This is a genomic window from Agrobacterium sp. CFBP 3001 (genome assembly GCF_027871605.1).
GTDB lineage: Bacteria > Pseudomonadota > Alphaproteobacteria > Rhizobiales > Rhizobiaceae > Agrobacterium > Agrobacterium leguminum.
The window spans coordinates 57672-112791 of the sequence record NZ_JAQAHD010000008.1; the positions used below are offsets into that span (position 1 = coordinate 57672).

The window sequence follows — 55120 nt, forward strand, 5'->3', positions numbered from 1 at the left end:
TTTCATCCGCCCGCGCCAAGCGCCGGATGGCGGCGGCGTGGCGGTCAAGCCGCGCTTCGGTGGAGGTATTGGCGCCGACAACCACCAGCGAAGCGGTGGCGCCCGGCGGCACATTCATCTCGGCGCGCGCGGAGCGAATGCCGGAGACGAGATCGATCAGCCAGTTGATTTCGGCCGCCGCGGCATCGTCGCGGAATTCCGGCACCGGCCAGTCGGTCAGGCAAAGCAGATTATCCCGCTCCTCGCCCTCGCCCGCCGTATGCGCCCACAGCTCTTCCGTCATGAAGGGCATGAAGGGATGCAGGAGCTTGTAGATCTCGTCCAGAACATAGGCCGCGCAGGCCTGCGATTCCCTCTTGGCCTTTTCGTCTTCGCCGCTGAAGACAGGCTTCAGCAGTTCCAGATACCAGTCGCAGAACTGGTTCCAGACGAAACGGTAGAGAATGCCGGAGGCGTCGTTGAAACGGAAGTTCTCAAGCGCCGCCGTCACGTCGCGCGCCGTATTGGCAAGCTCGGTCAGAATCCAGCGGTTGATGGTCAGCGACGCGGTTTCGGCAAGGAAATGCGGGTCGCGCTTCACGCCGTTCATCTCGGCAAAACGCGTCGCATTCCAGAGCTTGGTCCCGAAGTTGCGATAACCGGCGATACGCGCCGGATCGAGCTTCACGTCGCGCCCCTGCGCCGCCATGATGGCAAGCGTGAAACGCAGCGCATCCGCACCATATTCGTCGATCAGTTCCAGCGGATCGATGACGTTGCCCTTGGACTTCGACATCTTCTGGCCGTTCTTGTCGCGAACCAGCGCGTGGATATAGACCGTGCTGAAAGGCTCGACCGGGTTGCCGGCATCGTCCTTCATGAAATGCAGGCCCATCTGCATCATCCGCACCACCCAGAACGGGATGATGTCGAAACCGGTCACCAGCACGTTGGTCGGATAATAGCGCGCCAGTTCCGGTGTCTGTTCGGGCCAGCCGAGAGTCGAGAACGGCCAGAGCGCCGACGAGAACCAGGTGTCGAGCACGTCTTCGTCGCGGGTCAGGATTTCACCCGGCTTGAAGTTCTCAAGCTTCTCCTCGACCCAGGCCTTCCACGGACCTTCATGGGCGATGTAGTGCTGGATGGCCGCCTGAAGCGCCTCTTCTTCGGTCTTCTCAACGAAGACCTGTCCGTCCGGGCCATACCATGCGGGAATCTGGTGTCCCCACCACAATTGCCGCGAGATACACCAGGGCTGGATGTTCTCCATCCACTGGAAGTAGGTGTTTTCCCAGTTCTTCGGCACGAAATTGGTGCGGCCTTCGCGAACGGAGGCAATCGCCGGCTGGGCCAGCGTCTTGTTGTCCACCCACCACTGGTCGGTCAGGCGCGGCTCAATCGGCACACCGCCACGGTCGCCATGCGGCACGACATGCTTGTGCGGCTCGATCTTGTCGAGCAGGCCGGCTTCCTCGAAGATTTCGACGATGATCTTGCGGGCGGTAAAGCGGTCCTGCCCTTCCAGACGATCCCATGCGCCATGCAGCGCCGCGGGATGGCTGAGACCTTCGAGGAAATCCTCGTTCTCCTTGATGGAGATCGTGCCGTCGATATTCATGATGTTGATGGCGCGCAGACCGCAGCGCTTGCCGACTTCGAAATCGTTGAAGTCATGCGCAGGCGTGATCTTAACCGCGCCCGTGCCGGCCGTCGGGTCGGCATAGTCATCGGCGACGATCGGAATCTTGCGGCCAACGATCGGCAAGATGACATGCTTGCCGATGATGCCCTTGTACCGTTCATCCTTCGGGTTCACCGCAACGCCGGTATCGCCGAGCATGGTTTCGGGCCGCGTCGTGGCGACGACGATATAGTCGCGCGTTTCGAACTCGGTGGGCTTCCCCTCCTCGTCGAAAGCGACCGGATATTGATAGGTGACACCCTTTTCCAGCGGATAACGGAAGTGCCAAAGGTTGCCCTTCACCTCGATCTGTTCGACTTCCATGTCGGAAATCGCCGTCTGCAGCTTCGGGTCCCAGTTGACGAGGCGCTTGTCCTTATAGATCAGGCCCTGCTTGTAGAGCGTGACGAAAACTTCGAGAACCGCCTGCGACAGCCCCTCATCCATGGTGAAGCGCTCACGCGACCAGTCACAGGAGGCACCAAGGCGTTTCAGCTGGTTGAAAATGAGACCGCCGGATTCGGCCTTCCACTCCCAGACCTTCTCCACGAAAGCCTCACGGCCCATATCGCGGCGGCCCGGAAGCTGCTGTTCCATCAGCTTGCGCTCGACGACCATCTGCGTGGCGATGCCGGCATGGTCCATACCCGGCTGCCACAGCACGTCCTTGCCGCGCATGCGCTCGAAGCGGACCAGAATATCCTGCAGCGTGTTGTTGAGCGCGTGGCCCATATGCAGGGAGCCGGTCACATTCGGCGGCGGGATGACTATGGTGAAGGTTTCCGCGCCCGGCTTGGCGTTGGCGCCGGCACGAAAAGCGTTAGCCTCGTCCCAGGCTTTGGCGATCTTCGGTTCGACGGATGCGGAATCGTAGGTCTTTTCGAGCATTTCCTGACCTGAATTTTAGAGTTCTTGTGTGGATTTTTTAAATAAGGATGGACGGGAGAGAGTCAACAGAAACCCGCCCGCGAGCCAACCATTGAGCGGACCCACGGGTGAATATGACCCCATAACACCTTCATCTTCAACAAAAAAGCCGCCCCGATGCCGGAGCGGCCCCTGTTTCGTCGCATCCGCCGCGATCGCACATGCGGCCGGAGCGGAACTTAACGGCGCGAACCGCGCGCCACGCGCTCGATTTCCTCGCGCACCAGACGCTCCACGAGCGTCGGCAGATTGTCTTCCAGCCAGTCCTGCAGCATCGGGCGCAGCATTTCGGCGGCCATATCCTCGATCGAGCGCCGCTCGACGCCATCGAAAACCTCTGCAAGCTCGCTGAACGAACGGGCGATCTGCGCACCGGCAGCGGCGGAAAGAAGATTGAGCGACAGACCGCCCTCGACACCCGCCTCGTCTTTTGCCTGTGGCTCGGCCAGATCGAATGCCTGTTTCTCAACGGCAGGCTCCAGCACCGCTATGTCGAAACGCTCCGCTGTCAGCGGCGTTTCGAGGGCGCCGCGCAGAGAAAGCTGATCGAAGCGGTTTTCGGCCGAAGACGCGCTTTCGATGGCGGCAGCGGCAGCGCGATCCTCGGCGGCAAAAGACACCGGCTGCTCGCTTACGCCAGATGCCGGCTGCTCGCTCACGCTCGCGGCGGCCGCAGCCGCCATCAGCGGCCGAACATCCGTCGGGCGCTGCGGTGCGGCGCGTTCGGAAGACGGCGCGGACAAAGGCTGCGATACGGTCGGCGCAGCAGCCGACGGCGCGGTCTCGGCCGCGCCACGCTGGGCCTGCACGGCGAAAGCCTGCGGCCCCATGGCGGCGTTACGGTCTGCGGCGGCACGCACACGGGCGGCGACATCTGCAAGCGACATGGTCTTCTCGGCGGCGCTTTCCTGCCGTTCAGCCATGGGCCCTTCAGAAATCGGCGAAAAATCCTGCGCAGGCCGTGCGCCAAAAGCCTGGTTTGCGGCGGGGGGAACACGCGCCGGCGGGCTGATGGGCTCCGCCACGAAGGCTGCTTCGCTCGCAGCCTCGTCTTCATCGTCATAGACCGGCGGCAACTGCCCGGAAAACGCACCGGCAGGTCCGGTCTCGTTGCTTTCGATGATCCGGCGGATAGACGCCAGAATCTCTTCCATGGACGGTTCACGCGCTACGCTTGGCTGAGCCATATCAATCCCCGGTTTCCACTCTTCGAACGCCCTTGCCGCATCCCTCGGACACCGGATGAGCGCTCCTTGACCTGTTCAATTTTCACATCGCGTTTTCGACAACCGAAATCGATTGTCACACCGATGCTCTGAAACATGGCCGGCCAAGCGCCTGGGCATTTCGCCGTCCCTGTCGCAGGATCATGCGGGGCAGAAATACGCACACCCCGAATCACCCTTAGTTTAGGTCAGCATAGCGAGGAACTAAATCACTGATTCGACAAGTTTCGTGATGATGCACAGCTTTGTGAGGACGGCCCGAAAGGAAGCGCTCCGCCGGCAAACCGAACGTAAAAACGCCGGGGCGGAAACTCCACCCCGGCGTCAGAAAGAAGATGATCGTTTGCCGATCAGAAAACGAATTCGGCCGCCTTGGCAAAACCCGGCAGCGGCTTGACGGAAGCATTGAAGAAAGTGGCGGCCGATGTGCTGTTGCCATCGCGGCGATAGACGGTGGCCTTCGCGGCGCCGCCATATCCGACGACGACAACCAGACGGCCGCCGTCACGCAGCTGGTCGGTCAGTGCCGCCGGCACTTCCTCAACCGAGCCGTTGATGAAAATGAGGTCATAGGGCGCTTCGCCCGCATAGCCCTTTTCGAGGTCGCCGGTTACGACCGCGACATTGTCATATCCGAGCGAGGCGAGCGTCTCGGTCGCCTGTGCGGCCAGCGCCTCATCGCTTTCAAGCGAAACCACCGAACCGGCAAGCTGCGAAAGGATGGCGGCTGCATAACCTGCACCGCCGCCGACTTCCAGCACCACGTCCTCCTTCGACACGGCCGAAAGCTGCAGCAGCTTCGCCAGCGGCGAGGTCTTCATGACATAACGGGCCGGACGGCCATCGCGGGCGGGACAGATCTGCAGGTCCGCGTCCACATAGGCTATCTGCCGCACGCCCGCCGGCACGAATGCCTCGCGCGGCACGCTCAAAAACGCCTTCAGCACGGAATGCGACGTCACGTCGGTCGTGCGCAACTGGCTGTCGACCATATTGGCGCGTGCGGTTTCGAAATCCATCATATCGTATCGCCTCAATTTCACGGATGCCGGTCGGGAAGCCTCGGCTCCAAAAGCTCAAAACGGCAGGGGCTCCCCCTCGCCTTTGGATAATCTCATAATTGCCCAAGCGCACGCTTTCAAGCGCGCTAAGCCGGATGTGTGGGAAAAAGCGAAACAGTGGAGATTTCCGGAACAGCAAATGACCGCGAAGCGGGGTCAAATATCGAAAAAACATTGCGTTCGTGGAAATTTTTGGAGGCCTCGCCCGGAATTGAACCGGGGTACAAGGATTTGCAGTCCTCTGCGTCACCACTCCGCCACGAGGCCTCACACGCTCATCAATCAAGCGATGGCGGGCATTTAGAACGAATCCATTATGGGCGCAAGAGGGTTCGTTCCGAATGTGGTGTTTTTTCGGATCGGACCGGCACACCGCTAAGGCAAGCCGCTTAAGCACTTAAGATTCCGAAGCTTTTTGTATCTGCCTTATATTTCAGAAGAAACAAAGCCCGCATCCGGCACGTTTGCGCCGTTGCGGGCAATGCTGCATTTCCTGTACCAGCCGGTCAGATCCGCCCAAGCAGAACGAGGATCAGGACGATGACCAGAACCAGTCCGAGACCGCCTGACGGGCCATAACCATAATTATGGTAACCCCAGCTTGGCAGTGCGCCGATCAGGAAAAGAATGAGCAGGATGACGAGGATGGTGCCGAGCATGTGTAACCCTCCACTATTGGCATGTGTCCTGCCTGTTTGAACGATGAAATGCGCAAAAAGTTCCCTTTACTGTATAGCCGGCAGCATAACGGTGGAAAGGCATCCTCTTCCGTTTCAACGAGTTACACCGGGAATTCGGGAATGCGGCCTTTGGCTGCTCCGTCTCGAGAAGTAATTCTCTGGCTAATTATATCGCCGCAAAAAGCCCCTGAAGGCCCGCGGCAGGCCGGCCTTCACCGGGATCGACCAAAGCAGCGATTTATTCGAGGTAATTTCTCGGCCTATGTCTATCGGCAGTTGTCCGTCATATTAGCGCCAGTCCCCCGTACCCTGAAACTGGCGGGAGACGGAGAGATCTGGCATCACTGGCAGTGCGCCAGATCTCTCCCGCCCCTCCCCACGCTCCTCGAATTCTCCTTTGCAGGCACACGGATATTTTACCGACTGTGTTCTCGTTCCCCTTGCCTTGCCGGTTTCACTCCGGCTAGACCCCGGACCGGGAGGGAGAAACGAGAATCATATGTCCGGTTTTGCGAACCTCATCCCGCTTTTCATCTTCGGCCTCCTCGTCTACTTTTTCTTTCGCTGGGTCGCGCGCGACATTCAGAATCCGAAGAGCAAATAGTCGGGGAAATCGTCTCCGGCCCCCTGCCCGCCGGGAACCGCCGCGCCTCGACATCGTTTTCACGGACGCACTTCGGAGGACAGGATGAAAACGCTCGTATCATCGGCCGCTATCGCGCTTACACTGGCGCTTGCCGGATGCACCACGGCCGGCCCGGCCGCCTATGTCGGCCCCGCACCCTATGTCGAACCCATTCCCGGCAGTATTATCTACAGGGGCCAGCCGCGCACCAAGCTGACGAAATCGCCGATCGGCAGTACCTTCACCCATGAATTCCGCATCGACGCCAGCACGCGGGCGGTGGAAACCTACCGCATCGCGCCGGACCGCTCGCTGGAACTCATCGACCGCCGCATCATCCGCGAATGGTTGTTCGGGCGCGACGACTGACCGCACCGCAACGGCGCGAAACGGGCCGGGAACGGGATTGCGCATCCTGACCGCTTGGTTTAGAGCCGGGCGCAACAACCATAATGGATAGGCGATGAATACGCGCTGGCAAAAACCCGTCCTGATCGCGTTCGAAACGCCGGGCGACTATACGAGCATTGACACCACGCAGGCGGCCTCCTGGGCGCTGATCGAGGATTGGCCAATCGAAGACGGCGATGCGCTGGACAAGGCGCTGCTGATCTGCGCCGCCGTCGATGCCGGCAGGAAGAAGCCCGAGGATGCGCGCAAGGCGTTCATCGCAGCCGCAATCGAAGCGGGCCTCGATATCAAGGCCTGACGGCGGAACACCTGCCGGCCGTGGACTAAAAAATGCCGCCTGCGGCGTCAGCTTTTTCAGGATAAGACGTGGGATGGATCGCAACAGATGGAAGCTTCCGGAAACATGAAAAAGGCCCTGTTCATTTTTCTCCTCTCCTGCCTGGCGATCGGCCTTCTCGGCCACCTCGTGGTGGCCTTCGTCGTCACCGGCTGAAGCGCCCAAATCCCCTTCGCCGGAAGACGGGGCGAGTGGACATTGGAATTTCCTGAATTTCATTCTTTCGTTATGGAACCGCGATAAACTCTGATCGTTCTCTTTTCACCCAACAGGAGGAGGATCGGAATGCGTGACGGATTGAACGGTTTTCTCGAAATCTCGATGCTCGGCTTCGTGGTCGCAAGCTGCCTTTTCATGGTCAACCTACCGATCTGAGCCACGGCAAAAATTCTTCTTCGACACGACCGGCGACGTGACGTTCCGGTATTAAAAAATGCGGCCTTGTGGGCCGCATTTTTTTTCAACAGATGATCCAATCAGGCGGAAAGCTTGGCGGCGAGTTTCGCCACATGCGCGCCCTGGAAACGGGCGGCTTCCAGTTCGATTTCGGAAGGCTGGCGCGAGCCGTCGCCATCGGTGATGGTGGAGGCGCCATAGGGCGAGCCGCCCTTGATTTCATCGACGCCCATTTGGCCCTGGAAAGCATAGGGCAGACCGACGACCGCCATGCCATGGTGCAGGAAGGTGGGGATGAAACCGAGGATGGTCGATTCCTGACCGCCATGCTGGGTGGCGGAAGAGGTGAAGGCTGAACCGACCTTGCCGACCAGCTTGCCGCTGAACCACAGGCCGCCGGTCTGGTCCCAGAAATTGCGCATCTGCGAGGCGACCGTGCCGAAACGCGTGCCGGCGCCGACGATGATGGCGTCGTAGTCCGCCAGCTCGTCCACAGTCGCCACCGGAGCCGGCTGATCCAGCTTGAAATGGGAAGACTTTGCAACTTCTTCCGGAACGAGTTCGGGAACGCGCTTCACCACGGCTTCCGCGCCGGTGGACTTCACGCCCTCGGCAACGGCATAGGCCATTTTCTCGATATGGCCGTAAGAGGAGTAATAAAGTACCAGAACCTTCGTCATTCTCTTCGTTTCCTTTGCTGGAACTGTTTCCGGCGAACCGGCGACAAGCTTCTTTAAAACTCAATGATAATCGGCTTTGACCCGTAAAAAACGTATGACAAAAAGGTAGCGGACGGATCGGTCTGCCGCCAGCCGGGGATTGGCATACGCACTGTTCACGATGAGTGAACGCCCGGAGCCATCGTCAACCAATCCCCCTTTTGCGTTTCTTCAAAACCGCTTTGCATTCGCGCTGGCGCGGCGTTAACGTCGCGTGAAACAGATGACGAGTGCAACCATGTCCAATCCCTCCTCCGCCCAATCCGTCGTGACCGCCGCCATGCTTGCCATTGGCGACGAACTGCTTTCGGGCCGCACCAAGGACAAGAATATCGGCCACCTCGCGGATGTCCTCACCATGTCCGGCATTGACCTGAAGGAAGTGCGCATCGTCGCCGACGAGGAGGAAGCGATCGTGGAAGCGCTGAACGCGCTGCGCGGCCGCTATGATTATGTCTTCACGTCAGGCGGCATCGGCCCGACCCATGACGACATCACCGCGGATGCGGTCTCTGAGGCGTTCGGCCTGCCCTGCGAGCACGACGCCGAGGCGCTGCGCCTGCTGGGTGACATGTATCGCGTCCGCGAGATGGAATTCACCGAGGCGCGCAAGCGCATGGCGCGCATGCCGAGAGGAGCCGCCCACATCGCCAATCCCGTTTCCGTCGCCCCCGGCTTCGTCATCGGCAATGTTTATGTCATGGCCGGCGTGCCGCAGGTGTTTCAGGCCATGCTGGACAATGTCATGCCGACGCTGCGCACCGGCGCGAAGGTCATGTCGCAGGCGGTGCGGTCGCCCTATGGCGAAGGCGATATCGGCACGCCGCTAACGGCCATCCAGAAAGCCCATCCCGAAACCAGCATCGGCTCCTATCCCAAATATGACGGGCAGCGCTTTTCGACGGAGATCGTGGTGCGCGCCCGCGACGCCGACGTCTTGAAGGCGGCAGCAGACGCGGTTGCCGCCATGATCGAGACTATCGGCCATGAAAAAACACTGGCAGCCAGCAAGGGCGATGCAACCGCCTAGGGCAGAAAAAGCTTGAGACAGAAAAGGCTTGAGACGGGAAGCTTTGACCAAAATCAAGGTGGCGGCCTGTAAAGGCGGCCACTCTCCCCCTGAGCATTCCAGGAAAAGCGGAACAGCTTTTCCGTCCGGACAATGCATAAAACAGAGACTTGGATCGTTCTGGCGATTCGAAGAAAGACCAGAACGATCTGAAAACGACATGTCACCGAGGAGAGAGAAATGGGTTACAAGACGATATTGGCAGTGGTCGACAATGTTTCGAACACGCAGAAGCTCGGCGAATTCGTGGTAAGCCTTGCCGATCAGTTTTCCTCGCATGTGATCGGCCTGCATATGGAAACGCTGGCCGCCGTTCCCCTCGTCGCGCCGATGGAAATTCCCGACCCCGCCACCGTGCAGGCGCTGCAGGATGTGGCACATAAGGAGACCACCGACGTCGGAACCATCTTCGAGCGTACGCTGGCCGCCAACGGCATCTCGCATGAATGGCGCAGCTTCGTCACATCGGTGGGTTACGCCTCCGCATCGGCAATCGACAGCGCCCGTTGCGCCGATCTCGTCGTCGCCCGCCAGAGCAGCTCCTCCGCACTTTCCGACAGCCGCTCGGATATTGACGGTTTCCTCTATGAAAGCGGTCGCCCCGTTCTCCTCGTGCCGCATGTGCTGACAGTTGCGAAACCGATCAAGCGCGTCCTGATCGCCTGGAACGGCTCGCGCGAGGCGACCCGCGCCACCTTCGACGCCCTGCCCTTCCTCAAGGCAGCCGATAGCGTCGAGATATTCTCCGTCGATCAGGCCGAGAGCGAAACGCAGTCTTCCGGGCTCGCCGGCGCGGAACTGGCCGCCACGCTTGCCCGCCACGGCGTCAACGTCACCGTGACCTCGCAGGAAAAGATCGCCGGTGTCTCGCCGCAGGCGGCCATCGAAAACCGGCTGTCCGATAACAGCATCGACCTTCTTGTCATGGGCGCTTACGGCCATTCCCGCTGGTGGGAACTGCTGTTTGGCGGTGTCACCCGCACCCTGCTCGATTCCATGACGGCGCTGACGCTGCTGTCGCGTTAAAACCGGTGGAAGTGGATTGAGCTACAAGACCGTGCGGAAAGCTTGCCTTTTTGCCGGTCTTGCGGCTATTAGCCAAAGCCATCGACAATTTTGACCAGATGGTAGACGACATGTCCCTTCCCGATAAAGCCTTTCCCGTCTCCTGGGACCAGTTTCACCGCGATGCCCGTGCACTTGCCTGGCGTCTTGCCGGCCTTGAGCGGGAGTTCCGCGCGATCGTCTGTATCACCCGCGGCGGCCTCGTGCCGGCGGCGATCATTTCCCGCGAACTGAATATCCGCCTGATCGACACGGTCTGCATCGCCACCCGCCATGATTACGTCAATCAGGGCGAAACGGTTCTGCTGAAGGGTGTCGCCCCGGAACTTTCGGCGGATGGCGGCGAAGGCGTGCTGGTGCTGGACGACCTGACCGATACCGGCAAGACGGCGCTCGAAGTGCGCGAAATGCTGCCCAAGGCGCATTTCGCCTGTGTTTACGCCAAGCCGAAGGGCGTGCCGACCATCGACACCTTCGTTACCGAAGTCAGCCAGGACACCTGGATTTATTTCCCCTGGGACATGGGCTTCACCTATCAGGAGCCGATTGCCAAGGGATCGCGCGGCTGACCAGCCCCGCAGAGAAAAATCACGCTTTGAAACCGCCCCATCGGGGCGGTTTTTTTGTCGGGAAACGCCTTTATGGCGACAGCTAAAAAACACGGAAAAACCGCAGTGTCGCCTTTATGCCTCACCCCGGAAATGCGGGGTTTTGCCTTTCCGTTGCGGAAACCAGCCTCGCGCAAGCTTCAAACTTTGCCGCCAAGTCACTGATTTTTCTAAGAGCTTTTCCTATCCCCGTTTTCCACAGGCACTCCACACAATATCTTGTAGTTAAAAATGGGTTTCAATCTATGGCTTGACGAATCTGTGCCGCGAGAGGAAAGTGACAATTATGTTGCGGCGGCAACGGACCGGAAAGTAACGAGGCCGGTTCCTCTCCATCTTCAGCGCGCATGTCCAAATCGGCGTCCCGGCCATGAGGGGGCGGTTCGCCGCGGGCTTTTGCGCGCCTTTTCGGAACCGCCAAAACATGACGCGGGGACTGGCGGCAGGAAGCTGTTGATACTATATTTAGTATTCCATGACATGCTTGCAGCCGAATAAGCCACGAGATACAGGGATGACATCCAAGGATGAACATCCCTTTCAGATCGGCAACAACCGGCTGCGCGAAGGCATCGCACGGCTGGACCGGATTTTTGCGCCCTTTGCCGGGCGCCCAATGGACGAGGACAGAAACCATGCGCATTGAACGCCGCTTCACGAAGCCCGGCCAATCGCCTTATGCGGAGATCGACTTCCGCAAGGCCGTCAGTGAAATCAAGAACCCGGATGGATCGATCGTGTTCCGTCTGGCGGATATCGACGTTCCCGCGCAGTTCAGCCAGGTTGCCACCGACGTTCTGGCGCAGAAATATTTCCGCAAGGCCGGCGTGCCGAAGTTCCTTAAGAAGGTTGAGGAAAACGACGTTCCTTCCTTCCTGTGGCGCTCCGTGCCCGATGAAAAGGCGCTGAAGGATGTGCCGGAAGCCGAACGTTTCGGTTCCGAGACCGATGCGCGTCAGGTTTTCGACCGTCTGGCCGGCACCTGGGCCTATTGGGGCTGGAAGGGCAAATATTTCTCGTCCGAAGAAGATGCGCTCGCCTTCCGCGATGAGCTTGCCTATATGCTCGCCACCCAGCGCGTTGCGCCGAATTCTCCGCAATGGTTCAACACCGGCCTGCACTGGGCCTATGGCATTGATGGTCCCGGCCAGGGTCACTTCTATGTCGACCCCTTCACGGCTAAGCTGACCAAGTCCAAGTCGGCTTACGAACATCCGCAGCCGCATGCCTGCTTCATCCAGTCCGTTGAGGACGACCTCGTCAATGAAGGCGGCATCATGGACCTGTGGGTGCGTGAAGCGCGCCTGTTCAAATACGGTTCCGGCACCGGCTCCAACTTCTCCTATCTGCGCGGCGAAGGCGAAAAGCTTTCTGGCGGCGGTCGTTCTTCCGGCCTGATGAGCTTCCTCAAGATCGGCGACCGCGCAGCCGGCGCCATCAAGTCCGGCGGCACCACCCGTCGTGCGGCGAAGATGGTCGTTGTCGATGCCGATCACCCCGATATCGAAGCCTATATCGACTGGAAGGTGAACGAGGAGCAGAAGGTTGCCGCGCTCGTCACCGGTTCCAAGATCGTCGCCAAGCACCTGAAGGCGATCATGAAGGCCTGCGTCAATTGCGAGGCTGACAATGGCGATTGCTTCGACCCGGCCAAGAACCCTGCCCTGAAGCGCGAAATCCGCGCTGCCAAGAAGGACATGGTGCCGGAAAATTACGTCAAGCGCGTCATCCAATTCGCAGAGCAGGGTTACAAGGACATCCAGTTCAAGACCTATGACACGGATTGGGATTCGGAAGCCTACCTCACGGTATCCGGCCAGAACTCCAACAACTCCGTCTCGCTGAAGGACGACTTCCTGCGCGCTGTCGAAAATGACGGTGACTGGAACCTGACCGCCCGCAAGGACGGTAAGGTCATGAAGACGCTGAAGGCCCGCGACCTCTGGGAAAAGATTTCCCACGCCGCCTGGGCGTCTGCCGATCCGGGTCTGCACTTCAACACCACCATGAACGACTGGCACACTTCGCCAGCCGCCGGCCCGATCCGCGCCTCCAACCCGTGCTCGGAATATATGTTCCTCGACGACACGGCCTGCAACCTCGCCTCGCTGAACCTTCTGCAGTTCAAGGATCAGGCGACGAAGCGCATCGATATCGCCGATTACGAACATGCCGTTCGCCTATGGACCGTCGTTCTCGAAGTGTCCGTCATGATGGCGCAGTTCCCGTCGCGCCAGATCGCCGAACTCTCCTATGAATACCGCACCCTCGGCCTCGGTTACGCCAATATCGGCGGCCTGCTGATGTCCTCGGGCATTCCCTATGACAGTGCCGAAGGCCGCGCCATTGCAGGTGCCCTCACCGCCATCATGACCGGCGTGTCCTACGCCACCTCGGCCGAAATGGCCGGCGAGCTTGGCCCCTTCCCGGGCTTTGCGCCGAACCGCGACAACATGCTTCGCGTCATCCGCAACCACCGTCGCGCCGCCCTTGGCCAGTCGGAAGGTTATGAAGGCCTGTCGGTCAACCCGGTCGCACTCATCAATGGTGACTGCCCGGATCAGGACCTGATCGCCCATGCCGTCGCCGCCTGGGACAAGGCGTTGACGCTCGGCGAACAGCACGGCTACCGCAACGCCCAGACGACGGTTATCGCGCCGACCGGCACGATCGGCCTCGTGATGGATTGCGACACGACCGGCATCGAGCCCGACTTCGCGCTGGTGAAGTTCAAGAAGCTCGCCGGCGGCGGTTACTTCAAGATCATCAACCGCGCCGTTCCGGATGCACTGCGTTCGCTTGGGTATTCCGAAAGCCAGATCGCCGAGATCGAGGCCTATGCCGTCGGCCATGGCAATCTCAACCAGGCGCCCGGCATCAATCCTTCCACGCTGAAGGCCAAGGGCTTCACCGATGAGAAGATCGAGGCCGTCAATGGCGCGCTGAAGAGCGCCTTCGACATCAAGTTCGTCTTCAACCAGTGGACGCTCGGCGCCGACTTCCTCAAGGAAACGCTGAAAGTTTCCGACGAGCAGCTCTCCGACATGAGCTTCAACCTGCTCGAGCACCTCGGCTTCGGCAAGAAGGACATCGAAGCGGCAAACGTTCACGTCTGCGGCGCGATGACGCTGGAAGGCGCACCGTTCCTGAAGGCCGAGCATCTGCCGGTCTTCGATTGCGCCAACCCCTGCGGCAAGATCGGCAAGCGTTACCTCTCGGTCGAATCGCATATCCGCATGATGGCGGCGGCACAGCCCTTCATCTCCGGCGCGATCTCCAAGACGATCAACATGCCGAACGATGCGACGGTTGAGGATTGCGGTGCGGCCTACATGCTCTCCTGGAAGCTGGCGCTGAAGGCAAACGCCCTTTACCGCGATGGTTCCAAGCTTTCCCAGCCGCTCAACGCTTCGCTGGTGGAAGACGAGGACGAAGAAGACCTGATCGAAGAACTCATCCAGCAGCCGGCTGCACAGCAGGCCGTGACGATCACCGAAAAGATCGTCGAACGCGTCATCGAGCGTGTCTCGCGTGAGCGTGAAAAGCTGCCGAACCGCCGTCAGGGTTACACCCAGAAGGCGACCGTTGGCGGTCACAAGGTCTATCTGCGCACCGGCGAATTCGGCGATGGCCGCATCGGCGAAATCTTCATCGACATGCACAAGGAAGGTGCGGCCTTCCGTGCGATGATGAACAACTTCGCCATCGCCATTTCGCTCGGCCTGCAATATGGCGTGCCGCTGGAAGAATATGTGGAGGCCTTCACCTTCACCAAGTTCGAACCGGCCGGCATGGTGCAGGGCAACGACGCGATCAAGAACGCCACGTCGATCCTCGACTACGTGTTCCGCGAACTCGCCGTCTCCTATCTCGGCCGCCATGATCTCGCCCATGTCGATACGTCGGATTTCTCCAACACGGCGCTCGGCAAGGGTATCCAGGAAGGCAAGACCAACCTCGTTTCCACCGGCTGGACCCGCGGTTACAAGCCGACGCTGGTTTCCAGCAATGGCGGCGAACGGTCGTCTTCCGAGCCGAAGGGCTCGGCAACGGCAGCCCCCGCCCGCGCTTCGGCCAACGTGACCTCCTTTGCCGGCTCCGCCGCCCGCAAGCTGGAACCGACCGTCTCCGTCGCGACCTCAGAAATCGTCTCCTTCAAGCGGGACTATGAAGAGCGCGCCAGGGAACTGGCCGAAGAAATCGCCGAGGAAGTGATCGACGACGTCGCCCAGGAATCCCAGCAGACGGCCACCGCCCTCTTCTCCGACAAGGCCGCCGCCGACGCTGCATCGGCCAAGACGGAAGCCAAGAAGGTGGAAAACGAACGCCGCATGCGCTCGATCGCTCAAGGGTATACCGGCAACATGTGCTCGGAATGCCAGAACTTCACAATGGTGCGGAACGGCACTTGCGAGAAGTGCGATACGTGCGGTGCGACGAGCGGTTGCAGCTGAGATAGCTGTGGATAACTCGTAAATTTCCAGCCCGACATTTTTGTCGGGCTGGATTTTCAAAGGGAACAAAACGAGAATCGGATTTGTGATTTGAAATACAAAAGCCGGGACACGAAGTCCCGGCTTGTATACCGCGAAAAAGCCGAAGCTCACGCGGGGCGAAGAGACTCAAGTGCCTCCTCTGTTGGCGCAGTGATTATGGAGCATGAGAGAATTGAAGTCGAGGTAACTTCGGTAGCCATCAACAAGGAGTTTTCTAGATGGCCTCCAATGAACGTACGTCCAAGTCGGTTGCATCTACGGCAGGAAAATTGCTCAGCAACCCCAAGACACCCGCAGCTGTAAAAAAAGTTGCGGCCTCTGCATTAACTCAAGCACCGAATAAAAAGAAATGATGCATACCTAGGGCTCTTTCGGAAATGAAAGAGCCCTTGTTGCTTTGATATTTTAGTTATTTCACTAATGGAAACCCGTAGTCCACAATGTTATATTCCGAGTGGAATGACCGAAAGGCTTTAACCAATCTCGCCAAACATGGCGTCAGCTTTGAAACCGCCCGCAAGGTTTTTGACGATCCATTTGCCGTGGATATCGATGATCGTTCGGCTAATTACGGCGAAGTCCGACGACAATGACTGGTGAAATCGATCAAACAGACTGGGCCCGTCTTCACGCCATGACCGACGAAGAAGCGGAGGCCAATGCGCTGGCCGACCCTGATAATCTGCCGCTTTCCGCCGAACAACTTGCCTCGGCTCCCAGAATGCCGCGCATCAAGATCATCCGCCGGGCTCTGAAGCTGACGCAGGAAGAGTTTTCCGCACGTTATCATATTCCGCTTGGCACCCTGCGTGATTGGGAACAGGGACGTAGCGAGCCGGACCAGCCGGCCCGCGCTTATCTTAAGGTCATCGCCGTCGACCCGGAGGGCACGGCGGCCGCGCTCCGTAAAGGCGCGGCCTGACCCGCCTCACCCGATAAAATCCATCAGCAGCTTCACATTCAACGCCGCAATCACCACCGCGATCAGCCATGCGAAGCCTGAGAGCCAGAGTGGTGAGCGCAGCTCGCCCATCTTGGTCTTGTCGGCGGTAAACATCACGAGCGGGAAGACGGCGAAGGAGAGTTGCAGGCTTAAGACCACCTGTGTCAAGATCAGTAGTTCGCCCGTGCCGCTATCGCCATAAAGAATGGTCACGCCGGCGGCGGGGATGATGGCGATGGCGCGGGTGATGAGGCGGCGCAGCCAGGGCGCGAGCCGCATTTTTAGGAAACCCTCCATCACGATCTGGCCGGCAAGCGTTGCCGTGACGGTGGAATTGATGCCGCAGCACAACAGTGCCACGCCGAACAGCGTCGGCGCAATCGCAAGGCCAAGCAGAGGCGCCAGCAGATTATGGGCCTCGCCGAGTTCGGCGACATTGGTCTGTCCCGCCTTGTAGAAGGTCGCCGCCGCCAGAATGAGGATCGAGGCGTTGATGAGGAGCGCGAACATCAGCGCGATGGTGGAATCGAGGGTCGCGAATTTCAGCGCCTCCCGTTTTTCGGCAATCGTCTCGCCGATTTCACGGGTCTGCACGATGCCCGAATGCAGATAGAGATTATGCGGCATGACGGTCGCGCCGAGAATACCGAGCGCCAGATAGAGCATGTCAGGATTGGTGACGATCTCGGTCGTCGGCGCAAAACCAAGGATCACTTGCCCCCAGTCAGGGTCGGCGAGCGCCACCTGAATGGCGAAACACACGGCGATGACGCCAAGCAGTGTGATGACCAGCGCCTCCACCCAGCGGAAGCCGAGCTTTTGCAGATAAAGGATCAGGAGTACATCGAGCGCGGTGATGAGGACGCCGAGTTCCAGCGGAATGCCGAAAATGAGGTTGAGGCCGATGGCCGTGCCGATCACCTCGGCGATATCGGTGGCGATGATGGCGATTTCGGCCAGCAGCCACAGCACCATCGCCACCGGCTTCGGATAGGCATCGCGACAGGCCTGTGCGAGATCGCGGCCGGACGCGATCGCGAGACGGGCGCAGAGCGATTGCAGCACGATCGCCATGATGTTCGAGACCAGCGCGACGGTGAGCAGCGTGTAGCCGAATCTGGAGCCGCCGGCGAGCGACGTCGCCCAGTTTCCGGGATCCATGTAACCGACCGCAACGAGATAGCCGGGGCCGAAAAAGGCCATCGCCCGGCGAAACGTGCCGGCATTCGGTTTGACGCGGATCGAGCTGTGAACGTCGGACAACGAGAGATCGTCGCCGTTCCGTCGCCATCCAAAGACTGGCTTATCCATTTTCTGCGCTTTCAAATGGGAGATTGAATTGGTGCAATTGCAAATCATTCGCATAAGCAGCAGCGACTGGCAAGGGGAGTTTTACGGCCGGATATCAGGGTGCGATGACGCAGACGCGCGTCCGGTTCGGGCACGAACCGGCAGACGATCACGCGCTTATGGCTGGCCCTCCTCTCCCTCCCGCCGTGCGCCGGTTGGATTACGTCTAAGGCCGGGATGATGGAGGTCGGGGAAAAAGGGCGGCGGCGAATGCGGAGGCGCTGTCATCTCGAGCGCCTCACGGCCTTGTCATCGCCCTGCCCCCGTCGATTTCGGAACGGCCGCACACCCGCCTGCGTTGATCTTTCAGGAAGCAACCTATTGCGGGAAAGCTCATGCAACAGGGCCACAAATTCAGCCTGGTGAACCATCCGAGCCGATGGCCGAAATATATCATGGCGCACAGAAAGCCGCGCGACTGGCTGATGACGATCAGCGGCATCGTGCTGCTGTTCATTGTCGCCGCCGCGGTCGCCATGGGTTATCTCGTCACCAGCCATCCCGGCAAGCCGGAGCCCAACCCCGGCATCGTGGAGGAACAGGCAGCGGAAAACAGCGGATAGATTGCGGCCCCAACGCGCCGCTTATCAACTAAGGCCCGCAAGGTGCCCGCTGAATTGCGCCTCATGCAACCGGCTGTAATGGCCCTTGGCGGCCAGCAACTCGGCATGGGCGCCGGTTTCGGCAATGCCGGTCTGGTCCACCACCACGATGCGCGAGGCGTCACGGATCGTCGCCAGCCGGTGGGCGATGACGAGCGTGGTGCGGCCTTTGGCAAGCTCCGTCAGCGATTGCTGGATGGCGCGTTCGGTTTCCGTGTCGAGCGCGGAGGTCGCCTCATCGAGAATGAGGATCGGCGGGTTCTTCAAGAACATGCGGGCAATGGCGAGACGCTGTTTCTGGCCGCCGGAAAGCTTGACGCCGCGCTCACCGATGACGGTGTCGAGCCCGAGCGGCATGGCCTCGATGACGCCGTCGAGACGGGCGCGCCGCGCCGCATCCATGATATCCGCATCCGAAGCGCCGAGCCGGCCATATTCGATATTCTCGCGGATCGTGCCGCCGAACAGGAAGACATCCTGCTGCACGATGCCGATCTGGTTGCGCAGCGAAGCAAGCTTCATCTTGCGGATATCGATGCCGTCAATGGTGATCGCGCCGCTGGTGACATCGTAAAAACGCGGCAAAAGCGAGCAGAGCGTCGTCTTGCCCGCCCCCGAAGGACCGACAAAGGCCACCGTCTCGCCGGCGCTGATCTTCAGATCGATATTGGTAAGAACCGTCTTGCCCTCGGCATAACCGAAGCCGACATGGCGATATTCGATATTGCCGCGCAGCAACGGCGCTTCCACCGCATCCGGCGCATCGACGATATCAGGCGCGGTGTCCAAAAGCTCGGTGAAGCGGCGGAAACCGGCAATGCCCTTCGGATAGGTCTCGATGACGGAATTGATCTTTTCCACCGGCCGGAAAAACACGCCCACCAGCAGCAGGAAGCCGACAAAGCCGCCTTCCGTCAGGCTGCCCGTCAGCACGAACCAGGCGCCGCAGATCATCACGATCATCTGCGTCAGGCGCATGCTCATATAGCTGAGCGAGGTGCTGGCCGCCATGATCTTGTAGGCATCGAGCTTGGTGCGGCGGTATTTCTGATTGTCCTTCTCGAACAGCGCCCGCTCGTGATCCTCATTGGCGAAGGCCTGCACCACCCGCATGCCGCCGACATTTTCCTCGATACGGGCGTTGAAATCCCCTACCCGGCCATAAAGCGCGCGAAAATTCTGCGTCATGCGGCCGCCGTAACGGCTGGTCACCCAGGCGGTAACGGGCACGACGGCGGCGGTGATGAGCGCCAGCGGCACATTGACCGAAAGCATCAAAAGGAAAGCGCCGATGAAGGTCATGATGGCGATGAACAGGTCTTCGGGGCCGTGGTGGGCCACCTCGCCGATCTCTTCCAGATCCTTGGTCAGCCGCCCGACCAGATGGCCGGTCTTCTGGTTGTCGAAATAACGGAAGGAGAGCTTCTGCAGATGGTCGAAGGCCAGACGCCGCATGTCGGTCTCGATATTGATGCCGAGCATGTGTCCCCAATAGGTGACCGTCGCCATCAGCCCGGTATTCAGCACATAGATGACCAGCAGCCCCACGGAGGCGGCAAGGATGATGGCCCATTCACCGCCCGGCAGCAGCACATCCACAAAGGCCTTCACCGCCATCGGAAAACCGAGTTCGAGCACGCCCGACAACACCGCGCAGGAAAAATCGAGAATGAACAGACCGCGATAGGGGCGATAATAGGCGAAGAAACGGCGGAGCATGGCATGACCTGGAGATCGGGCGCGGCAACCTTACGCCGCAAGAAAAACGGAGTTCAATTCTCATATTTCGATGCGCGCGCCAAGACCGATGTTCTATTTTTACCAAAATCGTTCAATAGGTTCAGCAATAAACACACAACGGTAATGTGATCCGATTATATTGCACTTATATGTATCGGTGTGACAGAGTGAATGCACCCTTCGGGGAGAATGCGAGAAAGAGCCTGCCGTGAGTAACATTGACAGCCGTAAGCCCAGTGGCGAACCAAGATGGCTTGGTCCCGCCAGCCCGACGCGGATCGCCCTGATCCCGCCCATCTCGGCTGCGCGCTGGCTTCTCGTTCTCGTCGCCCTTGCCGGCATTTATTTCTTCCATGGCTTTCTCGTCCCCGTTCTCGCCGCTCTCGTCATCGGTTTCGCCAGCTGGCCAGTTTATACCCGGCTTCTGCGGCAGGTGGGCGGCAACACCACGCTCGGCGCCACCATCGCCATCATCCTCATCCTCGCCTTCCTCGTGGTGCCGATTTTCATCGCCGCCTCCTATACGGCAAGCGAAATCCGCGAATGGTTCGGCTGGGCGGTGCATGTTAACAAGACCGGCGCCCCCGTGCCGGACTGGATCGCCGCCCTTCCCGCCGTCGGCCCCTGGCTCGGCGAACAATGGGTGAAATATATCGGCACGCCGGGCGCCATCGGCGAACTCATCCAGCTCGTCAGCGGTGCCAATATCGGCAATATCTACCGGGCGATCCTTGCCGCCGGCAACGGCGCGTTCCACCTTGTGCTGACCCTGCTGTTCATGCTGATCGCGCTGTTCTTCGTCTACCGTAACGGCGCGGGCTTCACCCGGCAGGTCGATCTGGTGGGCGAACGCATCCTGCCGACGCGGTGGGAACGCATTTCCCGCGTCGTGCCCGCCACCATCAGCTCCACCGTCACAGGCATGACGCTGATCGCCATCGGCGAAGGCATCATCCTCGGCATCGCCTACTGGATCGCCGGCGTGCCCTCGCCCGTCACGCTCGGCGTGCTCACCGGCGTCATGGCGCTCATTCCGGGCGGTGCGCCGCTCTCCTTTACGCTGGTGTCGATCTATCTGGTCGCCAGCGGCTCGCCCGCCCACGGGCTGGCGCTGTTCGTCTGGGGTTCGGTGGAACTCTTCATCGTCGACAAGACCATCCGTCCGAAACTCGTCGGCGGGCCGATCAAGCTGCCCTTCCTGCCCACCTTTTTCGGCCTCGTCGGCGGCGTCAAGACCATGGGCTTCCTCGGCCTCTTCATCGGCCCGGTGCTGATGGCGCTCCTGGTCGCGATCTGGCGCGAATGGGTGCGTGAGGTGGAAATCTCCGCCGCCGCCAGCGCCGAGGTTCCGCCCCCACCGCCCACGCAGGAAAACGCCGTTGATGAGGTTGCCGCGCTCGAAGACAATAGCGAGGAAACGACGGCGTTTCGGAAAGCGGCGTTTTGATCGGTGAAGCCTACGGGCACACGCCTCGACGCTGGTGCCTATAGATAGTCCTTAAACGGCGCATCCGTCATGCTCGGGCCTGTCCCGAGCATCTGCCACCGATTGATTCTACGATACGTGATTGGATCCTCGGCACAGGGCCGAGGGATGACGTGCAGGATACGGCAATCTCGCGCCGTAGGCCTAAAGCACCTTCTCCATGAACAGGCTGAGCGGATCCGGCCTGTAGGGCGCAAAGGCCTCGATCTCCACAAACCCCGCCTTGCGGTAAAGACCGATCGCCTCCGGCTGGCTGATGCCGGTTTCGAGGCGGATGGCGGAAAGGCCAAGCTCGGCGCCGCGCGCGACAAGCGTGTCCATGATCAGCTTGCCGATCCGCAATCCCCGTGCATCGGGATCGACGAACATGCGCTTCACCTCCGCCGTGCCGTCTCCCGCCTCCACCAGCGCGCCGCAGCCGACCACGCGGCCATCGTGCCGGGCCACGAAAAACGAGACATTGTCCTGCTCGAGCGCGCCGATATCGACCAGATGATTGCTCTCGGCCGGGTAAAGCGAGGCCATATAGGCGTTGGAAAGGTCGATGAGGCGCAGAACCGCATCCTGCCGGGGTGTTTCAAGCTTGATTTCGGTGGCCAATGCGATGCCTGCCTTCTCTATAAAATGCGTATTTCGTCGTAATGTCACTGCAATCGGGATAGATGAGTTTCTAGAGCATAATTCCCGACAGAGGCAACACACACCATGAAAACAGCCCTCGTTCTCATGACCTTCCTTGGCTGCGACGACAGCGCCACCGATTGCCATTACCTCGCCACCTCCCAGCAGCGCTGGACGAGCATCGAACTGTGCGACGCCGTGTCGGAAAAGGAGCTGGAGCGTTACGCTAACGCGCCTTACCCCGTGGTGGTGGCCGTGTGCCAGACACCGGGCGAACAGGCTCCGCAGACGGCCGGCACGCAACCTCCCGCCTCGGCGCCGGCCACTGCACCGCAGGCAACGGTGGCTGTTACGCCGAAGGAAGAGGAAAGCCTCACCAAACAGGCAATCAGCCGCGTCAGCCGTATCCTGCCTTCCACCGAAGGCATAAAGCATCTTTTGGGCACACCGGTGAGGATGGTTGAAAACAGCTATTCGTGGATCGCCAAGCGGTTCGATAAGTGAGGCGATTGGGAAAAAGCGGCGGCGGTTTACTTTGCCGATGCGAGGTAGAGATTTCCTCTAACAGCAAAGCCCCCACTTCCCTCATTCCTGTGCTTGTCACAGGAATGAGGGTGAGAGGATGCACCCGCGAAATACCCGGACCTCACGCCGCCTCCACCGTCAGCGCTTCCGCATAATACCGCGCCTTCTGCCGCTCTTCGGCGATGGCGAGCTTGCGCACGGCATGCAGCAGTTCGAACAGCGTTTCGGAACCGTTGACGTCACGGAAATGCGCCAGCAGTTCCGCCGAGACGGAGGCCGCCACATCAGAGAGCTGCGAGCGGGCGGCACGGCGCCACATCAGCGTCGCCTCCATGAAGACATCGACAACATCGCCGAAAAGACCGACCGACTGGAACAGCGCCTTCAAGGCATGCGGCCGTCCGGTCGCCAGAATGGCGCGCACCTTGCGGTCATCGAGACCGGAGAGATTGACCATGGTCGCCGTGAAAAATTCCAGCCGGCCCGAACAGACGGCATGGATGAGCAGCGCCGGCGTCAGTTCCAGCCGCTGGCGCAGATGCTCCACCAGCGCCGGCAGCTCCGGCGAGGAGACACTGGCGGCGATAAGGATGGTGGCGGAATCTTCCGCCTCGCGGAAAAGACTGTCGGCGCGGTTGCGTGCGATCATTGCGTGAACCAACGCGGAGCCCGCGAGAGCTTCGCTGATGCGGCCCATCAACAGGTGACGTGCATCGGCGGGCAGCGCCTCGCGGCGGAGCAGGAGGTCGCGAATATCGGCGTCCGAGCCATGGCGCTCGGCGATGCGCCTGAGCGAAAACGGCGTGATGAAGGCATCGTCGTTTTCGAGCAGGATGATGGTTTCCGGCAGATCGCCGACTTCGGCAAGCGCTGCGCAGACACCGCGCGGCAGTCCCGGCCTTGCGGCGATGAGCGCGCGCGTCAGGCTTTCTCCACGCCCGGCGAGATCGACCAGATCGGCCTCGCCGAGAACCGGTGAACGTGCAATGACGGTGCAGGCAATTTCCGGCTGGTCTTCGGCGAGTGAGACGAGAATGGCGCGCGGTGCGTCATGGGCATCCGCCAGCGCTTCGGCAAGCGCCAGCCGCACACGCGGCGAAGGATCGTCGAGCAGATAGGTCATCGCCATATAGGCGGCATCGCGGTTCTCGCGCGCCATGTCGGACTGAAGATAGGCACGGCCGAGAGCATTGGCAGCTTTCGCCCGCTCGGTCGATCCAGCCTTTTCAGACCAGCGAAGAAATGCCTGTACGATCACCTGAGCCTCGAAAACATTCGCAACAATGGATGGCGGCATCATCGCCGCCACCATGTATAAAACTCTAGGCGCAAATGGTTTACGTTTGGTTCACCATAAAAATTAACCGCCGCCGAACAAGGACTATATTGACGGCGCAGTAGAGGGGCGCTGCAGCTGGAATACATCGCTGCCGCCATCGCAGTAATCCATATAGCCCATGCGCGCCACGGGTCGCGACAGCCCCATATCGATGCGCCCGTCGCGAATGATCGTTTCATCGATATGGATCGCCATGACCTGTCCGATCACCATCCACGAATCCGCCGGCTGGCCATCCACGTCCTTAAGCTGCTGTATCTGGGTCACGCGGCACTCCAGAACCGCCAGCGCCTCGCCCACGAAAGGCGCATCCACCACCCGCCCGTCAACGGCGGTGAGGCCGGCAAGGGCGAACTCGTCGACATCATAGCCGACGGGTGCCGAAGACGCATTCATCCGCTCCACCAGATGGCGGCTGACGAGATTGGCGGTGAAGACGCCGGTTTCCTCAACATTGCGCAGGCTGTCCTTCCTGCCGCTGGAGGAAAACATCACAAGCTTTGGCCGGTCCGAAATCGCATTGAAGAAGGAATAGGGCGAGAGGTTGAGGGAACCATCCCTGCCCTTCGAGCCGATCCAGCCGATCGGACGCGGTGCGACGATGGCCTTGAACGGATCATGCGGCAGGCCATGCTGGTTGGTGTCCGTGGTGTAGAACATCAAACGTCCCCGACCCAAGTGACGACATCGGCAAGCTCCGGCCGCGGCCGCTCCACCGGCGGGAATGTCGTCGAGCCGATATGAATGAACCCGGCCACCTTCTCTTCCGCGCCGACCTCGATTTCCGCGAGAAATGCGGAATCGAAAGCAAGCCATTCCGTCAGCCAGTTCGCTGCAAAACCGCTGGCATTGGCGGCGAAGATGAGGTTGAGGCACACAGCACCGGCGGACATGACCTGTTCCCATTCCGGAATCTTGAAATGCGGCTTTGCGGTGCTGATGACGGCGATAACGACGGGCGCGCGGGTGAAACGGGTGCGTTCTGCTTCCTGCTGCTGCAGGTCCAGTTCCGGGTTCTTTTCAAGCGCGATTCTCAGCGCAGTCTCACCGAGACGCACACGCTCCTCGCCGCGATAGACGACGAAGCGCCAGGGGGCGAGCTTGCCATGGTCAGGCACACGCACGGCAAGGCGCAGGATGTCCTCGATTTGCCCCTTCGAAGGCCCCGGCTCGGCAAGTTGCAAGGCCGGTGTGGAACGGCGAACCTTGAGATAATCGAGGAGCTTGATATCATTTGTCATGATCAAAAATCTTCCATTCTGCTGTCATCGCAAAAACATGGGCCTTGAAATAGCCACGGCATTGGTTTTGAAGTGATCCGGGAAAATCAAGAAGTCAATCGGTATCGAAAATGTCGGCAATCAAAATCGCGGCACGTCTGACCATTGCATGTGCCGTGCTTGGTCTTTTATCGCAAGCCGCTTTTTCACAGGACGCCTTCAAAGACTTCAAGCAGCTCGGCGGCACGCCGAAAATGCCGAAGCTGAACGCTTTCACCGCCCCTTCCGCACCCAACGCCCCGGAAAGCACCGCCCGCGATATCAACATGGAAGCCAAGCTGACCAGCGAAGGCGAAGCGGTGAAGGAAGGCCTGTCCTGGCGCGTCTTCAGCCCCATTCCCGGCGCGGACGGCAAGTTGCCGATGCTGGCAAGTTCGGAAGGCGGCTCGGCGGAATTCCATCTGGTGCCGGGCGAATATTTCGTCAACGTCGCCTTCGGCCGCGCGGGCGTTACCAAGAAACTCAATGTCCCGACCTCCGGCAATGTGCAGAAACAGGTGCTGATTCTCGATGCTGGCGGCTTCGTGCTGAATGCGGTTGCGGGCTCCGACAAGCAGATTTCCGGCAACCAGCTCAAATTTTCCGTCTATTCGTCAGACGCCCGCCCCGATGGCGAGCGCGGCCTCGTCATGGCCGATATCAAGCCCAACACCATCGTGCGCCTGAATGCCGGCACCTATCACGTGGTTTCCGAATATGGCAACGTCAACGCGGTGGTGCGCGCCGACATCCAGGTGGAAGCCGGCAAGCTGACGGAAGCGACGCTCCAGCACCAGGCTGCCCAGATCACCCTCAAGCTCGTTTCCGAAGAGGGCGGCGAGGCCATTGCCGATACGGCCTGGTCGGTGCTCAACGGCGGCGGCGATGTGGTGAACGAAAGCGTCAGCGCCTTTTCGACCATGGTGCTGGCGGAAGGCGAATATACCGCCATCGCCCGCAACAAGGACAAGGTCTACCAGCGCAACTTCAAAGTGACCTCCGGCCGGGATTCGGACGTGGAAGTGCTGATGAAGGATCAGGCGCCGGAAGATATGACCGGGGACTTCGAGTAGGCGTCACCTACATCTCATACGTCATGCCGGACTTGATCCGGCATCCAGCCACGACGCGTCTGCGTCGTGAAGAGAGTCTTTCGCGATCAAGGACTTGATCGCGCTGGACCCCGGATCCAGTCCGGGGTGACGGAGGTGAATGCGTCGCCTTTGCCAGTGAAATTACCCGCACATCCCCAAAAACAAAACGGCCCCCGAAGGGGCCGTAACTGCTATCAGGCAACCTGCTTTTTCGCCGCAAGCTTGCGCTTCACATCCGGCGGCGTCGCCTCGTCCACGAGGCTCGTAATCGCATCTTCCAGCGACATCGGCGTCTGGTTCTGCGAACCGAGACGGCGGATGTTGACGGTGCGCTCTTCCGCCTCTTTCCGTCCGCAGACGATGATGACCGGAACCTTGGTCACCGAATGCTCGCGGATCTTGTAGTTGATTTTCTCGTTGCGGAAGTCGGTCTCGACCGCCATGCCCGCTTCGCGCAGCGCTTCGGCGACTTCGCGGCCGTAATCATCCGCGTCCGAGGTAATCGTCGCAACCACGACCTGAAGCGGCGCAAACCACAGCGGCATATGGCCGGCGAAGTTCTCGATGAGAATGCCGAGGAAACGCTCCATCGAGCCGCAGATGGCGCGGTGGATCATCACCGGCTGGGTCTTCTCCGAGTTATGGTCGATATAGAAGGCACCAAAACGTTCCGGCAGGTTGAAGTCCACCTGCGTCGTGCCGCATTGCCATTCACGGCCGATGGCGTCCTTCAGCGTATATTCGAACTTCGGCCCGTAGAACGCGCCCTCGCCCGGCAGGATGCCGGTCTTGATGCGGCCTTCGGACTGTTCCTCGATGGTCTTCAGAACATCCATCATCACGCTTTCGGCGCGATCCCACAGATCGTCGGAACCGACGCGCTTTTCCGGACGCGTGGAGAGCTTGACGACGACTTCGCTGAAACCGAAATCCTCGTAGACGGACAGGATGAGGTCGTTGATGCGCAGGCATTCCGCCGCCATCTGCTCTTCCGTGCAGAAGACATGCGCATCGTCCTGCGTGAAGCCGCGAACGCGCATCAGGCCGTGCAGAGCGCCCGAAGCCTCATAACGATGCACGGTGCCGAATTCCGCAAGGCGGACGGGCATTTCACGGTAAGACTTCAAGCCATGCTTGAAGATCTGTACGTGACCCGGGCAGTTCATCGGCTTCAAGGCGAAGACGCGCTGATCGGCTTCCTCGTCATCGGGATGGGTGAAGGCATGGGCGGATTTCACCGCGAACATGTTTTCCTGATACCAGCCCCAGTGACCGGAGGTTTCCCACAGCGATTTGTCCAGCACCTGCGGCGCGTTGACTTCCTGATAGGTATTGGCGAGCCGGCGGCGCATATAGGCCGTCAGCGTCTGGAACATGCGCCAGCCCTTGCCGTGCCAGAACACGACGCCCGGGCCTTCTTCCTGGAAATGGAACAGGTCCATTTCGCGGCCGAGGCGGCGGTGGTCGCGCTTTTCGGCTTCCGCCAGCACGTGGAGATAATTGTCCAGCTCTTCCTGCGTCGCCCAGGCGGTGCCGTAGATGCGCGACAGCATCGCATTGTTGCTGTCACCGCGCCAATAGGCCCCGGCCACCTTCATCAGCTTGAAGGCCGTGCCGATCTGCCCCGTGGACGCCATATGCGGACCACGGCAGAGATCGAACCAGTCACCCTGATAATAGATCTTCAGGTCCTGACCTTCCGGAATGGCGTCGACCAGCTCGACCTTGTAGTTCTCGCCCTTGGCGGCGAACACTTCCTTGGCCTTCTCGCGCGACCAGACCTCCCGTGTAAACGGCTTGTTGCGCAGAATGATTTCCTTCATGCGCTTTTCGATCTTCGGCAGATCTTCCGGCGTGAAGGGTTCGTTCTTGGCGAAGTCGTAATAGAAGCCGTTCTCGATGACAGGGCCGATCGTCACCTGCGTACCGGGCCAGAGCTCCTGCACGGCTTCGGCCATGACGTGGGCGGCATCGTGGCGGATGAGTTCCAGCGCACGGCCGTCTTCACGCGTGACGATCTCGATTTTCCCATCGGTGATGGTCTCGGACAAATCGCGCACGGTACCGTCAAGCGCAATGGCGACAGCCTTCTTGGCAAGCGATTTGGAAATGGATTCGGCGACCTCGCGGCCGGTCGTACCGGCGGGGTAGCTGCGCACGGATCCATCGGGAAATGTAAGGGAAACAGCTTCAGACATTGTCTAATCTCCTGTCCAGTCCCGCCAACGAATGCGGGTGGTGTTGGAATAATGATTTGCCCGCGACGAGCGGACAGGCAGGCTGATAAAGGCTTTTGCCATTGCAGTCAAAGGCGAAGGATAGCTTAGCGAAGCATTTGCGCGAGACCATTGACCGTATTGGCGTTGCGGGTCGTGCCGATACCGAGCCTTTTGGTGGTCAGCACGGACAGCAGCCTGCTCTCGCTCGGCTTGCCGCAAAAATCGATCCATAGATCGCCGCCGGCAAGAGCGATCTTTTCCCTTTCACGGTATTTCTCCAGCAATTCGAGGACGCCGTTGTCCAGCGGCACCCGCATCACCCGAACGCAGACATCCGGCGGATTGCCTTGGGCGAAGGGATTGTCCGCTGCCAATTTCAGCCAGTCGCCGCCCGAACGAACGAGAATATCGACATGTTTGCCGAAGCGGTCTTCGAAGGCGCGCTCCAGCCTGTCCTCAATCTCACGAACAGGTGCCGCCCCGGCGCGAAAAACCAGATTTCCAGTCGCGACCAGCGTTCTGCATTCGGCAAATCCCAGCTCTTCCCCCAAGGCCCTGAGATCGGCCATGACGAGCCGCTTGCCTACGCCGAGCACGATGCTGTGCAGCAGGGCCACATAGTCATTCATCGATGCAGGCTCCAGTAACGCCAGGGCATCCACCAGCGCCTGCCGCCATCGAGCGCTTCCGGCACCGGGTCCAGCCCGCTGGTGCCGCCCGGCCCGCAGCGCGCGACGCGAAATAGCGTCATCCACCCGCCGGCCCACAGCCCGTGTCGGGCAATGGCTTCATAGCCATATTCGGAACAGGTGGGGATGTGACGGCAGGAATTCCCGATGAAGCCGGATAGCGTCAGCTGATAAAGCCGGATGAAACCGACGCCCAGAAGCCGCCCCGGCGTTTTGGCAAAGCTGCCCGTCCAGTTGCGGGATCGGCCCGCTTTTTCCGCCGTCTGCTTGTGCCGGCAGCCCGGTTCGCCGCACATCGCCTAACCCGCGGCGTTGAGAGCCGGCCGCCCCTCGATCTGGTCGAGCGCATCGACCACCGCTTCGAAGGTCAGCATGGTGGAGGCGTGGCGCGCCTTGAAATCGCGGACGGGCTGAAGCACCCGCATGTCTTCGAAACGGCCCGCCGGCCCCTCACCGTCCTGTTTCAGCATGGCGAGCATGTCTTCCCGCGCCTGCCGGATTTCGCCGCTGGAAGCCCCGATGATGTGGTGCGCCATGATGGAGGCGGAGGCCTGGCCGAGCGCGCAGGCGCGAACCTCATGCGAAAACGCCGTCACGATGCCGCCTTCGACCTTCAGATAGACCTTGAGCTTAGAGCCGCACAGCCGGGAGTGTTTCTCGGCGCTGGCGTCGGCATCCTCAAGAACGCCGATGAGCGGAATATTCCCGGCAAAGTCCAGAATGCGATTATTATAGATATCGTCCATCGTCGGTGCCCGGCGCGCTCGAGATTGCCCAAAAACAGGACAGGTCAAATTTTTCAAACACAGCGTTTGTCGCAGTGAAGCTTTCCTGCCCTCCATTCTCATTATATGCTAACGAGCTTTCTGGACATCAAGCCGTGATGAAATTAACGGCTCCGATACCGAAATAACAGCATCGGTCTTGCCAAAATGCTGTAAAACAACCAGATAGCAGCAACTGCGAACATGAGTTCGCGATGAAAAACGAATTCAGGTGCGGCCTTTACCCGCATCGGGAGAGACGGAATGGATGCGATCGTGAAGAATTTCCCCGGCGCTGGCGCAAAACCCGACGTGGCAGAAGCTCGCCCAAGCCAGGCCGAAGCGGAAGAAGCAGTGCGCGTTCTTCTGCGCTGGGCAGGAGAAAATCCCGCCCGCGAAGGACTTCTGGATACGCCGAAGCGCGTCGCCAAGGCCTATCGCGAGCTTTTTGCCGGTTATGAGCTGAACGTTCAGGACGTGCTCGGCACGACCTTCGAGGAAGTCGGCGGTTATGACGATGTTGTGCTGGTGCGCGACATCCCCTTCTTCTCCCATTGCGAACACCATATGGTGCCGATCGTCGGCAAGGCCCATGTCGCCTATCTTCCGGCCGGCCGCGTGCTCGGCCTGTCGAAGATCGCCCGCGTCGTCGAAATCTTCGGCCGCCGCCTGCAGACGCAGGAAAACATGACCGCGCAGATCGCCAGATCGATCGAGGAAACCCTGAAACCGCGCGGCGTGGCCGTCATGATCGACGCCGAACATATGTGCATGTCCATGCGCGGCGTAAACAAGCAGGGGTCGACGACGCTGACCACCAGCTTCACCGGCACGTTCAAGAACGATCCGGCCGAACAGGTGCGCTTCATGACCATGGTGCGGAACCGCTAAGCGCTGGACCGAAAAGTGTAGCGCGGGTTTCCGAGAAACCCGATGCCCAGACAAATTTTGGAGTGGCGGACTGATTCCATTGCCTCCGCCGCTCTGAAACCTTCCGCTTTTCTCCCGGGGTAGCCATGTCCATTTCGTTTCCGTCCGCACCTGCGGACAAGGAAGTGCTCGAAAACGCAGGTCTTTTTTCGCCGAAATTCGATGCTCACGGCCTCGTCACCGCCGTGGTCACCGATGCCCGTGACGGCGAGTTGCTGATGGTCGCCCATATGAATGCGGAAGCTCTGTCGCTGACGCTGGAGACCGGCATCGCCCACTATTACAGCCGTTCGCGCGACAAAATCTGGAAGAAGGGCGAAACGTCAGGCAATCTGCAGACGGTGAAGGAATTCCGCACCGATTGCGATCAGGACGCCGTGTGGCTGAAGGTCTCCGTCGCCGGCCATGACGCGACCTGCCATACCGGCCGCCGCTCCTGTTTTTATCGTACCGTCGAGCTCTCCAACGGCGATGCGGTCACGAAGATCACCGACGACACCCGCCATTTCGATCCGGCCACAACCTATTCGGACACATAAACGGCCACCTTCCATCGGCCGCACCAATTTGCTACCAATATAGCGGGCTCCAGGGATTTGAGGGGAGCCTGAGGAACTGGCAGGGAGTGCGGTCATGTTGGGATGGGGAAATCGTCACAATCAACTTGCGGCTGGAAATCCCGAAGCCACCGGCAATGAGCCGCCCGTCACCCAGATCGTCGACAAACACCGGATAGCGCTCGCCCTTGGCGGCGGCGCAGCTCGCGGCTGGGCCCATATCGGCGTCCTGCGGGCACTGGACGAGGCTGGCGTGAAGATCGGCATGATTGCAGGCACGTCGATTGGCGCGCTGGTGGGCGGTTGTTATCTCGCCGGCAAGCTCGATGAGCTGGAGGAGTTCGCCCGTTCGCTGACGATGCGCCGCATTGCCGGCCTGCTCGACCTCACCATCGGCGGCGGTGGGCTCTTCGGCGGCATGCGGCTGACCAAACGCATGCAGGAACATCTGGAAGGCCTGCGCGTCGAAAACCTCGACCATCCCTTCATCGCCGTCGCGACGGAACTGCGCACCGGCCACGAGGTGTGGATTCACCAGGGTGATCTCGTCACCGCGCTGCGCTCTTCCTATGCCCTGCCCGGCATCTTCGAACCCGTGCAGTGCAACGGCCGCACCCTGATAGACGGTGCGCTCGTCAACCCCGTGCCGGTTTCGGTCTGCCGGGCCTATGAGCAGGCGCTGGTCGTCGCCGTCAATCTGAATTACGACCTTTTCGGCCGTTCCGCCGTGGTCAAGCACGCCGCCTCACCGTCGCATGGCGGCGCAGCACCGGCGGTGGAAAGCCCGCCGCGTCCCGGCCTGCCGGGCGTCATGGTGCAGGCGTTTAACATTATTCAGGACCGGATTTCGCGCTCGCGCCTGGCGGGCGATCCTCCCGACCTGATGATGCATCCCCGAATCAACGATATCGGCCTCTCGGAATTCCATCGCGCCAGCGAAGCCATCGACCGGGGATATGAGGAAACGCGCTCCCGCATTCCGGAGCTTGAGCGCATGCAGCAGGCATTCCGGCGCTGATGCGCGAGACCCTCGCCTCATTCCTGTGCTTGTGACAGGAATGAGGGAATTAATACGCTTCGCGAACTAACTCACCCGGCAATATAGGCCTTGATGTGCTCCGCTTCGGCTTCGATCTCGCCGATCCGCGCCTTCACCACGTCACCGATGGAAATGATGCCGGCAAGGCGGCCGTTATCTTCAACCGGCACATGCCTGAAGCGCCCGCCCGTCATGATTTCCATCAGCTCATCGGTGGTGGAATTGTGATGACAGCGTATGACATTCTTGGTCATGGCCACCGACACGGATTGCTGGAGGGAAGCGGCACCCTGGCCCGCCACGGCCTTTACGAGATCGCGCTCCGTGAAGATGCCGAGAACGACGCCATCGGCGTCGGTCACGACGACGGAACCGATCTTATGCGCGTGCAGCGTTCCCGCCGCCTCACCGATGCTGACCTCCGGACCGACAGTCACGACGTCCCGGCCCTTGCGGTCGAGAAGATCCTTTACGAATGTTGGCATGCCTTCCTCCTCTTTTCAGCGATACGCAGCGCCGCAGTCTCCCCCGGCGGTTGCAAATCATGGGATATCGTGCGCTGAGGTCCGCATGAATGCAATCCCGGATGGGACGCACGAAAGCAAATTTGCGCCACGGCCGACAAGGAGCGTGATCGGCTCAGGCCAGTCGTCGATCGAAAAGCCCGAAGAACAGGAAGCCGAGCAGAAAGCCGAAGACGTGCGCGTCCCAGGCGATTTCGCCGCCGACATCGCCGAACAGCGGCACGCCGACAGCGATCAGCACATTACCGAACAGCCACATCAGCGTGAAGATCAGCACGGTGCGGTTGGAAAGCGCCCCAAGAATGCTCTGCCGCGGCATCAGATGGCCGAAGGAGGCGCTATATCCGCCACGTGCCGGGAAAGCGAAGCGGCAGGCTGCCCCCATCAGCGCCGAAACGACACCCGACGCCCCGATCAGCACCGTCACATCGCCCCAGTTCAGCGCCGCATGGCCGAAGGCGGAAACGGCGGCGGAAATGCACCATAACAGCACGAAGCGCACTGTTCCGATCCGGCGCAGAACCGGCGCGCCGAAGGCCATCAGCCACAATCCGTTAAAGAGAATGTGCTCGATGCCGCCATGCAGGAAAGAATAGGTCACCGGCGTCCAGAGCCATTCCAGCCCCTGCTGGGAAAACGGCACCGCATAACGCAGCGGAATGAAGCCGAAGGTGAAGATGAACCAGCCATTGCCTTCCTCTGACAAAAGATAGGCGGGAACGACATAAGCGACGATCAGCGCGGCCAGAATGCCGACCAGCAGCGATGGCAGGTTGAAGACGGGATTGTTCGTGTCGTCTTTCGGCTCCGGCGTTTCCGAAACCGGCGGCTGTTCGCCGTCCCCATAGGACATGATCCCATCCCTGTCTTGGTCGAATTTTGCGTTCCCCGAGCAATATAGGAAGCCCGAACGAAAAAAAAGCCGTCCCGCCCTTGAAGCGCTTGACGCCCAAACCGCAATCGGCAAGGACGCCGGGCCGCGGGCGGTCCGGCTTGCGGGCCCGCCTTAAAATAACAGGCGACGCCATCGAATTGTGCTGACGGAACTTTCCCCGACATGGCCGCTCCGATGCCACGACTATCGCCATCGGGCAATATCAACCCTTTGTTAACCTTAATAAATCCACTTGGCACGAAAATCGCTACACCTCCAGATACAGACGTTCGGATGGACATGATGTCCCAAAAACGAACATGGAGAGATGCTATGAAGAGCATGGCCGGACTGGACATATATGCCTATTGGGATGAACTGCGCGGCAAGCGATCGGCCCCGCGACGCGAGGACCTCGATCCAGCAAAACTGAAACATCACCTTGGCGATCTTTTTATCCTCACGGACAAGGGAGAGAACACGCCGTTCTTCCGCCTTGCCGGTACTCGTCTTTGCGATCTGTTCGGGCGGGAATTGCGGGATCGCCCGTTTTCGGAATTGTGGCAGCCGGCAAATGCCGTCTTCCCCTGCCGCGTCGCGCGCGGCATCCTGCACCACCAGTTGCCCGTGGTGTTCGATGTCGAGGCGGAGGACGGCCATGGCGCCGCACCGCTGGCATTCGAAATGCTGCTCCTGCCGCTTCGCACCGATCCCGACGCCGCCCCAAGGTTGCTCGGGGCGCTGGTTGCAGAGCGGCCAAGACACGAATTCGCCGCGCCCATCCAGTGCCTGTCCATGAAAAGCAGCCGCTTGCTACGCCTGGACATCGCGCCGGCGGGGTTTCCGGTGAACAAGGGGGCCGAGGATACACTGCGCGCCGAAAGCTGCTGACGGACCTGTTCCAACGCTCCCCCCTCCGGGAGAGGTCCGACAGCGCCGGAATCTCAAAAAAATACGTCAGAACTGCAACAATATTGCCGATCAGAAAAATTGTAGAGGTTAAACAATACAGTCTGTTAACTCGCGCAAGGTAGAAATTTACCGTCATCATTCATTACAATTGCGCTGCCCATGTTTTCGTCCCGCTCGGTCAACACCGCCCAAATCCTGCGTCCGGTTGAGGAAGCTCATCTCGATGACGCCGTCCGTGTGTCCTTCACCGGCCGCCTGATGTTGCCCGACCATGAAGAATATGATTGCACCGCGACCGAGATGACCGCCGAAAGGGCGCAGTTCACCTGCTCGGGCATTGCCCGCCGCGGTGACCGCGTCATCGCCTATCTCCAGCATATCGGCCGGATCGAAGGCACGGTGACATCGCTCACCGCATCGGGCTTCCTCATCGCCATCAACGCGCCGGAGCGCAAGCGGGAAAAACTCACAGCGCAGCTCGCCTGGATCGCCAAGCGTCAATTGCTCGGCCTGCCGGAAGACCGCCGCCACGACCGCCTGACACCTCGCAATGCGAGAGCCCAGCTCGTTCTGGAAGATGGCGTGCTCGTCGCCTGCCGGCTGATCGACCTTTCCCTGTCGGGTGCGGCAATCGAGATCGAAAACCGGCCGCCGCTCGGAAGCCGGGTCCAGCTCGGCAAGAACATGAGCGGCAAGATCGTGCGCCACTTCATGGAAGGCGTCGCCGTGGAATTCGACCGCGTCCAGTCACCCGACGCACTGATCGAATTTCTCTAACTCATTCCACCCGGACACGGCAGGTTTTGCGCCGGTAAGAATGCGTGCAGCATTTTTGGCGCGTTTTGCGCTCGCCCCAATCGCATAATTGCGAAGATTCCCGGACGGCGCCTTGGCGGGCTATGCGCTGTCTTCGGCCCTATCGGGCTCATCAGCCGCTCCTGGCGTCAGGTGCTTTATTCTCACTTCTCGCCTACCGAACGTCCATTTTCACGCCCTGACGCCTACGGCAGACCGGCCTGGACCCATCACAGTCGGTAAAAGGGATGAGCGCGGCGGATCATGTTGCGCCCTTGGCCAGTTCATCCACGGCGCGAAAACCGCTCCGCAAAACTTTTTTCCAGAAAAAATGCAGTTTTTTTGAAGTTTTTTTGTCGCTTTTTCCGGCCTGTATCAGCCTGAAACAGCCATCCCAAAACGGGAAATCCACCTCTTCGCCAAGTGTCGCCAGCCGGCCGCACGCGAAAACGGAAACCGCAGCACGCGGAAAATGGCTGTCAATACAGCGGTCTAGATGGCTACCAAAAACCTAAAGCCACGATGCGTAAAATTGTAATAAAATTTGCTTCAAAGACGCATAAAAACTAGTTCGAATACAGTTCAAAACAACGGCTAATTTGCTGAAATTTAAGCTCAAATTGCGCTTCGCAAATTTCCGCCGGGTCAAAATATACCTGCGAATGTCTCCTCACCACGGGGAGACAAGCAATGAACAAGAACAACCGTTTCGTTTTCACTCTGATCGCATTCATCGTCAGCGCCTTCGCGCATCAGGCAAGCGCCTCGCCGGCCGCCGTCATGCGCGTCATCGGCAAGGCCAACCCGCCGATCGGCCACTATGAATTCTGCCAGACCTATCAGAGCGAATGTCAGCCGACCTCGCTGGACAACGGCCCGATGAAGCTGACCGAAGAGCGCTGGAAGACGATGCTCGACGTCAACTACACCGTCAACACCACCATCACGCCGATGACCGACATGGAAATCTATGGCGTCGAAGAACGCTGGGCCTATCCCACCACGGTCGGCGATTGCGAAGACTTCGTGCTCCTGAAGCGCAAGATGCTGATGAACAAGGGCTTCTCCGCCTCCAACCTGTTGATCACCGTGGTTCTGCAGCCGAATGGCGAAGGCCACGCCGTTCTGACCGTCCGCACCGATCGTGGCGATTTCGTTCTCGACAACATGCGCAACAAGGTCATGAACTGGTCTGAAACCGAATATACCTACCTGAAGCGCCAGGACACCGCCAATCCCGGCCGCTGGGTGAAAATTCAGGATGGCCGCGCCACCACTGCGGTCGGCGGCATCAACTGACCGCACGACCGATCCGTCTCCCCAAATAAAAAAAGCCGGCTCCGCAAGGATGCCGGCTTTTTCATTGTCAAATCCGTTAAGCGTCAGAGCAGCCCAAGCTCCGCCAGTTCCCGCCTGAGATCGGAAGGCATGTCCTCCCCGCCCGTTCCACCCCCGAGATCGCGGGGCGCCTCGTCGTCCTTCAGGTAACGCCAGCCCTGAAACGGGCGCTTCGGCGCAGGTGAGGTTTCGATGACCTCCGGGCCGAGAATGAGATCGCAGCGGGAAATACCGTCTTCGCCCTTGAAGGAGCGGATATCGAGAAGTTTCTGCCGCGCCTGCACCTGCCCCTTGATGACCCAGTAGAGCGAACCGCCCTCGAGCAGTTCCTCGACACGTTTCGGGATCATCCGGGTTGTGTGGACGCTGTGCGGCTCGAGGCCTGCGGCAATTGCGGTGAGCGCACGATGCGCGACCCAGTCTCTCAAGTCCTGGATTGAATCCGCACCGACGCAAAGTTTGATGAGATGTAAAGGCATGGTTCTATCAATGCCTTTTTGCGGCGGGCGTCAAGCATGGCAACCATGCCTGACGCCCTGCCCGTTCAGCACTCCACAACGTTCACGGCAAGGCCGCCGGTGGAGGTTTCCTTGTATTTCTCGCTCATGTCGTTGCCGGTCTGGCGCATGGTCTCGATACAGGCATCGAGCGGCACGAAATGCTGGCCGTCGCCCTTCAGCGCCAGCGAGGCCGCCGTCACCGCTTTCACCGCGCCCATGGCATTACGTTCGATGCACGGCACCTGTACAAGCCCGGCAATCGGATCGCAGGTCATGCCGAGATGATGCTCGAGCGCGATCTCGGCGGCATTTTCCACCTGTTCCGGGGATCCGCCCATGACCGCGGCAAGGCCTGCCGCCGCCATGGCGGAAGCCGAGCCCACCTCGCCCTGACAGCCCACTTCCGCGCCTGAAATCGAGGCATTATGCTTGATGATGCCGCCAATGGCGGCCGCCGTCAGCAAAAAGTCGCGCACGTCATCGACGCTCGCATCCTCATGGAAATGCCGGAAATATCTGACGGTCGCCGGAACGACGCCTGCCGCACCGTTGGTCGGCGCAGTCACCACGCGGCCACCGGCGGCGTTCTCCTCGTTCACCGCCATGGCGTAGACGCTCAGCCAGTCATTGGCCATGACCGGGTTCAGCCGGTTGCTGCGCCATTCCGCATTCAGCTTCTCGTAAATGGAGCGGGCGCGGCGGCGCACCTTCAGACCGCCAGGCATGATGCCGTCCACCTTCAGCCCGCGCTCGATGCAGCCGTTCATCGCTTCCCAGATCTGGTCGAGACGCTCGTTCAGCTCCTCGCGGGAAACCACCGTCTCCTCGTTGGCCCGCTTCATCTGGGCGATGGTGCGGCCGGAACGGGCCGCCATATCCAGCATTTCCCGCGCGGTGGCGAAGGCATAAGGCACGCGCGGACCGTTATCGATTGTCTTGCCACGCTGCTTGATCGCCTCCAGCTCCGTATCGGTGACGACGAAACCGCCGCCAACGGAATAATAGATGCGCTTGATGAGCAGCCTGCCCTGATTGTCGAAGGCGGAAAAGATCATGCCGTTGGCATGGCCGGGCAGCGGGTTCTTCTTGTCGAAGACCAGATCTTCGGCCGGGCGGAACACATAGGAAGGATGGCCGGGCGGCGTCACGGTGCCGGCCTTTTCCACCGTCTCGATAATGGCGTCCATCGCATCGGGGTCGACAATATCCGGCCGTTCGCCGGTGAGGCCGAGAATGACGGCACGCCCGGTGCCGTGCCCGATGCCGGTAAAGGCGAGCGAGCCATGCAGGCTGACCTTCAGCTGCGCAACGGCCGCGCCTGCCGGCCGCGGCCACTCATCGCTAAGGATCAGCGCCAGAAAGCGGTTGGCTGCCGTCATCGGCCCCATCGTATGGGAGCTCGAAGGACCGATACCGATCTTGAAGACGTCAAAGACCGAAAGAAACATGAAGTTCGCCTTGAATGAGAATGGATTCCACCACTATCATATCCAAAGCCAAAACGGATCGCCACAAAAGAGCGTCAGCGGTTTGCGCAGCTGCGACATAATTGCCCTCAAACGAAAACAGCACGGTTTCCAAAGGAAAACCGCGCCGTTTCAAAACCCGTCATTCAGGAGAGATGCTTATGGGCTGCCAAAAATGTACGTCAATGCGAGAAAAGCGGCAAAGCCTGCAAGTGCGCGCAAGGTGACGCCCCAGCAGGATTTCTGAGCGGTTTCTTCCATGATTACTCCAGCTATTCACTCTCCGGGCGGTCTTCAAGACCCGGCCCGTTGAGGCAAGCATTTATTAAAATCTGGCGGCGAAGGCAAATGCAAAAAGCGGCTAAATGAAGGCGTTTTCGACAGGCTGCCATTCGCCCCGCGCATAGGTATGTGAAAAAACAAGGTGTTAGCGTGAGGCCCGTATAAGCGCCATTTGGGGCTTCGCCGCAATTTAGGCTAAAGTGTAACCGTTATTTAAAGCTTTCCTACAAACACCTGTTGAAAACCCCGCCGGCCAAACACCTTACGGTCGAATTTCTTGCGCTGAAGCGTCGCGCCTTGAAAGGGCATGACCTGTGCTTTATCGACGATGGCAACGGCAACGATGCGAGTCACCCCATGCAGCAGGCATCCTCCTTCCCCGATCGCGAAACGGTCGCATCGAAACTCACTTCGCTTGCAAGCGAGGATAAAGCCTGGGTGCTGCTGTTGATGGAAAACGCCCTGCAGGACGAGAACCTGCTGGCTGGCCTCAATCTTTATCTCGACCAGCAGACCAATGCCCGCTTCCTCAACAGCCTGAAGCTGGAAACAACCGGCGAATGGCTTGGCGGCAATGCCCCTGCCCGCCTGCAGATCCGCATCATGGAAACCGCAAGGGCGAGCCAGCACCCCGCTTTTCTCGCCTTCCGCAAGGGACTGACGGCATCGGCCGGTCTCGAAAAAGCCTATCCCAAGGCGCCGATCTGATCGTTCAGGCTAATCCGGCACCCTGTCGACAACAGCGATGATCGGCCCCATCAGGAACAGCGAGTCCCGCCTTTTCATTGCGGGAATATCGACGCTGGATATGGTGCCGTCGAGATAGAGCGCATTCGGCGCGTCCAGCACATCCCTGAACAGCGTGGCGAAATCGTAAAAGCGCACGGTATTTTCCGAAATGGCGAAATGCACCATGCCATCGCGGGAAACGCCGACGCCGTTGCGCCGCTTCAGGCTGTCGCTATCGGGCAGAAAACGCGGATGCAGCTTGCCATCGATGACGAGCATCGGCCCGGATTGGGTGGCGAAGTCCGGCTTGGGATCCGCTGCCAGATAGGCCTGCGTTTCCAGCACGCCGGCCGCGGCCCCCTTCAGATAAAACACGCCATTGGGCAGAAGATGAAAATTGCCCCAGCCGCCGCCGGTGCTGATCGGCGAGCGTTCGATGCCATTTTCGATAAAGAGCCCGACGGGGGAATAGTCCGAATGGTACATGCCGCCGTTCATGGCGAAGACGCTGAACATGTGCTGCCGCCACAGCGCCGACGAGAGAGCGGCGAAGGAGCCATATCCCTGGCCGGAGACATGATCGCGGTCGTATATCCGGATGGCGCTTTTTGCCGGGTCGAAACTGCAGACGGTATAACGACCACCGGCATGGTCCATGATCCTGCAGAAATCCGCCTGCCCGCCGGCCTGAGCCGAAAACGGCAACAGCAAAGGCAACAGCAGCTTCGCCAGTCTTTTCATCGATCCGTTCATGCCCGCCCCGTGATTCTCGTACGGGCACATTCGCAAGAAAATTCGGTCAAAGAAAAGGCGTCACCCATGTTTCAGGATGACGCCAGACCTTTAAGGGGAGATGTCGTCAGCGACGGGCGGCGCGGTCCACATTGCGGCCGGCATCCTGAGTCGCGTCGACGGCGTTCGCCGTGTCACGACCCATGCCGCGAATGGTGTTACCACAGGAGCTCAGGGTGACAACGGTCAACAAAGCCACAAAAACGGTCGAAAGAATGCGTGTGATCATGTGAAACTACTCCCCTATGACTTGCCGTCCAAAGGCAAGTACCGATGTGATATGCGTCACAATAACGTGAGTCCCAAAAATCCGTTCCAGCGGCACTTCAAAAAATCCTGTCGATGAAAATTAACATGGTTTTGAAGTTCACGCGTGAAACTCGGCGTCTGGATCATGGCTTAGGAAAATCCCGTGGGTGATATGACTGACATCAACAATCGGCTTCTGGTGATGACGGCGGGCGGGGTGAACCCCAATGTCATGATCAATGCGCTGGCGGCCCGATTTCCCGACATCCATGTTTTCATGGAGCAACCGGAAAGCAAGTCGGTCATTCTCAGGCGGCGCGCGCGACGGCTCGGCTGGCTTGTCGCTGCGGGCCAGATGGCGACGATGATCGCCTCGCGGCTCGGCAAACGCTTCACGGTTCGCAGAAGCGATGCGATCATCGCCGAATACGGCCTTTCTCCAGATCTCCATCACAGTCTCCCCGTCACCCAATTCGCCTCGCTCAACGATGAGGAATGCCGCAAGGCCGCCAATCTGCTGAAACCGGCGGCAATCTTCACCATTTCCTGCCGCCTGCTGACGCCGACCACGCTTCAGGCCCTGCAATGCCCGGTCATCAATTTCCACGCCGGCATCAATCCTGCCTATCGCGGGCAGATGGGCGGATACTGGGCGCTGGTCGAAAAAGACCGCGGCAATTTCGGCGCAACCGTGCATCTGGTCGACAAGGGCGTGGATACCGGCGCCACGCTCTACGAGAAGCGGCTGAAACCGTCCCCTTCCGACACGATCGCCACCTATCCGCTGCTTTTGACCGCCGCTTCGGTGGATATCGCCGTCAGCGCCATCGAGGACGCCCTTTCCGGCAGCCTTGCGCCGCAGCCGCCCTCACCCGGCAAATCGGTACTGCGCTTCCCGCCGACCATCTGGACATGGCTTTGGAATGGCCTGACGAAACGGATCTGGTGAAACCGCGCGTCATTGATTGGGGCCGAGCTTCGTCGCAGATGCAAGCCTGTCTTGCCGCAACAGGCACAGACTTCGCCGCAAAATAGGTGCATGATAATAAAAAGGATCACGCACAAATTGCCCGATATCTCCACCGCTTCCATCATTCCCGCCTCCATCGAAGCCTCGCCCGCGCAGGTGCTTGGCTCCACCGACCTTGCCGGGCTCTTTCCGCAGGGTGTGCGCGTCTATCTCACTGACACTGGCGCCGCCTCGCAGGAAAGGCTCGTCGAAGCCGCGGGACATTTGCGCGATCTCGGTTATGAGCCGGTGCCGCATCTTGCAGCGCGGCGCATCTCCTCCCGCGCAGCGTTTGAGGAACAGGTAAAACGGCTTGCCGGAGAAGCGGGCGTAACCGATGTTCTGGTTGTCGGCGGCGGCGTCGACCGCCCGGCCGGTCCCTTCGCATCCAGCATGGACATGCTGTCCACCGGCATTTTCGACCGTTGCGGCATAAGGCAGATCGCCATCGCCGGCCACCCGGAAGGCAGCCCGGATTTCAACGACGAAACGGCGATGGCCGCACTCAGGCTGAAACGCGATTTTGCCGAAAGAAGCGATGCCGCAATGCGCATCGTCACCCAGTTCGGTTTCGATCCCGCGCGTTTCATCGCCTGGGCGGAAGGACTTGAGGCGTCAGGCATCGAGCTTCCGGTGCATATCGGCTTTTCCGGCCCGGCCAAGATCACGACGCTTTTGAAATATGCCGCGCTTTGCGGCGTCGGCAATTCAATCGCCTATCTCAAGAAGAACGCGCTTTCGCTGACAACGCTTGCCAAGGGCCATTCACCGGAAAGCATCGTCGGGCCGATCGAGCGGCACTGGCAGGCCAATCCGCAGGGGCCGATCCGGCAAATTCACGTCTTCCCCTTCGGTGGATTGCAGAATTCGGCCGACTGGCTGGTCAAACGCGGAAGCTGGCAAACCGGCGCGGTGGACAGTTCGGCATCGCCGGATTCAATGGCGGGCTAAAACCGCGATTCTAACGGCGCGACGGGCCACGGCCGCCGCGCACCTCCAATATCTCAGGCCGCCTTGGCGACTTCGACAAAAGCGTTTCGAATGCTTTCAGCCACGGCAAGAACGGGGCGCGACGCCTTGTCACCCATGATCAGGCGGATATCGAAACAGCCGAGTTCCGGCAGGCCTTCCTTATCGCCCAGAATGACCATGTCGTTCTGCACATAGGATCGCGGCAGCGGCGCGATGGCGAGATCGGCGGCAATAGCCGCGCGCTGCGCCATGGTATGGCCGCTGAGATAGGCCACGCGGAAATTGCGGCCGCGCTTTTCCAGCGAATGGATCGCTTCCGAGCGCCAGATGCAGCCCTCTTCCCAGATGGAGATTGGCAGCGGATCGCGCAGATAGGCCGTGCCACACTTTGCACCCGCCCAGACCAGACGCTCGCGCATCAGCACCTCGCCCGTATCCCGAAGGGGATGGGAGGCACAGTTGACGAGGGCAAGATCGAGCCTCTGCTCATCCATGCGCTTATAAAGATTGGAGCTGGAATCGATGGTGACGTCGATCATGATGCCGGGGAAAGCCTCGGCAAAACGCTTGAGAATGCCCGGCAGCAGGCCACGCTCGCCAATATCCTCCGGCGCACCGAGACGGACGACGCCGGAAAGCTCCGGCATGACGAAACGTGACACAGCCTCGTTGGACAGCGCAATCATGCGCCGCGCATAGGTCAAAAGCGTCTCCCCATGCGCCGTCAATGTCACCGAACGGGCATCGCGCAGGAAAAGCGTCGTTTTCAACTGCTCTTCGAGCTTCTTGATCTGCATGGAAACCGCAGACGGTGTTCTGAACACCACTTCTGCGGCGGTGGAGAAATTTCCCGTTTCCGCGATGGCGACGAAGGTTCTCAATATGTCGTTATCCAGCAACGGCAGCGGTTGGCGGAAAGTCACGGTCATGGCACGCACCTTCAAATATTTTGATTTATAGATGGATATCATTTCGTTTGATTGAATGTCAACAAGCGCGCACCATCCGGGACATCGATTGACGGGGCGGATTTAGCCTCGTCGGCAAGCGCATACCGAAGTCGCAAACAGGATCGTGGTTCAGGAAAGGATCAAGACATGACCATGATACATTATCTCCCCGTGGCGAACCGTTCCTCGCACCGTCCGTCATCCAGCGGCTGGCTTCATCGCCTGTCCGACCATGTTGCCGCCCGTTACGCCGCATGGCGTCGCGAAAAAATGCTTCGCGCACTGGAAGCATTGCCACCTGAAACATTGAAGGATATCGGATGGCCGACGACGGACAACAGCCGCATAAACGTCATCCGCAGATGACATTCGACCGGTGGCCCGCAACGTTTCCAGACGTGCGAGCCATCCCTGCCCGCCCTTCGGATGGAGGAACAAGGGCGCAAAATAGCGTGCCTGTTTTACATGCGACACGCCGCCTTTTTTAAAGGCTTGTCGCAAAATTTGCATATTTCAAAAGCGATTTTTTGACAGCCCCGATTCCACGGCGTATTTTTCGTTAAAGATGTCGTAGACAGGACATCCAGAAGACCAATTCCAAGGGAGGAATTGCGTATTCGCAACGGAGCACGGGCAAATGAGCAGAAACTCCCAGAAGAAGCGCTCAATCGTCTTTTTTCTCATTCCGCAATTTACCATGCTGCCATTCGCCGCAGCGGTTGAAACGCTTCGCATCGCCAACCGAATGTTGGGCTATCAGGCCTATGAGTGGCGGCTCTCCTCGCTCGATGGCCAGAAGGTCATGTCGTCAAGCGGCATCTGTCTTGAGCCCGACACCTGTCTTGCCGATGAGCGGCGCTACGTCAACGGCGAAAACCGCCCGGAAATGGCGATCATCTGTTCGGGCATCGATGTGGATCAACACATCAACAAATCCGTCAATGCCTGGCTGCGCGAAGCCTATAATCGCGGCATCGCCATTGGCAGCCTCTGTACCGCCGCCCATATTCTCGCACAGGCGGGCCTTTTGAACGGCAAGCGCTGCGCGATCCACTGGGAAAACCTGCCCGGCTTTTCCGAAGCCTTCCCGCAGGTGGAAGTCTACGCAGATCTTTTCGAAGTCGACAGCAACATCTATACCTGCGCCGGCGGCACGGCCTCGCTCGACATGATGCTGAGCCTTATCGGCCAGGATTTCGGCGAAAACCTCGTCAACCGCGTCTGCGAACAGCAATTGACCGACCGGGTGCGTAGCCCCAATGACCGCCAGCGCCTGCCGCTACGCGCCCGCCTCGGCGTGCAGAACAGCAAGGTCCTGTCGATCATCGAATTGATGGAAGGCAATCTTGCCGAACCGCTGTCGTTGCTCGATATCGCCGATGCCGCCGATCTGTCGCGCCGGCAGGTGGAGCGCCTCTTCCGCCAGGAAATGGGCCGTTCGCCCGCCCGCTATTATCTCGAAATCCGCCTCGACCGCGCCCGCCACCTGCTGGTGCAATCGGCCATGCCGGTGGTCGAAGTCGCCGTCGCCTGCGGTTTCGTCTCCGCCTCGCATTTTTCAAAGTGTTATCGCGAAATCTACAATCGCACGCCGCAGCAGGAACGCGCCGAGCGCAAGCTCCTGATCAGCGCCTCGCGAATGGCGATGGCGAGCCAGGCAGGCAAGGCTGCGCATTGAATGCGGGCTAATGCCGCAAACGCGACGGAGCTTGTTTCAGGATAAAAAACCGCTCCTCCCTCATGCCGGTCCCCGGAACAAGCCCGAGGATGATCCGGCATCCAGTCACGGCGCGTCTGCGCCGTGAGAAGGGTCTTTCGCGATCAAGGACTTGATCGCGCTGGACCCCGGATCGAGTGCGGGGTGACGGAGTGGGGATGATGGAACTTTGCTAAACCACCGAACCTGTCAGCGGCTACCAAACACAATCAGACCACTTCACCCAAACGGCCGAACCGCATGGGCAAGGTCTTCCGCCGTCAAGCCGTCTCCCGCCCGGTGGCCCGCCTCGCCATGCAGCCAGACCCCGGCCGCAGCCGCCTCGAAGGCAGGCGCGCCCTGCGCCAGCAGCGCGCCGATGATACCGGCCAGCACATCGCCTGATCCAGCTGTCGCAAGGCTCGCGGGAGCATTGGTGTTGACCAGCGCCCGGCCATCCGGCGCTGCAATCACCGTATCCGCGCCCTTATAGACCAGCGCGGCGCCGCTGCGGGCCGAGGCGACCTGCGCCTTCTCGACTTTGCTCAGCATCTTGTCGGCGGCAAGATCGGGAAACAGTCGCGCAAATTCGCCCTCATGCGGCGTCAGCACGAATTTGCCTGTGCCCGACGTGACACGCGCAAACAGGGCATCCCTGTGATCCCTGAAAGCCGTGATCGCATCGGCATCCAGCACGACCGCCTTATCTCCAAGCAGAGACACGAAGTGGCGCGCCTTTTCGAGGTCGCCGAAACCCGGGCCGAGAACGAAAGTGCCATGACGCCCATCGTCCAGCCACGACCGCAGATCGTCGGCATCGTCCACCGGTGCGTTCATCACCGCCGTCAGCGTGACGGAGAGCACATCGAGCGCTTGCCTAGGCGCAGCGATGGTGACGATCCCCGCTCCCGCCTTCAGTGCCGAAAGCGCGGTCATGCGGCTTGCGCCCGTCGCATGTGCCGGGCCGGAAAAGACGGTCAGATGCCCGCGACGGAATTTATGGGTTTCCATATCGGCATGAGGCAAGGCATCCCGCCAGATCAGCGGATCATTTTCCGCCACCGATCCCGCATGGGCATCAAGGATGCGGGACGGAATGCCGATATCGAACACCTCGAGCGTTCCACAAAGCTCCCGCCCCGGCATCAGCAGATGACCCGGCTTGCGCGCCATGAAGGTCACCGTCCGCTCAGCCCTGAAGGATACGCCGAGAGGCACGCCCCGCCTGCCGCAGAGGCCCGAGGGCAGGTCGACGGCGAGAACCGGCACCTTCGCCCGCGTGACCGCCTCAATCACCCGGACAAGCTCCTGCGGAACATCGCGGGACAATCCGGCCCCGAACACCGCATCGATCACCACGTCGCCGGCAAGAGGCGCATAGCCATCAAGCGGCAACGGCGTCACGCCGCTCCGCTCGAATGCCGTCCGTGCATCGCCACTGAGCGCACCGACATCACCGAGATGATGAACCGCGACGACCGCCCCGCTCTGCAAAAGCGCCCGCGCCGCCACATAACCATCGCCGCCATTGTTGCCGCCACCGCAGAGCACGACGAAACGCTGCGCCTGCGGATAGTAACGCAGCACCGAGGCCGCAACCGCCTGCCCCGCCCGTTCCATCAGGTCATAAAGAGGAATGCCGGATTGCCCGGCCGCCGCATCGATGCGGGCCATGGCAACAGGGTCGATCAGGAAGAGGCGCAGAAGGGATTTCATGCCCCGATCATCCCTTCAAAACGCCGGAAAGGCAATCGATACAAAAATAAGCAAATACCCATGTCTAAATAATAGACAAATGCATAAAATATAAACAAACGGCCATTCCCATGTTCGCACCTTTCCAAATATTCAAATCAACTAAAATAATACAAATTCACATAAATGCTGATGGATTTTTCGGGTTTCCGCGAGAAATTGGCTGGAAAAGCGCAAAAAGCGAATGCATTTTGTGTCGGAAAGCCGCGGGATCGAAGTTTTTTCTTCAAGCCCGCTTCCGATCTGGCACAATACGTGCATTCTTGTGGCAGAGCGGGAGTTACCTGCTTTAACGGGAGAAGCGGAGAGATATTTTCTCATGAAAAAGATCGAAGCGATCATTAAGCCTTTCAAGCTCGATGAAGTGAAGGAAGCCCTTCAGGAAGTCGGACTTCAGGGAATCACGGTCACGGAAGCAAAAGGCTTTGGTCGTCAGAAGGGCCACACGGAACTCTACCGCGGAGCGGAGTACGTCGTGGACTTTTTGCCGAAAGTGAAAGTCGAAGTCGTATTGGCGGATGAGAATGCGGAAGCCGTCATCGAGGCGATCCGCAATGCGGCGCAGACAGGACGTATCGGCGACGGAAAGATTTTCGTTTCCAATGTCGAGGAAGTCATCCGCATCCGTACCGGTGAAACAGGCGTGGACGCCATATAATCAAGAACGTCCCGAGCCGGGGAGGCTTGGGTTTTCACCTCGTCATCATCACACTCAAGGAAAACGTTTAAATGACGACCGCAAACGATATCTTGAAGCAGATCAAGGATAACGACATCAAGTTCGTGGACCTGCGCTTTACCGACCCCAAGGGCAAGCTGCAGCACGTCACCATGGATGTTGTCTGTGTGGACGAAGACATGTTCGCCGATGGCGTCATGTTCGACGGCTCCTCGATCGCCGGCTGGAAGGCCATCAACGAGTCCGACATGGTGCTGATGCCCGATCCGGCCACCGCCCATATCGACCCGTTCTTCGCCCAGTCCACCCTGGTCGTCCTTTGCGACATCCTCGACCCGGTCTCGGGCGAAGCCTATAACCGCGACCCGCGCGGCACCGCAAAGAAGGCCGAAGCCTACCTTAAGGCTTCCGGCATCGGCGACACCGTTTTCGTTGGCCCGGAGCCGGAATTCTTCGTCTTCGACGACGTGAAGTACAAGGCCGATCCCTACAACACCGGCTTCAAGCTCGACTCGTCCGAACTGCCGTCCAACGACGACACGGATTACGAGACCGGCAACCTCGGCCACCGTCCGCGCGTCAAGGGCGGTTATTTCCCGGTTCCGCCGATCGACAGCCTGCAGGACATGCGCTCTGAAATGCTGACGGTTCTCGCCGAAATGGGCGTGGTCGTCGAAAAGCACCATCACGAAGTGGCTGCCGCACAGCACGAGCTGGGCGTGAAGTTCGACACGCTGGTCTCCAGCGCCGACAAGATGCAGATCTACAAGTATGTCGTGCATCAGGTCGCCAATGCCTATGGCAAGACCGCAACCTTCATGCCGAAGCCGATCTTCGGCGACAACGGCTCGGGCATGCACGTTCACCAGTCGATCTGGAAGGGCGGCAAGCCGACCTTCGCTGGCGACGAATATGCCGGTCTTTCCGAGACCTGCCTCTACTACATCGGCGGCATCATCAAGCACGCCAAGGCCATCAACGCCTTCACCAACCCCACCACCAACTCCTACAAGCGTCTGGTGCCGGGTTATGAAGCGCCGGTTCTGCTCGCCTACTCCGCGCGCAACCGTTCCGCCTCGTGCCGTATTCCCTTCGGCTCCAACCCGAAGGCAAAGCGCGTCGAAGTCCGCTTCCCGGACCCGACCCAGAACCCGTACCTCGGTTTTGCGGCCATGCTGATGGCCGGCCTCGACGGCATCAAGAACAAGACCCACCCCGGCAAGCCGATGGACAAGGACCTTTACGACCTTCCCGCCAAGGAACTGAAAAAGATCCCGACCGTCTGCGGTAGCTTGCGCGAAGCGCTGGAAAGCCTCGACAAGGACCGCAAGTTCCTGACCGCCGGCGGCGTGTTCGACGACGACCAGATCGACTCGTTCATCGAGCTGAAGATGCAGGAAGTCATGCGTTTCGAAATGACCCCGCATCCGGTCGAATTCGACATGTACTACTCGGCCTGATCGGCCTTTGGAGCGCTCCCATCGGGGCGCTCCATCCATTCCGGCGGTTTTCCCTGGAAAGCCGCCGTTTTCTTTTGAAGCCCAGCCATCATTGCGAAGAATGTCGAACAAGCCAGCCTCTCAGCAAACGCGCCTCACGGACTGGCTCATCTTTCTGGCGGTGCCGTTCTTTTTCTCCAGCAATGTCATTTTCGGCCGTGGCGTCGTCGGCGAAGTCTCGCCTTTCATCGCCGCCTTCATCCGCTGGATCGGCTCGACCCTCATCATCGCCCCTTTCATGATCGCCGACTGGCGCAACTGCCTTGCCTTCGTGCGGCGAAAAACGCTGCTCTGGCTCGTCCTCGGCATTCTCGGCATGGGCATCTGCGGCGGCGTGGTCTATTGGGGGCTAACCATGACGACGGCCGCCAACGGCACGCTGATCTACACCACGTCCTCGCTGTTCATCATCCTGTTCCAGCGCGTCTTTCAGGGCCGCCCGATCCGGAAGCTGGAAGTGGCGGGCATGGTCATCGCCTTTGCCGGCGTGTCGGCCATCGTGCTCAAGGGCGATATGTCCGCTCTCTGGCAGCTGAATTTCAACATTGGCGATTTCGCGATCCTGACGGCGGCCATCGCCTTTGCGGTCTATTCGCTGCTGCTGCGCGATCCTGCCGCACGGCAGATGGCCTCTTTCAGCCTTTTCGGCCTGATCGCCTTTTCCGGCGCGCTCGTGCTTCTGCCGCCGGCGGCTCTGGAACTGGCGCAGGGCGGCATGTTACCCGCCACGCCAATGGCCTGGGCCAAGATCGGCGGCATCATCCTGTTCGCCTCACTATTGGCCTTTTATTGCTTCACCCATACGGTGCGCGTCTTCGGTCCCGCCACTGCTGGCATCACGCTTTACATGATGCCGCCGGTCTCGATCCTCATGGCCACGCTGTTTCTGGGGGAGACTTTCGAGACCTATCACGCTGTCGGCATCGTGCTCGTCACCGGCGGCGTCATCATCGCCACCGCGCCCATCGGCGGAAGGCGCTGAACGCGGAAGGCAGACCGGCGCCAAAACCGCTAGGTCTTGATATTTCGCATTCCGATACCACCTAGTATTGGGAAAGGAAGTACATGCCATGAAACAAAGAAACGCAAAATTCACGCTTGGCGAAATCGTCCGCCACAAGGTGTTTCCGTTCCGCGGTGTGGTGATCGACGTGGATCCGGAATATGCCAATACCGAGGAATGGTGGAACGCCATCCCTGCGGAAATCAGGCCGGATCGCGACCAGCCCTTCTATCATCTTCTGGCCGAAAACGAGGAGACGGAATATGTCGCCTATGTTTCCGAACAGAACCTCGTCCACGACGAAAACGAGACGCCGCTCCGAAACCCCAATATCGGCCGCATCTTCGACAAGGCGCCGAACGGCGAATGGCGCCCGAAAATGTCGACGGCGCATTGACGCCCGTCAAATTTCTCCCCTCCCTCCCAGGGGCATAAAAAAACCGGTCTGTCGCCAGACCGGTTTTCCTGTTTTTGGAGCTTACGCTGCAATCAGGGCTTCGGCGCGCCCTTGGCAGCGTCCTGTGCGGCTTCCAGCTTCTTGCGGGCCTCTTCAGCCTTCTTCTGCATGCCTTCCTGCAGGCTGCGCTGGCTTTCGGCAAGCTGCGACTGGGTGATCGCCGGGCCGTCATAGGCGCCGGTGAAGCCGGAAAGCGCGATCTTGATGGGGTTCGGCGCGCGGCGGAAGTTGATGGAGGTGAAGACCACCTCGCTACCCTTCTTCAGGGAAGCGATCATGGCGTCCGTCAGCGGAACTTCGGCCGTGCACTTATCGGGAAGGCAAACGGCGTAATCGAGCTTCTGGCCCTTGCCGCCGTCGATCTGCATCATCACGCCCGGAGGAACGAGACGCGCGGTCGGAACGGAGACCTGCAGCAGCTTGCGGTTGACCTTGCCTTCAACCGTGATGAGGCCGACGGCGGTGATCATCTGACCGTTCTGGGCAAGAACCACGTTCTGCACGACGCAGACATCGTTGTCTTCCTGCTTGGAGCAGGTCTTGAACCAGCCGAGCGGCGGAGCGCCAGCGCCCTGAGCGGCGGGCGCGGCATCCTGCGCCTGCGAGATGGCCGGAGCGGACATTGCGCCGAGAGAAAGGACCAGAGCGGACAGAGCCGTCCGGGTGAATGTGTTTGCCTTGTGCATCATAAGAGTTCCGTCTCCTGAATGTCTGCCAGAACAGAACCGCAAGATCCTGTTCGCCGATGGCGGTATCCTTCTGCCCGTTCAACTGTCGTTTAAATGAGGCAAATGCGTGACCCGTCTCTTCCGGTCCCCCTGTTACATGCCGATCGCGGCGATATCCAGCACTTCTTTAACTTTTTCTTGAGCTGACCCAAGATTTCCCGCCGTTGCATGGGTCATGCAATGTCCGTGTGCTACATATCTGCCAGAATCATGACGATAAACCGGTCAGGTCCACATATCGGACTGACCGTTGAGACAGGATAGTGACATGCGCAACCTTGCGGCCTTCATCCCCGCATTGTTCCTTCTGGGATCATCCCTGCTTCCCGCCGGAACCGCCCTGGCACAACCGCTTCACGGCATTTCCATGCATGGCACGCCTGCCATGCCGGCAGATTTCCGCCACTTCCCTTACGTCAATCCCGACGTGAAGAAAGGCGGCCGAATCTCTTACGGCGTCGTCGGCACCTTCGACAGCCTCAATCCCTTCGTTCTCAAGGGAATGCGCACCACCGCACGGGGGGTCTGGGACCCGGAATTCGGCAATCTTCTCTACGAACCGCTGATGCTGCGCTCCAGCGACGAGCCTTTCAGCCTTTACGGCCTGCTCGCCGAAACCGCGGAGTGGGATGAGGAGCGCAGCTTCGTCCAGTTCAACCTCAACCCGAAGGCAAAATGGTCCGACGGCGAGCCGGTGACCGCAGATGACGTCATCTTCACCTTCAATCTCCTGAAGGAAAAAGGCCGCCCGCCCTTCAATACCCGTCTGGACGGTGTGGCGAAGCTGGAAAAGATCGGCGATCGCAGCGTGCGTTTCACCTTCAATGACAAGGCGAACCGCGAAACGCCGCTCATTCTCGCCTCCTCCACCCCGATCCTGCCGAAACATGCGATCGATCCGGAAAAATTCGAGCAGGCGGGCCTCGGCCCGGTCGTCGGCTCGGGTCCATACCGAATCAAAACCCTGCGGCCGGGCGAACGAATCATCTGGGAGCGGAACCCGGACTATTGGGGCAAGGATATTCCCGGCAAGGTCGGCTTCGACAATTACGACGAGATCAGCGTCACCTATTTCCTTCAGGTCACCACCATGTTCGAGGCCTTCAAGAAGGGTGATATCGACATTTATCCTGAAGGCGACGCCATCAACGGCACGTCCGATACCTCCCACTGGGGACAGGCTTACAATTTCCCGGCCGTCCATCGCGGCGATATCGTCAAGGACGTCTTCCAGCCGCGTCTGCCCACCGGCATGTTCGGCCTCGTTTTCAACACCCGCCGCGCCGTCTTCGCCGACGAAAAGGTGCGCGAGGGCCTGTCCTATGCGCTCGATTTCGAATGGATGAACAAGAACATCCTCGGAGGCTCCTTCAAGCGCACGCAGAGTTACTGGCAGAACTCCCCGCTCGGCGCTTATGGTAATGCCGCCGACGAGCGCGAGCTTGCCCTGCTTGGCGACGCGGCGAAATCCATGCCGCCGGAACTGCTGGCGGGAACCTATGCCATGCCGACCACCGATAGCACCGGCGCGGACCGCAAAGTTCTGAAAATGGCCGTCGACAAGCTGAAAGAGGCTGGCTACAGCATCAAGAACGGCAGGATGTCCGACGCCAACGGCCGTCAGCTTGCCTTCGAAATCATGACCCAGAACCCGGCGCAGGAGCGCATCGCGCTTGCCTATCAGCGTTCGCTCAACCTGATCGGCGTCGCCATGGGCATCCGCTCGGTCGATGACGGGCAATATCAGGCCCGCTCGAACAGCTTCGACTATGACATGATCATCCGCTCCCTGCCCTCCTCGCTCTCACCGGGCATGGAACAGCTCAACCGCTGGAGTTCGCTCTCGCGGGATGCGCAGGGCAGCTTCAACTATGCGGGTGCTGCAAATCCCGATATAGACCGCATGATCGAGGCCCTGCTGCAGGCAAGGTCGACGGAGGATTTTCAGGCGGCGGTGCGCGGTTACGACCGCCTTCTCGTTGCCGGCCACTATGTCATTCCGCTCTATTATATCGGCGCGCAGTGGGTGGCCCGCTGGAAATATATCGACCGCCCGGATATGACGCCGATATCCGGCAATCAGAAACAGACCTGGTGGGATGCGCGGGCGCAATAAACCGCACCGCACCCATCCCCGGCAGAGAAAAGGGAAGATAAAACCATGGAACGCATCGTTGTCGACGTCGTATCGGATATGGTCTGCCCGTGGTGTTATCTCGGCAAGGCAAGGCTCGATCTCGCCATTGCCGAGGTGCAGGACGAAATCAGCGTCGACGTGAACTGGCGTCCTTACCGCCTCAACCCGGATTACCCGCCAGAAGGCGTTGACCAGAAAGCCGCTCTCGAGGAAAAGCTCGGCAAGGAGCGCCTCGAACAGGCGCATGCCACGCTGGTACAGCTCGGCAGGGAAGTCGGCATCAATTACGATTTCGATGCGATCAAGATCGGCCCGAACACGCTCGACGCCCATCGGCTGTCGCTCTGGGCGCATTCCGAAGGCCGCGATATTCAGGAAAAGGTCGTCACCGCCCTGTTCAAGGCCAATTTCGAGGAAGGGCGCAACATCGGCGATCACGCGGTGCTGACCGATGTGGCCGAAAAATCCGGCATGGACGCCAAGGTCGTGGCGCGGCTTCTCGCCTCCGACGCCGACAAGGACACCGTCATCGCCGAAATCGATGCGGCGCAGCAAATGGGCGTCGCCGGCGTGCCCTTCTTCATCATCGACCAGAAATACGCCATAAGCGGTGCACAAACGCCGGAGGTATTGATTGCTGCACTGCGGGATATTGCAAAAATCAAGGCGGACGAGCATAGATCGATGAACTGACGGTCAAACCACCGGCGGTTTTCATCAACTCGATTTTTCGCCGGTGTTTCCGTGTCCGACCAGACCCTGAAAGGCATTCTGCTCGCCTTTGCCGCCTTCGCTGCCTACGCCTGGAGCGATGCAAGCGTTAAACTCATAGAAGGCCAGATTTCACCGATCGAATCGGCCTTCTTCGGCGCCCTTTTCGGCTTTGCCGCCCTGCCCTTCATCCGCAAACGCAACGACCGCTGGGTGGATATCGTCAGAACGACGAACCGCCCCTTGTGGATCATCCGCTTTTTTGCCGCCGGCACCGGCGCAGTCGGCAGCGTGACAGCCTTCACCCATCTTTCCATGGCGGAAGCCTTCGCGCTGATCTTCCTGCTCCCTTCCTTCGTCACCATCATGTCGGTGGTGTTCCTGAAAGAACAGGTGGGCATCAAGCGCTGGTCAGCCGTCATCATCGGTTTCCTCGGCGTGCTGGTCATCCTGCGGCCGGGCTTCCGCGAACTCGGCGTCGGCCACCTCGGCGCCATCATCGGCGGCTTCAGCGGTGCGCTCAGCATCGTCATCTTCCGCGCCATGGGACCGTCGGAAAAGAACGTCTCGCTTTATGGTGCCGGCGTGCTCGGCTGTCTCACCATCAGCGGTATCGCCATGGTGCC

At 59.8% G+C, this 55120-nt stretch carries 57 protein-coding genes and 1 tRNA gene (2 of these 58 only partly in view); 33 read left to right on the forward strand and 25 right to left on the reverse strand.

Going from position 1 to position 55120, the window contains the following annotated elements:
• From PH605_RS12330 to PH605_RS12350, 5 genes are all read right to left on the reverse strand, one after another.
• Window positions 1-2548: the 5' portion of a valine--tRNA ligase gene (locus tag PH605_RS12330; protein ID WP_142845137.1), read on the reverse strand. It extends 296 nt beyond the left edge of the window; 2548 of the gene's 2844 nt are visible here — the first part of the coding sequence; it begins with the start codon at window positions 2546-2548; its stop codon lies off the left edge, out of view.
• Between the two features lie 218 nt (window positions 2549-2766).
• Complete coding sequence (gene popZ / locus PH605_RS12335; protein WP_142845136.1) at window positions 2767-3774, reverse strand: cell division protein PopZ; 1008 nt, start codon at window positions 3772-3774, stop codon at window positions 2767-2769.
• 389 nt (window positions 3775-4163) lie between these two features.
• Window positions 4164-4835 (reverse strand): protein-L-isoaspartate O-methyltransferase family protein, encoded by a 672-nt coding sequence (locus PH605_RS12340; RefSeq protein WP_142845135.1) that lies wholly within the window; start codon window positions 4833-4835, stop codon window positions 4164-4166.
• 232 nt (window positions 4836-5067) lie between these two features.
• A tRNA-Cys gene (locus PH605_RS12345) sits at window positions 5068-5141 on the reverse strand.
• Between the two features lie 239 nt (window positions 5142-5380).
• Window positions 5381-5533 carry a DUF3309 family protein gene (locus tag PH605_RS12350; RefSeq protein ID WP_003495626.1) on the reverse strand — a complete coding sequence of 51 codons (153 nt, stop codon included), beginning with the start codon at window positions 5531-5533 and terminating at the stop codon, window positions 5381-5383.
• A gap of 709 nt (window positions 5534-6242) precedes the next feature.
• On the opposite strand from PH605_RS12350, the gene PH605_RS12355 reads away from it, so the two are divergent.
• Both PH605_RS12355 and PH605_RS12360 read left to right on the forward strand, forming a co-directional pair.
• Window positions 6243-6548 carry a hypothetical protein gene (locus PH605_RS12355; protein WP_003523369.1) on the forward strand — a complete coding sequence of 102 codons (306 nt, stop codon included), beginning with the start codon at window positions 6243-6245 and terminating at the stop codon, window positions 6546-6548.
• 94 nt (window positions 6549-6642) lie between these two features.
• Window positions 6643-6888 carry a DUF982 domain-containing protein gene (locus PH605_RS12360; RefSeq protein WP_003523370.1) on the forward strand — a complete coding sequence of 82 codons (246 nt, stop codon included), beginning with the start codon at window positions 6643-6645 and terminating at the stop codon, window positions 6886-6888.
• Between the two features lie 515 nt (window positions 6889-7403).
• On the opposite strand, the gene wrbA is transcribed toward PH605_RS12360, so the two are convergent.
• Window positions 7404-8003 (reverse strand): NAD(P)H:quinone oxidoreductase type IV, encoded by a 600-nt coding sequence (gene wrbA / locus PH605_RS12365; RefSeq protein WP_080857032.1) that lies wholly within the window; start codon window positions 8001-8003, stop codon window positions 7404-7406.
• A 277-nt stretch (window positions 8004-8280) separates the two neighbouring features.
• Between wrbA and PH605_RS12370 the strand changes: the two genes are divergently transcribed.
• From PH605_RS12370 to PH605_RS12405, 8 genes are all read left to right on the forward strand, one after another.
• Window positions 8281-9072, forward strand: coding sequence for a competence/damage-inducible protein A (locus PH605_RS12370; protein WP_142845171.1), 792 nt, complete (start codon window positions 8281-8283; stop codon window positions 9070-9072).
• A gap of 219 nt (window positions 9073-9291) precedes the next feature.
• Complete coding sequence (locus PH605_RS12375; RefSeq protein ID WP_125146679.1) at window positions 9292-10137, forward strand: universal stress protein; 846 nt, start codon at window positions 9292-9294, stop codon at window positions 10135-10137.
• A gap of 110 nt (window positions 10138-10247) precedes the next feature.
• Complete coding sequence (gpt, locus tag PH605_RS12380; RefSeq protein ID WP_003523375.1) at window positions 10248-10745, forward strand: xanthine phosphoribosyltransferase; 498 nt, start codon at window positions 10248-10250, stop codon at window positions 10743-10745.
• 553 nt (window positions 10746-11298) lie between these two features.
• On the forward strand, window positions 11299-11430 hold the full coding sequence (locus PH605_RS12385) for a hypothetical protein (protein ID WP_271040148.1): 132 nt from the start codon (window positions 11299-11301) through the stop codon (window positions 11428-11430).
• Window positions 11420-15238 carry a vitamin B12-dependent ribonucleotide reductase gene (locus tag PH605_RS12390; protein WP_142845132.1) on the forward strand — a complete coding sequence of 1273 codons (3819 nt, stop codon included), beginning with the start codon at window positions 11420-11422 and terminating at the stop codon, window positions 15236-15238. Before PH605_RS12385 ends, PH605_RS12390 begins: the two co-directional genes overlap by 11 nt.
• Window positions 15239-15498: 260 nt before the next feature.
• Entirely contained in the window at window positions 15499-15633 is a 135-nt protein-coding gene (locus PH605_RS12395) for a hypothetical protein (RefSeq protein WP_269825597.1), read from the forward strand.
• Between the two features lie 87 nt (window positions 15634-15720).
• A complete protein-coding gene (locus PH605_RS12400) occupies window positions 15721-15873 on the forward strand; it encodes a BrnT family toxin (protein ID WP_237680923.1) in 153 nt (50 codons plus the stop codon).
• On the forward strand, window positions 15870-16202 hold the full coding sequence (locus tag PH605_RS12405) for a helix-turn-helix domain-containing protein (RefSeq protein ID WP_161987880.1): 333 nt from the start codon (window positions 15870-15872) through the stop codon (window positions 16200-16202). The genes PH605_RS12400 and PH605_RS12405 overlap by 4 nt, the downstream gene beginning before the upstream one ends.
• 6 nt (window positions 16203-16208) lie before the next feature.
• On the opposite strand, the gene PH605_RS12410 is transcribed toward PH605_RS12405, so the two are convergent.
• A complete protein-coding gene (locus PH605_RS12410; RefSeq protein ID WP_161987879.1) occupies window positions 16209-17534 on the reverse strand; it encodes an Nramp family divalent metal transporter in 1326 nt (441 codons plus the stop codon).
• Window positions 17535-17908: 374 nt separating this feature from the next.
• Here PH605_RS12410 and PH605_RS12415 point away from each other — a divergent pair, with 374 nt between their 5' ends.
• Window positions 17909-18136, forward strand: a complete 228-nt coding sequence (locus PH605_RS12415) for a hypothetical protein (RefSeq protein ID WP_142845131.1) — start codon at window positions 17909-17911, stop codon at window positions 18134-18136.
• A gap of 24 nt (window positions 18137-18160) precedes the next feature.
• Here PH605_RS12415 and PH605_RS12420 read toward each other — a convergent pair whose 3' ends face one another.
• Window positions 18161-19894 carry an ABC transporter ATP-binding protein gene (locus tag PH605_RS12420; RefSeq protein ID WP_059760228.1) on the reverse strand — a complete coding sequence of 578 codons (1734 nt, stop codon included), beginning with the start codon at window positions 19892-19894 and terminating at the stop codon, window positions 18161-18163.
• A gap of 229 nt (window positions 19895-20123) precedes the next feature.
• Between PH605_RS12420 and PH605_RS12425 the strand changes: the two genes are divergently transcribed.
• Window positions 20124-21362 carry an AI-2E family transporter gene (locus tag PH605_RS12425; RefSeq protein ID WP_065656017.1) on the forward strand — a complete coding sequence of 413 codons (1239 nt, stop codon included), beginning with the start codon at window positions 20124-20126 and terminating at the stop codon, window positions 21360-21362.
• 183 nt (window positions 21363-21545) lie between these two features.
• Here PH605_RS12425 and PH605_RS12430 read toward each other — a convergent pair whose 3' ends face one another.
• The gene (locus PH605_RS12430) at window positions 21546-22001 is read right to left on the reverse strand and encodes a GNAT family N-acetyltransferase (RefSeq protein WP_078052702.1); all 456 of its coding nucleotides are present in this window, start codon (window positions 21999-22001) and stop codon (window positions 21546-21548) included.
• 105 nt (window positions 22002-22106) lie between these two features.
• Between PH605_RS12430 and PH605_RS12435 the strand changes: the two genes are divergently transcribed.
• Window positions 22107-22526, forward strand: coding sequence for a hypothetical protein (locus PH605_RS12435; RefSeq protein ID WP_078052701.1), 420 nt, complete (start codon window positions 22107-22109; stop codon window positions 22524-22526).
• Window positions 22527-22668: 142 nt separating this feature from the next.
• On the opposite strand, the gene PH605_RS12440 is transcribed toward PH605_RS12435, so the two are convergent.
• The 3 genes from PH605_RS12440 to PH605_RS12450 all read right to left on the reverse strand — a co-directional run bounded on the left by PH605_RS12440 (window position 22669) and on the right by PH605_RS12450 (window position 25127).
• Window positions 22669-23859 (reverse strand): DUF2336 domain-containing protein, encoded by a 1191-nt coding sequence (locus tag PH605_RS12440; RefSeq protein WP_142845130.1) that lies wholly within the window; start codon window positions 23857-23859, stop codon window positions 22669-22671.
• Between the two features lie 69 nt (window positions 23860-23928).
• Entirely contained in the window at window positions 23929-24546 is a 618-nt protein-coding gene (locus PH605_RS12445; RefSeq protein ID WP_080856453.1) for a flavin reductase family protein, read from the reverse strand.
• A complete protein-coding gene (locus PH605_RS12450) occupies window positions 24546-25127 on the reverse strand; it encodes a nitroreductase family protein (RefSeq protein ID WP_142845129.1) in 582 nt (193 codons plus the stop codon). Before PH605_RS12450 ends, PH605_RS12445 begins: the two co-directional genes overlap by 1 nt.
• Before the next feature lie 110 nt (window positions 25128-25237).
• Between PH605_RS12450 and PH605_RS12455 the strand changes: the two genes are divergently transcribed.
• A complete protein-coding gene (locus tag PH605_RS12455; protein ID WP_003523389.1) occupies window positions 25238-26218 on the forward strand; it encodes a hypothetical protein in 981 nt (326 codons plus the stop codon).
• Window positions 26219-26433: 215 nt separating this feature from the next.
• On the opposite strand, the gene thrS is transcribed toward PH605_RS12455, so the two are convergent.
• From thrS to PH605_RS12475, 4 genes are all read right to left on the reverse strand, one after another.
• Window positions 26434-28437 (reverse strand): threonine--tRNA ligase, encoded by a 2004-nt coding sequence (gene thrS / locus PH605_RS12460; protein WP_142845128.1) that lies wholly within the window; start codon window positions 28435-28437, stop codon window positions 26434-26436.
• 125 nt (window positions 28438-28562) lie between these two features.
• Complete coding sequence (locus tag PH605_RS12465; protein ID WP_142845127.1) at window positions 28563-29087, reverse strand: DUF1697 domain-containing protein; 525 nt, start codon at window positions 29085-29087, stop codon at window positions 28563-28565.
• Window positions 29084-29443: a membrane protein insertion efficiency factor YidD gene (yidD, locus tag PH605_RS12470; RefSeq protein WP_142845126.1), complete on the reverse strand. Its 360-nt coding sequence runs from the start codon at window positions 29441-29443 to the stop codon at window positions 29084-29086. The genes PH605_RS12465 and yidD overlap by 4 nt, the downstream gene beginning before the upstream one ends.
• 3 nt (window positions 29444-29446) lie before the next feature.
• Complete coding sequence (locus PH605_RS12475) at window positions 29447-29893, reverse strand: iron-sulfur cluster assembly scaffold protein (protein WP_065655145.1); 447 nt, start codon at window positions 29891-29893, stop codon at window positions 29447-29449.
• 282 nt (window positions 29894-30175) lie between these two features.
• On the opposite strand from PH605_RS12475, the gene folE reads away from it, so the two are divergent.
• The 3 genes from folE to PH605_RS12490 all read left to right on the forward strand — a co-directional run bounded on the left by folE (window position 30176) and on the right by PH605_RS12490 (window position 32416).
• A complete protein-coding gene (folE, locus tag PH605_RS12480; RefSeq protein WP_003495569.1) occupies window positions 30176-30802 on the forward strand; it encodes a GTP cyclohydrolase I FolE in 627 nt (208 codons plus the stop codon).
• A gap of 125 nt (window positions 30803-30927) precedes the next feature.
• A complete protein-coding gene (gene hisI, locus PH605_RS12485) occupies window positions 30928-31380 on the forward strand; it encodes a phosphoribosyl-AMP cyclohydrolase (protein WP_065655146.1) in 453 nt (150 codons plus the stop codon).
• 94 nt (window positions 31381-31474) lie between these two features.
• Entirely contained in the window at window positions 31475-32416 is a 942-nt protein-coding gene (locus tag PH605_RS12490) for a patatin-like phospholipase family protein (RefSeq protein ID WP_065655147.1), read from the forward strand.
• Window positions 32417-32487: 71 nt separating this feature from the next.
• Here PH605_RS12490 and PH605_RS12495 read toward each other — a convergent pair whose 3' ends face one another.
• Both PH605_RS12495 and PH605_RS12500 read right to left on the reverse strand, forming a co-directional pair.
• Window positions 32488-32922 carry a CBS domain-containing protein gene (locus PH605_RS12495; RefSeq protein WP_142845125.1) on the reverse strand — a complete coding sequence of 145 codons (435 nt, stop codon included), beginning with the start codon at window positions 32920-32922 and terminating at the stop codon, window positions 32488-32490.
• 154 nt (window positions 32923-33076) lie between these two features.
• Window positions 33077-33814, reverse strand: coding sequence for a rhomboid family intramembrane serine protease (locus PH605_RS12500; protein WP_080856455.1), 738 nt, complete (start codon window positions 33812-33814; stop codon window positions 33077-33079).
• 354 nt (window positions 33815-34168) lie between these two features.
• On the opposite strand from PH605_RS12500, the gene PH605_RS12505 reads away from it, so the two are divergent.
• The 3 genes from PH605_RS12505 (at window position 34169) to PH605_RS12515 (ending at window position 36841) form a co-directional block, all read left to right on the forward strand.
• Window positions 34169-34726, forward strand: a complete 558-nt coding sequence (locus PH605_RS12505; protein ID WP_161987878.1) for a PAS domain-containing protein — start codon at window positions 34169-34171, stop codon at window positions 34724-34726.
• 180 nt (window positions 34727-34906) lie between these two features.
• Complete coding sequence (locus tag PH605_RS12510; RefSeq protein ID WP_080856456.1) at window positions 34907-35524, forward strand: PilZ domain-containing protein; 618 nt, start codon at window positions 34907-34909, stop codon at window positions 35522-35524.
• Window positions 35525-36232: 708 nt separating this feature from the next.
• Window positions 36233-36841, forward strand: a complete 609-nt coding sequence (locus PH605_RS12515) for a transglutaminase-like cysteine peptidase (RefSeq protein ID WP_003523403.1) — start codon at window positions 36233-36235, stop codon at window positions 36839-36841.
• Window positions 36842-36924: 83 nt separating this feature from the next.
• Here the strand turns inward: PH605_RS12515 and PH605_RS12520 are convergent, their stop codons facing one another.
• Together PH605_RS12520 and PH605_RS12525 are read right to left on the reverse strand one after the other, a co-directional pair.
• Window positions 36925-37359 (reverse strand): DUF1489 family protein, encoded by a 435-nt coding sequence (locus tag PH605_RS12520; protein ID WP_035260632.1) that lies wholly within the window; start codon window positions 37357-37359, stop codon window positions 36925-36927.
• A gap of 65 nt (window positions 37360-37424) precedes the next feature.
• Window positions 37425-38828, reverse strand: a complete 1404-nt coding sequence (locus PH605_RS12525) for an L-serine ammonia-lyase (RefSeq protein ID WP_142845124.1) — start codon at window positions 38826-38828, stop codon at window positions 37425-37427.
• On the opposite strand from PH605_RS12525, the gene PH605_RS12530 reads away from it, so the two are divergent.
• Window positions 38827-39093, forward strand: a complete 267-nt coding sequence (locus PH605_RS12530; protein ID WP_161987877.1) for a hypothetical protein — start codon at window positions 38827-38829, stop codon at window positions 39091-39093. The two genes, PH605_RS12525 and PH605_RS12530, sit on opposite strands and share 2 nt — an antisense overlap.
• Window positions 39094-39485: 392 nt before the next feature.
• Window positions 39486-39836: a hypothetical protein gene (locus PH605_RS12535; protein ID WP_065655212.1), complete on the forward strand. Its 351-nt coding sequence runs from the start codon at window positions 39486-39488 to the stop codon at window positions 39834-39836.
• 9 nt (window positions 39837-39845) lie between these two features.
• Here PH605_RS12535 and PH605_RS12540 read toward each other — a convergent pair whose 3' ends face one another.
• Window positions 39846-40610 carry a phosphodiester glycosidase family protein gene (locus tag PH605_RS12540; RefSeq protein ID WP_142845123.1) on the reverse strand — a complete coding sequence of 255 codons (765 nt, stop codon included), beginning with the start codon at window positions 40608-40610 and terminating at the stop codon, window positions 39846-39848.
• A 106-nt stretch (window positions 40611-40716) separates the two neighbouring features.
• Window positions 40717-40878, reverse strand: a complete 162-nt coding sequence (locus PH605_RS12545; protein WP_003495552.1) for an entericidin A/B family lipoprotein — start codon at window positions 40876-40878, stop codon at window positions 40717-40719.
• Window positions 40879-41070: 192 nt separating this feature from the next.
• Here PH605_RS12545 and PH605_RS12550 point away from each other — a divergent pair, with 192 nt between their 5' ends.
• Window positions 41071-41847 carry a formyl transferase gene (locus PH605_RS12550; protein WP_142845167.1) on the forward strand — a complete coding sequence of 259 codons (777 nt, stop codon included), beginning with the start codon at window positions 41071-41073 and terminating at the stop codon, window positions 41845-41847.
• A 90-nt stretch (window positions 41848-41937) separates the two neighbouring features.
• Complete coding sequence (locus PH605_RS12555) at window positions 41938-42858, forward strand: methylenetetrahydrofolate reductase (protein WP_142845122.1); 921 nt, start codon at window positions 41938-41940, stop codon at window positions 42856-42858.
• A 53-nt stretch (window positions 42859-42911) separates the two neighbouring features.
• Here the strand turns inward: PH605_RS12555 and PH605_RS12560 are convergent, their stop codons facing one another.
• Window positions 42912-43850, reverse strand: coding sequence for a LysR family transcriptional regulator (locus tag PH605_RS12560; protein ID WP_020810641.1), 939 nt, complete (start codon window positions 43848-43850; stop codon window positions 42912-42914).
• Window positions 43851-43976: 126 nt separating this feature from the next.
• Here PH605_RS12560 and PH605_RS12565 point away from each other — a divergent pair, with 126 nt between their 5' ends.
• Both PH605_RS12565 and PH605_RS12570 read left to right on the forward strand, forming a co-directional pair.
• Entirely contained in the window at window positions 43977-44195 is a 219-nt protein-coding gene (locus tag PH605_RS12565; protein WP_059760262.1) for a hypothetical protein, read from the forward strand.
• Window positions 44196-44466: 271 nt separating this feature from the next.
• Window positions 44467-45507: a GlxA family transcriptional regulator gene (locus PH605_RS12570; RefSeq protein ID WP_065655157.1), complete on the forward strand. Its 1041-nt coding sequence runs from the start codon at window positions 44467-44469 to the stop codon at window positions 45505-45507.
• Between the two features lie 258 nt (window positions 45508-45765).
• Here PH605_RS12570 and PH605_RS12575 read toward each other — a convergent pair whose 3' ends face one another.
• Window positions 45766-47241 (reverse strand): NAD(P)H-hydrate dehydratase, encoded by a 1476-nt coding sequence (locus tag PH605_RS12575; protein WP_142845121.1) that lies wholly within the window; start codon window positions 47239-47241, stop codon window positions 45766-45768.
• Between the two features lie 358 nt (window positions 47242-47599).
• Here PH605_RS12575 and PH605_RS12580 point away from each other — a divergent pair, with 358 nt between their 5' ends.
• The 4 genes from PH605_RS12580 (at window position 47600) to hspQ (ending at window position 50858) form a co-directional block, all read left to right on the forward strand.
• Window positions 47600-47938, forward strand: coding sequence for a P-II family nitrogen regulator (locus tag PH605_RS12580; RefSeq protein ID WP_003515720.1), 339 nt, complete (start codon window positions 47600-47602; stop codon window positions 47936-47938).
• Window positions 47939-48009: 71 nt separating this feature from the next.
• Window positions 48010-49419, forward strand: coding sequence for a type I glutamate--ammonia ligase (gene glnA, locus PH605_RS12585; protein WP_142845120.1), 1410 nt, complete (start codon window positions 48010-48012; stop codon window positions 49417-49419).
• 100 nt (window positions 49420-49519) lie between these two features.
• A complete protein-coding gene (locus PH605_RS12590) occupies window positions 49520-50440 on the forward strand; it encodes a DMT family transporter (RefSeq protein WP_142845119.1) in 921 nt (306 codons plus the stop codon).
• Between the two features lie 88 nt (window positions 50441-50528).
• Window positions 50529-50858: a heat shock protein HspQ gene (gene hspQ / locus PH605_RS12595; RefSeq protein WP_003523419.1), complete on the forward strand. Its 330-nt coding sequence runs from the start codon at window positions 50529-50531 to the stop codon at window positions 50856-50858.
• 92 nt (window positions 50859-50950) lie between these two features.
• On the opposite strand, the gene PH605_RS12600 is transcribed toward hspQ, so the two are convergent.
• A complete protein-coding gene (locus PH605_RS12600; RefSeq protein ID WP_003523420.1) occupies window positions 50951-51607 on the reverse strand; it encodes an invasion associated locus B family protein in 657 nt (218 codons plus the stop codon).
• Between the two features lie 307 nt (window positions 51608-51914).
• Between PH605_RS12600 and PH605_RS12605 the strand changes: the two genes are divergently transcribed.
• The 3 genes in view from PH605_RS12605 to PH605_RS12615 are tightly spaced (at most 51 nt apart) and all read left to right on the forward strand, a layout consistent with a single transcriptional unit that may run on beyond the window.
• A complete protein-coding gene (locus PH605_RS12605; RefSeq protein WP_142845118.1) occupies window positions 51915-53762 on the forward strand; it encodes an extracellular solute-binding protein in 1848 nt (615 codons plus the stop codon).
• 45 nt (window positions 53763-53807) lie between these two features.
• On the forward strand, window positions 53808-54476 hold the full coding sequence (locus PH605_RS12610; protein WP_078052686.1) for a DsbA family oxidoreductase: 669 nt from the start codon (window positions 53808-53810) through the stop codon (window positions 54474-54476).
• Between the two features lie 51 nt (window positions 54477-54527).
• On the forward strand, window positions 54528-55120 hold the 5' portion of the coding sequence (locus PH605_RS12615; RefSeq protein ID WP_125146559.1) for a DMT family transporter. 340 nt of this gene lie beyond the right edge of the window; 593 of the gene's 933 nt are visible here — the first part of the coding sequence; its start codon is at window positions 54528-54530; the stop codon falls past the right edge of the window.

What these genes read in the sequence shown, in the direction of transcription:
- PH605_RS12525 (WP_142845124.1), bottom strand. Translation starts at nt 38,828, where the DNA reads ATGTTTCTTTCGGTCTTTGACGTCTTCAAGATCGGTATCGGTCCTTCG.
- PH605_RS12560 (WP_020810641.1), bottom strand. Translation starts at nt 43,850, where the DNA reads ATGATATCCATCTATAAATCAAAATATTTGAAGGTGCGTGCCATGACC.
- gpt (WP_003523375.1), top strand. Translation starts at nt 10,248, where the DNA reads ATGTCCCTTCCCGATAAAGCCTTTCCCGTCTCCTGGGACCAGTTTCAC.
- PH605_RS12415 (WP_142845131.1), top strand. Translation starts at nt 17,909, where the DNA reads ATGCAACAGGGCCACAAATTCAGCCTGGTGAACCATCCGAGCCGATGG.
- PH605_RS12510 (WP_080856456.1), top strand. Translation starts at nt 34,907, where the DNA reads ATGTTTTCGTCCCGCTCGGTCAACACCGCCCAAATCCTGCGTCCGGTT.
- PH605_RS12530 (WP_161987877.1), top strand. Translation starts at nt 38,827, where the DNA reads ATGAAGTTCGCCTTGAATGAGAATGGATTCCACCACTATCATATCCAA.
- yidD (WP_142845126.1), bottom strand. Translation starts at nt 29,443, where the DNA reads ATGTGCGGCGAACCGGGCTGCCGGCACAAGCAGACGGCGGAAAAAGCG.
- PH605_RS12505 (WP_161987878.1), top strand. Translation starts at nt 34,169, where the DNA reads ATGAAGAGCATGGCCGGACTGGACATATATGCCTATTGGGATGAACTG.
- PH605_RS12550 (WP_142845167.1), top strand. Translation starts at nt 41,071, where the DNA reads ATGACTGACATCAACAATCGGCTTCTGGTGATGACGGCGGGCGGGGTG.
- PH605_RS12395 (WP_269825597.1), top strand. Translation starts at nt 15,499, where the DNA reads ATGGCCTCCAATGAACGTACGTCCAAGTCGGTTGCATCTACGGCAGGA.
- PH605_RS12340 (WP_142845135.1), bottom strand. Translation starts at nt 4,835, where the DNA reads ATGATGGATTTCGAAACCGCACGCGCCAATATGGTCGACAGCCAGTTG.
- folE (WP_003495569.1), top strand. Translation starts at nt 30,176, where the DNA reads ATGGATGCGATCGTGAAGAATTTCCCCGGCGCTGGCGCAAAACCCGAC.
- hspQ (WP_003523419.1), top strand. Translation starts at nt 50,529, where the DNA reads ATGAAACAAAGAAACGCAAAATTCACGCTTGGCGAAATCGTCCGCCAC.
- PH605_RS12385 (WP_271040148.1), top strand. Translation starts at nt 11,299, where the DNA reads ATGACATCCAAGGATGAACATCCCTTTCAGATCGGCAACAACCGGCTG.
- PH605_RS12375 (WP_125146679.1), top strand. Translation starts at nt 9,292, where the DNA reads ATGGGTTACAAGACGATATTGGCAGTGGTCGACAATGTTTCGAACACG.
- PH605_RS12400 (WP_237680923.1), top strand. Translation starts at nt 15,721, where the DNA reads ATGTTATATTCCGAGTGGAATGACCGAAAGGCTTTAACCAATCTCGCC.
- PH605_RS12570 (WP_065655157.1), top strand. Translation starts at nt 44,467, where the DNA reads ATGAGCAGAAACTCCCAGAAGAAGCGCTCAATCGTCTTTTTTCTCATT.
- PH605_RS12590 (WP_142845119.1), top strand. Translation starts at nt 49,520, where the DNA reads ATGTCGAACAAGCCAGCCTCTCAGCAAACGCGCCTCACGGACTGGCTC.
- PH605_RS12350 (WP_003495626.1), bottom strand. Translation starts at nt 5,533, where the DNA reads ATGCTCGGCACCATCCTCGTCATCCTGCTCATTCTTTTCCTGATCGGC.
- popZ (WP_142845136.1), bottom strand. Translation starts at nt 3,774, where the DNA reads ATGGCTCAGCCAAGCGTAGCGCGTGAACCGTCCATGGAAGAGATTCTG.
- PH605_RS12420 (WP_059760228.1), bottom strand. Translation starts at nt 19,894, where the DNA reads ATGCTCCGCCGTTTCTTCGCCTATTATCGCCCCTATCGCGGTCTGTTC.
- PH605_RS12540 (WP_142845123.1), bottom strand. Translation starts at nt 40,610, where the DNA reads ATGAACGGATCGATGAAAAGACTGGCGAAGCTGCTGTTGCCTTTGCTG.
- PH605_RS12370 (WP_142845171.1), top strand. Translation starts at nt 8,281, where the DNA reads ATGTCCAATCCCTCCTCCGCCCAATCCGTCGTGACCGCCGCCATGCTT.
- PH605_RS12520 (WP_035260632.1), bottom strand. Translation starts at nt 37,359, where the DNA reads ATGCCTTTACATCTCATCAAACTTTGCGTCGGTGCGGATTCAATCCAG.
- PH605_RS12435 (WP_078052701.1), top strand. Translation starts at nt 22,107, where the DNA reads ATGAAAACAGCCCTCGTTCTCATGACCTTCCTTGGCTGCGACGACAGC.
- PH605_RS12495 (WP_142845125.1), bottom strand. Translation starts at nt 32,922, where the DNA reads ATGCCAACATTCGTAAAGGATCTTCTCGACCGCAAGGGCCGGGACGTC.
- PH605_RS12490 (WP_065655147.1), top strand. Translation starts at nt 31,475, where the DNA reads ATGTTGGGATGGGGAAATCGTCACAATCAACTTGCGGCTGGAAATCCC.
- PH605_RS12605 (WP_142845118.1), top strand. Translation starts at nt 51,915, where the DNA reads ATGCGCAACCTTGCGGCCTTCATCCCCGCATTGTTCCTTCTGGGATCA.
- PH605_RS12555 (WP_142845122.1), top strand. Translation starts at nt 41,938, where the DNA reads ATGATAATAAAAAGGATCACGCACAAATTGCCCGATATCTCCACCGCT.
- PH605_RS12515 (WP_003523403.1), top strand. Translation starts at nt 36,233, where the DNA reads ATGAACAAGAACAACCGTTTCGTTTTCACTCTGATCGCATTCATCGTC.
- hisI (WP_065655146.1), top strand. Translation starts at nt 30,928, where the DNA reads ATGTCCATTTCGTTTCCGTCCGCACCTGCGGACAAGGAAGTGCTCGAA.
- PH605_RS12355 (WP_003523369.1), top strand. Translation starts at nt 6,243, where the DNA reads ATGAAAACGCTCGTATCATCGGCCGCTATCGCGCTTACACTGGCGCTT.
- PH605_RS12475 (WP_065655145.1), bottom strand. Translation starts at nt 29,893, where the DNA reads ATGGACGATATCTATAATAATCGCATTCTGGACTTTGCCGGGAATATT.
- PH605_RS12360 (WP_003523370.1), top strand. Translation starts at nt 6,643, where the DNA reads ATGAATACGCGCTGGCAAAAACCCGTCCTGATCGCGTTCGAAACGCCG.
- PH605_RS12500 (WP_080856455.1), bottom strand. Translation starts at nt 33,814, where the DNA reads ATGTCCTATGGGGACGGCGAACAGCCGCCGGTTTCGGAAACGCCGGAG.
- PH605_RS12575 (WP_142845121.1), bottom strand. Translation starts at nt 47,241, where the DNA reads ATGAAATCCCTTCTGCGCCTCTTCCTGATCGACCCTGTTGCCATGGCC.
- thrS (WP_142845128.1), bottom strand. Translation starts at nt 28,437, where the DNA reads ATGTCTGAAGCTGTTTCCCTTACATTTCCCGATGGATCCGTGCGCAGC.
- PH605_RS12545 (WP_003495552.1), bottom strand. Translation starts at nt 40,878, where the DNA reads ATGATCACACGCATTCTTTCGACCGTTTTTGTGGCTTTGTTGACCGTT.
- PH605_RS12535 (WP_065655212.1), top strand. Translation starts at nt 39,486, where the DNA reads ATGCAGCAGGCATCCTCCTTCCCCGATCGCGAAACGGTCGCATCGAAA.
- PH605_RS12600 (WP_003523420.1), bottom strand. Translation starts at nt 51,607, where the DNA reads ATGATGCACAAGGCAAACACATTCACCCGGACGGCTCTGTCCGCTCTG.
- PH605_RS12580 (WP_003515720.1), top strand. Translation starts at nt 47,600, where the DNA reads ATGAAAAAGATCGAAGCGATCATTAAGCCTTTCAAGCTCGATGAAGTG.
- PH605_RS12450 (WP_142845129.1), bottom strand. Translation starts at nt 25,127, where the DNA reads ATGACAAATGATATCAAGCTCCTCGATTATCTCAAGGTTCGCCGTTCC.
- PH605_RS12610 (WP_078052686.1), top strand. Translation starts at nt 53,808, where the DNA reads ATGGAACGCATCGTTGTCGACGTCGTATCGGATATGGTCTGCCCGTGG.
- PH605_RS12390 (WP_142845132.1), top strand. Translation starts at nt 11,420, where the DNA reads ATGCGCATTGAACGCCGCTTCACGAAGCCCGGCCAATCGCCTTATGCG.
- glnA (WP_142845120.1), top strand. Translation starts at nt 48,010, where the DNA reads ATGACGACCGCAAACGATATCTTGAAGCAGATCAAGGATAACGACATC.
- PH605_RS12410 (WP_161987879.1), bottom strand. Translation starts at nt 17,534, where the DNA reads ATGGATAAGCCAGTCTTTGGATGGCGACGGAACGGCGACGATCTCTCG.
- PH605_RS12440 (WP_142845130.1), bottom strand. Translation starts at nt 23,859, where the DNA reads ATGGTGGCGGCGATGATGCCGCCATCCATTGTTGCGAATGTTTTCGAG.
- PH605_RS12565 (WP_059760262.1), top strand. Translation starts at nt 43,977, where the DNA reads ATGACCATGATACATTATCTCCCCGTGGCGAACCGTTCCTCGCACCGT.
- wrbA (WP_080857032.1), bottom strand. Translation starts at nt 8,003, where the DNA reads ATGACGAAGGTTCTGGTACTTTATTACTCCTCTTACGGCCATATCGAG.
- PH605_RS12405 (WP_161987880.1), top strand. Translation starts at nt 15,870, where the DNA reads ATGACTGGTGAAATCGATCAAACAGACTGGGCCCGTCTTCACGCCATG.
- PH605_RS12465 (WP_142845127.1), bottom strand. Translation starts at nt 29,087, where the DNA reads ATGAATGACTATGTGGCCCTGCTGCACAGCATCGTGCTCGGCGTAGGC.
- PH605_RS12445 (WP_080856453.1), bottom strand. Translation starts at nt 24,546, where the DNA reads ATGTTCTACACCACGGACACCAACCAGCATGGCCTGCCGCATGATCCG.
- PH605_RS12455 (WP_003523389.1), top strand. Translation starts at nt 25,238, where the DNA reads ATGTCGGCAATCAAAATCGCGGCACGTCTGACCATTGCATGTGCCGTG.